58 protein-coding genes and 1 tRNA gene (2 of these 59 cut by a window edge) are annotated in these 57,671 nt (G+C 39.3%); 16 read left to right on the forward strand and 43 right to left on the reverse strand.

Going from position 1 to position 57,671, the window contains the following annotated elements:
• Together RM539_RS00215 and RM539_RS00220 are read left to right on the forward strand one after the other, a co-directional pair.
• A protein-coding gene (locus RM539_RS00215; protein WP_311501453.1) for a hydroxymethylglutaryl-CoA reductase, degradative crosses the window boundary here: on the forward strand, nt 1–265 show its 3' end. It extends 1,055 nt beyond the left edge of the window; the window shows 265 of its 1,320 coding nt (coding positions 1,056–1,320); its start codon lies beyond the left edge, outside the window; the stop codon is at nt 263–265.
• Nucleotides 262–1,176 carry a GYDIA family GHMP kinase gene (locus RM539_RS00220; protein WP_311501454.1) on the forward strand — a complete coding sequence of 305 codons (915 nt, stop codon included), beginning with the start codon at nt 262–264 and terminating at the stop codon, nt 1,174–1,176. The genes RM539_RS00215 and RM539_RS00220 overlap by 4 nt, the downstream gene beginning before the upstream one ends.
• Nucleotides 1,177–1,262: 86 nt before the next feature.
• Here RM539_RS00220 and RM539_RS00225 read toward each other — a convergent pair whose 3' ends face one another.
• The 7 genes from RM539_RS00225 to RM539_RS00255 form a co-directional block, all read right to left on the reverse strand.
• Nucleotides 1,263–3,383 carry a peptidylprolyl isomerase gene (locus RM539_RS00225; RefSeq protein ID WP_311501455.1) on the reverse strand — a complete coding sequence of 707 codons (2,121 nt, stop codon included), beginning with the start codon at nt 3,381–3,383 and terminating at the stop codon, nt 1,263–1,265.
• A 94-nt stretch (nt 3,384–3,477) separates the two neighbouring features.
• Nucleotides 3,478–4,767: a hemolysin family protein gene (locus RM539_RS00230; protein WP_311501456.1), complete on the reverse strand. Its 1,290-nt coding sequence runs from the start codon at nt 4,765–4,767 to the stop codon at nt 3,478–3,480.
• Nucleotides 4,768–4,772: 5 nt separating this feature from the next.
• Nucleotides 4,773–4,967, reverse strand: a complete 195-nt coding sequence (locus tag RM539_RS00235) for a hypothetical protein (protein WP_311501457.1) — start codon at nt 4,965–4,967, stop codon at nt 4,773–4,775.
• A complete protein-coding gene (gene lptC / locus RM539_RS00240) occupies nt 4,960–5,535 on the reverse strand; it encodes an LPS export ABC transporter periplasmic protein LptC (protein ID WP_311501458.1) in 576 nt (191 codons plus the stop codon). The genes RM539_RS00235 and lptC overlap by 8 nt, the downstream gene beginning before the upstream one ends.
• A 1-nt stretch (nt 5,536) precedes the next feature.
• Complete coding sequence (locus RM539_RS00245; RefSeq protein WP_311501459.1) at nt 5,537–6,913, reverse strand: tetratricopeptide repeat protein; 1,377 nt, start codon at nt 6,911–6,913, stop codon at nt 5,537–5,539.
• 19 nt (nt 6,914–6,932) lie between these two features.
• Nucleotides 6,933–8,171: a BamG family beta-barrel-assembly machinery protein gene (gene bamG / locus RM539_RS00250; RefSeq protein ID WP_311501460.1), complete on the reverse strand. Its 1,239-nt coding sequence runs from the start codon at nt 8,169–8,171 to the stop codon at nt 6,933–6,935.
• Nucleotides 8,168–8,899, reverse strand: a complete 732-nt coding sequence (locus RM539_RS00255; RefSeq protein ID WP_311501461.1) for a type III pantothenate kinase — start codon at nt 8,897–8,899, stop codon at nt 8,168–8,170. Before RM539_RS00255 ends, bamG begins: the two co-directional genes overlap by 4 nt.
• A gap of 104 nt (nt 8,900–9,003) precedes the next feature.
• On the opposite strand from RM539_RS00255, the gene RM539_RS00260 reads away from it, so the two are divergent.
• Nucleotides 9,004–9,076: transfer RNA gene (locus tag RM539_RS00260), tRNA-Phe, on the forward strand.
• A gap of 96 nt (nt 9,077–9,172) precedes the next feature.
• On the opposite strand, the gene RM539_RS00265 is transcribed toward RM539_RS00260, so the two are convergent.
• Nucleotides 9,173–9,559: an Lrp/AsnC family transcriptional regulator gene (locus tag RM539_RS00265; RefSeq protein WP_311501462.1), complete on the reverse strand. Its 387-nt coding sequence runs from the start codon at nt 9,557–9,559 to the stop codon at nt 9,173–9,175.
• Nucleotides 9,560–9,711: 152 nt separating this feature from the next.
• Here RM539_RS00265 and RM539_RS00270 point away from each other — a divergent pair, with 152 nt between their 5' ends.
• A complete protein-coding gene (locus tag RM539_RS00270) occupies nt 9,712–10,179 on the forward strand; it encodes a sulfite exporter TauE/SafE family protein (RefSeq protein WP_311501463.1) in 468 nt (155 codons plus the stop codon).
• Nucleotides 10,179–10,427 (forward strand): hypothetical protein, encoded by a 249-nt coding sequence (locus tag RM539_RS00275; protein ID WP_311501464.1) that lies wholly within the window; start codon nt 10,179–10,181, stop codon nt 10,425–10,427. The genes RM539_RS00270 and RM539_RS00275 overlap by 1 nt, the downstream gene beginning before the upstream one ends.
• Nucleotides 10,428–10,580: 153 nt before the next feature.
• Here the strand turns inward: RM539_RS00275 and arsB are convergent, their stop codons facing one another.
• The 12 genes from arsB to RM539_RS00335 all read right to left on the reverse strand — a co-directional run bounded on the left by arsB (nt 10,581) and on the right by RM539_RS00335 (nt 21,701).
• Nucleotides 10,581–11,618 carry an ACR3 family arsenite efflux transporter gene (arsB, locus tag RM539_RS00280; protein ID WP_311501465.1) on the reverse strand — a complete coding sequence of 346 codons (1,038 nt, stop codon included), beginning with the start codon at nt 11,616–11,618 and terminating at the stop codon, nt 10,581–10,583.
• 4 nt (nt 11,619–11,622) lie between these two features.
• Nucleotides 11,623–12,309, reverse strand: coding sequence for a low molecular weight phosphatase family protein (locus tag RM539_RS00285; RefSeq protein ID WP_311501466.1), 687 nt, complete (start codon nt 12,307–12,309; stop codon nt 11,623–11,625).
• Complete coding sequence (locus RM539_RS00290; RefSeq protein WP_311501467.1) at nt 12,263–12,724, reverse strand: DUF6428 family protein; 462 nt, start codon at nt 12,722–12,724, stop codon at nt 12,263–12,265. Before RM539_RS00290 ends, RM539_RS00285 begins: the two co-directional genes overlap by 47 nt.
• Nucleotides 12,725–12,777: 53 nt before the next feature.
• Entirely contained in the window at nt 12,778–13,110 is a 333-nt protein-coding gene (locus tag RM539_RS00295; protein WP_311501468.1) for an ArsR/SmtB family transcription factor, read from the reverse strand.
• Nucleotides 13,111–13,226: 116 nt separating this feature from the next.
• A complete protein-coding gene (gene clpX, locus RM539_RS00300; protein WP_311501469.1) occupies nt 13,227–14,459 on the reverse strand; it encodes an ATP-dependent Clp protease ATP-binding subunit ClpX in 1,233 nt (410 codons plus the stop codon).
• A 70-nt stretch (nt 14,460–14,529) separates the two neighbouring features.
• Nucleotides 14,530–15,210, reverse strand: a complete 681-nt coding sequence (gene clpP, locus RM539_RS00305) for an ATP-dependent Clp endopeptidase proteolytic subunit ClpP (protein ID WP_311501470.1) — start codon at nt 15,208–15,210, stop codon at nt 14,530–14,532.
• 181 nt (nt 15,211–15,391) lie between these two features.
• The gene (gene tig / locus RM539_RS00310; protein ID WP_311501471.1) at nt 15,392–16,714 is read right to left on the reverse strand and encodes a trigger factor; all 1,323 of its coding nucleotides are present in this window, start codon (nt 16,712–16,714) and stop codon (nt 15,392–15,394) included.
• Nucleotides 16,715–16,800: 86 nt separating this feature from the next.
• A complete protein-coding gene (locus RM539_RS00315; RefSeq protein WP_311501472.1) occupies nt 16,801–17,142 on the reverse strand; it encodes a phage holin family protein in 342 nt (113 codons plus the stop codon).
• A gap of 87 nt (nt 17,143–17,229) precedes the next feature.
• Nucleotides 17,230–18,834, reverse strand: coding sequence for an SGNH/GDSL hydrolase family protein (locus RM539_RS00320; RefSeq protein ID WP_311501473.1), 1,605 nt, complete (start codon nt 18,832–18,834; stop codon nt 17,230–17,232).
• Nucleotides 18,835–18,844: 10 nt separating this feature from the next.
• Nucleotides 18,845–20,107: an OmpP1/FadL family transporter gene (locus tag RM539_RS00325; protein ID WP_311501474.1), complete on the reverse strand. Its 1,263-nt coding sequence runs from the start codon at nt 20,105–20,107 to the stop codon at nt 18,845–18,847.
• Nucleotides 20,108–20,224: 117 nt separating this feature from the next.
• Entirely contained in the window at nt 20,225–20,986 is a 762-nt protein-coding gene (locus RM539_RS00330; protein WP_311501475.1) for an alpha/beta fold hydrolase, read from the reverse strand.
• A 1-nt stretch (nt 20,987) separates the two neighbouring features.
• Nucleotides 20,988–21,701, reverse strand: coding sequence for a pyridoxine 5'-phosphate synthase (locus tag RM539_RS00335; protein ID WP_311501476.1), 714 nt, complete (start codon nt 21,699–21,701; stop codon nt 20,988–20,990).
• An 86-nt stretch (nt 21,702–21,787) separates the two neighbouring features.
• Between RM539_RS00335 and RM539_RS00340 the strand changes: the two genes are divergently transcribed.
• The 8 genes from RM539_RS00340 (at nt 21,788) to murI (ending at nt 29,798) form a co-directional block, all read left to right on the forward strand.
• Complete coding sequence (locus RM539_RS00340; protein WP_311501477.1) at nt 21,788–22,444, forward strand: CBS domain-containing protein; 657 nt, start codon at nt 21,788–21,790, stop codon at nt 22,442–22,444.
• Nucleotides 22,445–22,498: 54 nt separating this feature from the next.
• Nucleotides 22,499–23,383 carry an NAD kinase gene (locus RM539_RS00345; protein ID WP_311501478.1) on the forward strand — a complete coding sequence of 295 codons (885 nt, stop codon included), beginning with the start codon at nt 22,499–22,501 and terminating at the stop codon, nt 23,381–23,383.
• A 100-nt stretch (nt 23,384–23,483) separates the two neighbouring features.
• Nucleotides 23,484–24,182 (forward strand): type IX secretion system protein PorG, encoded by a 699-nt coding sequence (gene porG, locus RM539_RS00350; protein ID WP_311501479.1) that lies wholly within the window; start codon nt 23,484–23,486, stop codon nt 24,180–24,182.
• Nucleotides 24,183–24,923 (forward strand): undecaprenyl pyrophosphate synthase, encoded by a 741-nt coding sequence (gene uppS, locus RM539_RS00355; RefSeq protein WP_311501480.1) that lies wholly within the window; start codon nt 24,183–24,185, stop codon nt 24,921–24,923.
• Entirely contained in the window at nt 24,895–27,555 is a 2,661-nt protein-coding gene (locus tag RM539_RS00360) for a BamA/OMP85 family outer membrane protein (RefSeq protein ID WP_311501481.1), read from the forward strand. Before uppS ends, RM539_RS00360 begins: the two co-directional genes overlap by 29 nt.
• 29 nt (nt 27,556–27,584) lie before the next feature.
• Nucleotides 27,585–28,397 carry an OmpH/Skp family outer membrane protein gene (locus RM539_RS00365; RefSeq protein WP_311501482.1) on the forward strand — a complete coding sequence of 271 codons (813 nt, stop codon included), beginning with the start codon at nt 27,585–27,587 and terminating at the stop codon, nt 28,395–28,397.
• Between the two features lie 35 nt (nt 28,398–28,432).
• Nucleotides 28,433–28,942: an OmpH/Skp family outer membrane protein gene (locus RM539_RS00370; protein ID WP_311501483.1), complete on the forward strand. Its 510-nt coding sequence runs from the start codon at nt 28,433–28,435 to the stop codon at nt 28,940–28,942.
• A 64-nt stretch (nt 28,943–29,006) separates the two neighbouring features.
• Nucleotides 29,007–29,798, forward strand: a complete 792-nt coding sequence (murI, locus tag RM539_RS00375) for a glutamate racemase (RefSeq protein ID WP_432264605.1) — start codon at nt 29,007–29,009, stop codon at nt 29,796–29,798.
• Here murI and RM539_RS00380 read toward each other — a convergent pair.
• Nucleotides 29,795–30,763: a PorP/SprF family type IX secretion system membrane protein gene (locus RM539_RS00380; RefSeq protein WP_311501485.1), complete on the reverse strand. Its 969-nt coding sequence runs from the start codon at nt 30,761–30,763 to the stop codon at nt 29,795–29,797. The genes murI and RM539_RS00380 overlap by 4 nt on opposite strands.
• Before the next feature lie 154 nt (nt 30,764–30,917).
• On the opposite strand from RM539_RS00380, the gene RM539_RS00385 reads away from it, so the two are divergent.
• Nucleotides 30,918–31,841 carry a NifU family protein gene (locus RM539_RS00385; RefSeq protein ID WP_311501486.1) on the forward strand — a complete coding sequence of 308 codons (924 nt, stop codon included), beginning with the start codon at nt 30,918–30,920 and terminating at the stop codon, nt 31,839–31,841.
• A gap of 32 nt (nt 31,842–31,873) precedes the next feature.
• On the opposite strand, the gene RM539_RS00390 is transcribed toward RM539_RS00385, so the two are convergent.
• Nucleotides 31,874–34,138, reverse strand: coding sequence for an inorganic phosphate transporter (locus RM539_RS00390; RefSeq protein WP_311501487.1), 2,265 nt, complete (start codon nt 34,136–34,138; stop codon nt 31,874–31,876).
• Nucleotides 34,139–34,463: 325 nt separating this feature from the next.
• Between RM539_RS00390 and RM539_RS00395 the strand changes: the two genes are divergently transcribed.
• Both RM539_RS00395 and RM539_RS00400 read left to right on the forward strand, forming a co-directional pair.
• Nucleotides 34,464–36,551, forward strand: a complete 2,088-nt coding sequence (locus RM539_RS00395; RefSeq protein WP_311501488.1) for a thioredoxin domain-containing protein — start codon at nt 34,464–34,466, stop codon at nt 36,549–36,551.
• A 71-nt stretch (nt 36,552–36,622) separates the two neighbouring features.
• Nucleotides 36,623–37,495 carry a mechanosensitive ion channel family protein gene (locus tag RM539_RS00400; RefSeq protein WP_311501489.1) on the forward strand — a complete coding sequence of 291 codons (873 nt, stop codon included), beginning with the start codon at nt 36,623–36,625 and terminating at the stop codon, nt 37,493–37,495.
• An 11-nt stretch (nt 37,496–37,506) separates the two neighbouring features.
• Here the strand turns inward: RM539_RS00400 and tsaB are convergent, their stop codons facing one another.
• The 21 genes from tsaB to sov all read right to left on the reverse strand — a co-directional run.
• Nucleotides 37,507–38,163, reverse strand: a complete 657-nt coding sequence (gene tsaB / locus RM539_RS00405; protein WP_311501490.1) for a tRNA (adenosine(37)-N6)-threonylcarbamoyltransferase complex dimerization subunit type 1 TsaB — start codon at nt 38,161–38,163, stop codon at nt 37,507–37,509.
• Between the two features lie 11 nt (nt 38,164–38,174).
• Nucleotides 38,175–39,440 (reverse strand): efflux RND transporter periplasmic adaptor subunit, encoded by a 1,266-nt coding sequence (locus RM539_RS00410; RefSeq protein WP_311501491.1) that lies wholly within the window; start codon nt 39,438–39,440, stop codon nt 38,175–38,177.
• A 3-nt stretch (nt 39,441–39,443) separates the two neighbouring features.
• Nucleotides 39,444–40,880, reverse strand: coding sequence for a TolC family protein (locus RM539_RS00415; RefSeq protein ID WP_311501492.1), 1,437 nt, complete (start codon nt 40,878–40,880; stop codon nt 39,444–39,446).
• A gap of 58 nt (nt 40,881–40,938) precedes the next feature.
• The gene (locus tag RM539_RS00420; RefSeq protein WP_311501493.1) at nt 40,939–42,057 is read right to left on the reverse strand and encodes an efflux RND transporter periplasmic adaptor subunit; all 1,119 of its coding nucleotides are present in this window, start codon (nt 42,055–42,057) and stop codon (nt 40,939–40,941) included.
• Between the two features lie 23 nt (nt 42,058–42,080).
• Nucleotides 42,081–43,343 carry an ABC transporter permease gene (locus RM539_RS00425; protein WP_311501494.1) on the reverse strand — a complete coding sequence of 421 codons (1,263 nt, stop codon included), beginning with the start codon at nt 43,341–43,343 and terminating at the stop codon, nt 42,081–42,083.
• A gap of 1 nt (nt 43,344) precedes the next feature.
• Nucleotides 43,345–44,592 (reverse strand): ABC transporter permease, encoded by a 1,248-nt coding sequence (locus RM539_RS00430; RefSeq protein ID WP_311501495.1) that lies wholly within the window; start codon nt 44,590–44,592, stop codon nt 43,345–43,347.
• Entirely contained in the window at nt 44,585–45,286 is a 702-nt protein-coding gene (locus RM539_RS00435) for an ABC transporter ATP-binding protein (RefSeq protein WP_311501496.1), read from the reverse strand. Before RM539_RS00435 ends, RM539_RS00430 begins: the two co-directional genes overlap by 8 nt.
• 193 nt (nt 45,287–45,479) lie before the next feature.
• Nucleotides 45,480–45,710 (reverse strand): hypothetical protein, encoded by a 231-nt coding sequence (locus RM539_RS00440; protein ID WP_311501497.1) that lies wholly within the window; start codon nt 45,708–45,710, stop codon nt 45,480–45,482.
• A gap of 46 nt (nt 45,711–45,756) precedes the next feature.
• Nucleotides 45,757–46,293, reverse strand: a complete 537-nt coding sequence (locus RM539_RS00445) for a DUF420 domain-containing protein (RefSeq protein WP_311501498.1) — start codon at nt 46,291–46,293, stop codon at nt 45,757–45,759.
• A complete protein-coding gene (locus RM539_RS00450) occupies nt 46,290–47,024 on the reverse strand; it encodes an SCO family protein (RefSeq protein WP_311501499.1) in 735 nt (244 codons plus the stop codon). The genes RM539_RS00445 and RM539_RS00450 overlap by 4 nt, the downstream gene beginning before the upstream one ends.
• An 11-nt stretch (nt 47,025–47,035) precedes the next feature.
• A complete protein-coding gene (locus RM539_RS00455) occupies nt 47,036–47,674 on the reverse strand; it encodes a hypothetical protein (protein WP_311501500.1) in 639 nt (212 codons plus the stop codon).
• A 76-nt stretch (nt 47,675–47,750) separates the two neighbouring features.
• Nucleotides 47,751–48,116 carry a cytochrome C oxidase subunit IV family protein gene (locus tag RM539_RS00460; protein ID WP_311501501.1) on the reverse strand — a complete coding sequence of 122 codons (366 nt, stop codon included), beginning with the start codon at nt 48,114–48,116 and terminating at the stop codon, nt 47,751–47,753.
• 20 nt (nt 48,117–48,136) lie between these two features.
• Complete coding sequence (locus RM539_RS00465) at nt 48,137–49,117, reverse strand: cytochrome c oxidase subunit 3 (RefSeq protein WP_311501502.1); 981 nt, start codon at nt 49,115–49,117, stop codon at nt 48,137–48,139.
• 45 nt (nt 49,118–49,162) lie between these two features.
• On the reverse strand, nt 49,163–49,744 hold the full coding sequence (locus RM539_RS00470; protein ID WP_311501503.1) for a cytochrome c oxidase subunit 3: 582 nt from the start codon (nt 49,742–49,744) through the stop codon (nt 49,163–49,165).
• The gene (gene cyoE, locus RM539_RS00475; RefSeq protein ID WP_311501504.1) at nt 49,735–50,637 is read right to left on the reverse strand and encodes a heme o synthase; all 903 of its coding nucleotides are present in this window, start codon (nt 50,635–50,637) and stop codon (nt 49,735–49,737) included. Before cyoE ends, RM539_RS00470 begins: the two co-directional genes overlap by 10 nt.
• A gap of 87 nt (nt 50,638–50,724) precedes the next feature.
• Nucleotides 50,725–52,857 carry a gliding motility protein RemB gene (locus tag RM539_RS00480; RefSeq protein ID WP_311501505.1) on the reverse strand — a complete coding sequence of 711 codons (2,133 nt, stop codon included), beginning with the start codon at nt 52,855–52,857 and terminating at the stop codon, nt 50,725–50,727.
• A gap of 116 nt (nt 52,858–52,973) precedes the next feature.
• On the reverse strand, nt 52,974–53,696 hold the full coding sequence (locus RM539_RS00485; protein WP_311501506.1) for an energy transducer TonB: 723 nt from the start codon (nt 53,694–53,696) through the stop codon (nt 52,974–52,976).
• Nucleotides 53,697–53,807: 111 nt separating this feature from the next.
• Nucleotides 53,808–54,560 (reverse strand): energy transducer TonB, encoded by a 753-nt coding sequence (locus RM539_RS00490; RefSeq protein WP_311501507.1) that lies wholly within the window; start codon nt 54,558–54,560, stop codon nt 53,808–53,810.
• A 25-nt stretch (nt 54,561–54,585) separates the two neighbouring features.
• Nucleotides 54,586–54,981, reverse strand: a complete 396-nt coding sequence (locus RM539_RS00495) for a VanZ family protein (protein WP_311501508.1) — start codon at nt 54,979–54,981, stop codon at nt 54,586–54,588.
• Nucleotides 54,971–55,351: a glycine cleavage system protein GcvH gene (gene gcvH / locus RM539_RS00500; protein WP_311501878.1), complete on the reverse strand. Its 381-nt coding sequence runs from the start codon at nt 55,349–55,351 to the stop codon at nt 54,971–54,973. The genes RM539_RS00495 and gcvH overlap by 11 nt, the downstream gene beginning before the upstream one ends.
• Before the next feature lie 63 nt (nt 55,352–55,414).
• Nucleotides 55,415–57,671, reverse strand: partial view of a T9SS outer membrane translocon Sov/SprA gene (gene sov / locus RM539_RS00505; protein ID WP_311501879.1) — the final stretch only. 4,895 nt of this gene lie beyond the right edge of the window; 2,257 of the gene's 7,152 nt are visible here — the last part of the coding sequence; the start codon falls outside the window, past its right edge — the gene reads right to left on this strand; the stop codon is at nt 55,415–55,417.

Genomic DNA, 57,671 nt, shown 5'->3' on the forward strand with positions numbered 1-57,671 from the left:
GGCACTGGATATGCTACAAAATCCTTCTGCACGGGAATTAATGGAAATTGTAGCCGTGGCCGGACTTGCTCAAAATTTTGGCGCTGTACAATCTTTAATTACCACCGGAATTCAGCAGGGGCACATGAAAATGCACCTTATGAATATTCTTAATCAACAACAAGCCACTCCTGAAGAAAAGCGAATTATAGTGGATTACTTTAGAAAAAATACCGTTTCCCATAGCAGCGTAATCACACAACTGGAAAAACTGAGACAGCAATGAAAAATTTTTACAGCAACGGCAAATTACTTATTACGGGAGAATATGCGGTGCTTAAAGGAGCAAAAGCTTTGACGGTGCCCACAACATTTGGCCAGGAAATAATAATTGAAGAAATAAGCACAGGAAATATTTACTGGGAAAGTTTTGATGATAATGGCAAATCCTGGTATAGCGGAGCTTTTGAAGTAAACAACAATGAAATAAAATGCACCTCTGAAAATCTCAATTCTGAAGTTACTCAACGCCTGGTCCAAATTTTGCAGGCAGCACATCAATTGAATCCTGCCGTTCTTGAGCAATCTGGTTTTAAGGTGGAAACAAGACTGAATTTTGACAGGAACTGGGGCCTGGGCACCTCGTCTACCTTAATCAATAATATTGCCCAATGGTTCAGGATTGATGCTTTTGAACTGCTGAAAAAAACGTTTGGAGGCAGCGGATTTGATATTGCCGCAGCACAAAGCAATGTTCCCGTAACATATCAAATTGGCAAAAATGAACGACAGGTTTTAAAAGCACATTTTAACCCCGCTTTTAAAAGCGAGATATTCTTTGTTTATCTTAATCAAAAACAAAACAGCCGCCAGGCCATTGCACATTTCCGGAATCAGCCTCAGGAGAATTCAGATGTACTTATCGATAAAATTTCAAATCTAACCTTACAATTTATAGAATGCGCTGAACTTTCAGAATTTGAAATGTTGATGGAAATTCATGAAACATTAATTTCAAAGGCTGTTCAGCTTCCGAAGATAAAAACACAGCTTTTTAAAGATTATCCGCGGAAAATAAAAAGTCTTGGAGGCTGGGGAGGCGATTTTATAATGGCTACAGGTGGCGAGGAAGAAAGAGAATATTTCAGAAAAAAAGGTTATACTATTATTTTCAATTATGAAGATATTATTCTGTAAAAAATAAAAGCCTCAGTAAAAATCAGAAATTCAGCAATAAAAAAACCTCCTGACGGAGGCTTTTTTATAACTATAGTCTATGATTACTAATAAAATTTAGCCCTATTATCTTCAATTTCAGCTTTCTTTTTTAAGGCTTCAAAAACCCTTGAACCTGCTGTTTGTCTGCGTTGGGCAGTCTCCTGCTGGGCAACTGCATTGTAAGAATTCAATCCAGGAGCTTCAGTCCGGTTAGTAACTTCAAAAACATATACCCCTTTCTCGCCAGCAACTGGTTTACTTACCTGGCCTGTTTCAAGTCCAAATGCCGCACCAACAACTTCAGGTTCCCTACCCGCACCAGCTAAAGTTGGGCTGGCCAGGTTAATTGCATTGGCTGTCTGCACGATTACATTTTGATTTTGAGCAATTTCCTGCAGAGAATTGGAACTAATTTGCTGTTTTATAATTTCAGCTTTCTTGCGTTTGGTTATAATCGGGATTACACGCGAGGAAGCTTCCTCTACACTGGTTAATCCGGCTTTATTTTTTGCAGTTACCTGAGCAACCACATACCCGTTTGGCGTATCAAAACGTTTAACATCTCCAGATTTTACATCATCCTGAAAAGCCCATTGTATTACATTACGTTGTGCTCCAATACCGGGAAGATTTTCATCCAACGCCTTTACGCTTCTTACTGTTCTTACCTGATAGTTATTGCTTTTTGCCTGTTCAGAAAAGTCATTTTCCCCGGCAGCTATCTGGAATTTTGTGACTTCATTAAACAAATCGTTTCTTGATCTTTCAGAAGGTTCAATTTCCTTGGCGATAGTTGCGATTTTAACGGCCTTCTCTTCTTCTGTTTGCTCGTCTATGGAAATCACATGATAACCAAGATCGGTTTCCACAACTCCAATATCTCCTTCTTCATTCTCAAAAACGTAATCTTCAAAAGCGGGAATCATCATTCCGGGAGAAAAATAACCAAGGTCACCTCCCTGTTCCTTGTTGGAACGGTCTGACGAAAACTGAGAAGCAAGTTCAGCAAACTTTGACTGATCATTTCTTACCACTCCGGCGACACTATCGGCCAAAGCCTGTGCTTCTTCTTTTGTTCTTGTTACCTCAGGATCAAATTGTGTTCCCTGGAAAGTCACGAGAATATGGCTAGCTTTTACAGAATCCGGCATTTGCCTTGTCTCAAGCAACTTAGAAACTTTCCAATAACCATCTTCCTCATAAGGGCCAAAAACATCGCCTTCAGAAAGGTTATAAATTTCATCTGCTATTCCCTGCGGAAGATCATTTTTGAAAACAAACTGGTTGTTAAATGGCAAATCTGAATACTGACTTACAAAATTCTCTACATCATTAGTATTTTCGAAACCTGCTACAGTATCATTTGCTTTTGAAGCCTGGTTATATTCAACACTGTTACCCATCAGGTCTGTAAGAGCCTGTTTAGCTTCAGTCCTGTCATCAGAAGAAGGTGCTTCTTCAAAGAACACATACTGCATATTTACAGATTTTTCCGTTTCAAATTGTGCAGAATGATTTTGTATATAATCCTTTATTTCAGATTTGCTTACTTCAACCTCATCATCAGAAATTGAAGAATAAGGAATCTGCACGAACCGAAGGTCAATATTATCATTTTGCATCCTGTAAGCCTGTTCTGCTTCGGTAAGCGTTGCTCCAACCCCGGCACTAATCATGTTAAGATACAGGCTCTGGCGTGCAGTTCCAGCCATATTTTGAGTATACTGTTCCCACTGTGCATAGGCCTGTGGAGAAGTAGCCCTCAAATTGGCCACATATTCCCTAAGCCTGTTTTCATCAAAAACGCCTGCTTCATTTACAAAATTGGGATTATTGGACATTTGCGCCTTAATCATTTGAGTGATTTGATCTTCCTCTGCCCTTAAACCAATCTCTTCAAGCTGGTTTTCAATGATGATTTGTCTTAACTGCTGGTCCCAAACACGGTTGGCGGCCTGAATGGTACTAACGCTCCCCCCGCTGTTACGTTGAAGTGCTTCTACCTGTCTTGCAAACTCCTCCCTGCTTAGATCTTCACCGTTTACAGATGCGATTGTGTTCTGTGATTTCTGGGAAGATAAGCCCCCGTTACGAATCACATCGGCCAATACGAAAGAAAATAGTGCCAATGCAATAATCACAATAAGGAAAACAGAACGCTGTCTGATTTTATTTAATACTGCCATCTTTAATTGTTATTTATCAAAATATAGTGGGCGAAAATAGTGTTTTTAGCCTAATTATAAAACTTATAATTAGCAAAATATTAACTAGACTGGATTAATCGACCGGTTTAATTTTCACCTCTATAAGTTCAATTTTGGTATTGGAAACTTCAAGAATGCGGAATTCAAAATCTTCTATTTGCAGGACCTTGCCCTGTTCCGGGATCTCTTCTGTATGATGTACAATAAACCCTCCCAGTGTTTCATAATTTTCACCTTCCGGAATATTGAGCTTGTAGGTTTCATTTACATAATCCACCTCTGTGCGGGCAGAAAATTTGTAATGATCATCATCAATTTTTTCCTCTATAAGAATAGGAGAATCATGCTCATCTTCAATTTCGCCAAAAAGCTCCTCCACAATATCTTCAACGGTCATCATTCCGCTGGTGCCGCCATATTCATCTATAACCACTGCAATACTCTTTCTCTTTTTGATAAGGATATTCAGCACATCTTTTACCCACATCGTTTCCGGCACAAAGATAACCGGCAACAAAATTGATTTTATGGATGATGGTTTTTTAAAAAGTTCAAAAGAATGAACATAACCAATAATATCATCTATGGTTTCATTATAAACTAAAATTTTTGAAAGACCGGTTTCTGTAAATTTTTCAATTAGACCTTTGGGATCTTCTTTCTGGTTAACTCCAATAATCTCTGTCCTGGGAATCATTACTTCCCGGGCTTTGATATCTGAAAATTCCAGGGCATTCTGAAAAATCTGAATTTCTGAATCCACTTCTTCATCTTCTTCAACCGTCTCCATTTGTTCGCTTATAAAATTCCCCAGCTCTACCTTACTGAAGGCAAGCTGCACTTCATCCCCTTCGGTTTTAAAGAAGCGCTTCAGCACAAGATCTGAAACCCAGATCACAAAAGACGAGACAAAACTGAACAACATATAGAAGAAGTAAGCAGGTACCGCAAAAAACTTCAGCATATTATTGGCATAGATCTGAAAAAAAACTTTGGGCAAAAATTCTGCAGTAAGCAGAATAATTAAAGTGGAGATTATTGTTTGGGTGAAAAGACTAAGATCTACAATAAGATAATTAAGAAAACTATCTTCCGCAGTTTCTATCCCGACCAGCCAGTTCATAAGCAAATCGCCCATAAAAAAACTGTAAATTACAAGGGCGATATTATTGCCCACCAGCATAGTGGCGATAAATTTGGATGGTTTTTTGGTTAGCCGCTTTAAAACCTTGGCCAAAAAATCGTTCTGGCGCTTTTCAATTTCAATATAAATCTTATTGGAGGAAACATAGGCGATTTCCATTCCCGAAAAAAAAGCAGAAAATAAAAGAGAAAGAACAATAATTAAGATTTCTACATCCATAGGGATTATTCTTCGTTGCGGTCTTTATACTTCTGCCTGAAACGTCTTTTAAAAAAGAACATAAATACTGCTATCAACACGAAAAACAGAAAAATATATGCGCGGTTTCGCTCAGTATCCCAAATTCTAACGGCTTCGAAAATAAAAAAAGCTGCAAATGCCAGATAGGCAAACTCAAAAAACTTGAAGTATTTACTCATCCTCTTCTTCTGTTTCATCTAAAATCTGGACACCTACATTGGTCCTTGAACGGAAATTACCGAAATTCTGGTTAGAATCAAAACCCTGGCCCTGATTTACTCCACCATCGGGAAATCTTATAGTATTAGGCCTGTCTGTAAAAACCCAGCTTTTATTCTGATCCCAATACAACTGGCTTGCTTCCAGTTGTGTACTGTCACTTGTAACAATCACCACATTACCTCTCAAATCAATCAACCCGGTTTCATCGTAGATTATCCCATAATCTGAGGTAATGGTATTTTTCTTATTGTTTTCATCAAAAAATTCTACCTCCAAACCGTCAGGAAATTCCCTGAACGGAAAATTTTTGTTGGTATAATCGTACATCTTTGGACTTCTAAGGATAGCCACCAACCTGCCGGAATCGGTAAATTTAAGATTAAGCCCCTGAGCGACAGCCTGCGGAGAATCACCCTGCATATCCATTTCCCTTACTTCGTTAAGATTACCCTGGCATGAAAAAAGCATTGTCACGCCTATAAGCGTGACAATGCCTGAAATTATGTGATTATATTTAAATATCATATTACATTTGAGGGATACGAGCTGTCTCGCCAATCCAACATCCTATCTGGATAGCCTCCCCGGCACTTCTACCTGCCTGGAAAACATCAGATTTTTGAGGCGCTCTACCACGGTAGCTCGCAGCAGCCTGATTTGCATTATCGGAGATAGAAGGATCTACCCTTGCAGCTCTTGCTGCATAATCTGCAGCTAACCAGTAAACAGCTCTTTTAGAAAATGCATCGTCACCACAATTGTTCGCACTTTTAGCAATCATGTTTGCAATTTGAAGGTAAGCTGTACCCATAGAAGGTCTTGCATTAAGCGCTTTTCTATAGAAGTTTCTTGCCTGACTAAAGCTACCTCTCTCCTGGTAGTTATTGGCAATTCTATAATATATCCTTGCCTGATCGCTAGGATCTTCTTCAAGCTCGGCAGCTTCATTATAGTACTCTAAAGCTTTTGTCCTGTCCCCATCAGCCTCTGCCAACTGTCCTAAAGAATACGCAGAATTTGCAGAAGGTTGCAACTGGTGCAATGCTTCAGATACCTGGAAGAATAATGGATCTTCGGTACAATCTTTAGCAGACAATCTTGCATTGGCATTTTGCAGCCATTCTACGTTTGCTTTGTTTTCTTCAAAATTTTCTTTGTAAAGAGGAACAAGGTTATCACAATCTGCTCTTGCTCCAAGCTTGGCATTTAATGCATTTTTAACTGCATTATAGTTGCCAAGATTAATTTCAGCATATTTTATTTGTGACTCTTCTTTTGAGGTAAGTTCCTCCCCGGCTTCCTGCTTTTCTAAAAGAGGTGCTAAATTTTCAGCTGCATCATTTTCCTCTTCCTCAATTTTAGACATTACCTTATCATAAATATCAAATACATCCTGAAGTTCCCTTTCTCCTGCATCCTGCATTTCCACCATCAGGTCAAAATATGCATAAAGGCCTTTTGCACTTGTAAAATTTTCACGGTCTTCTGTAAAGGCTTTATCAAACGCATTATAAAGATCTTCTTTTGTACCTATTTTATTATCATACTGAAGCTGAGCGATATCACCATAAACTTTCCCCTTACTGGTTTTTTCAGGATAAAGTTCCAGCCTTTTTTCCCATACGGAAGTTAGTTCATTAATATATTGCTTCTTTTCAGCATCGGCAGATGCCTTTTTAATTTTATCTTCAAGCACTCGTTCAAGATACTGGTATGTTGCCAAACTGTAATCCGGACACTTTTCCATTACATTTTTAAGGGGCTCATATGCCGCATCATAATTCTTTGCTTTTGCATCATCATAAGCCAAAGCCGCCATAGTAGGGCAATTGTTAGATTGTGCACTTAAAGCACCGGACCCTAATAATGCACCGGTAATTAATGCTATAAATCTCGCTTTCATTTTTACTTGTTTATATTGGTTAATTAAATCTTCTTCTTTCGAACCACTTATCATTTAAAGATAATCCTATGGATATCTTAAAATAATCCTCCTGTATAAGTCCCGAAGATGTTGTACCGCGCTGTCCATACTCTACTCCAAGATTTAAGTTGGAGAATTGTGCTCCTACAGGTAAGCCAACTCCAAAAGATATGCCAAACTCATTTACACTTTCTCCGTTAAGATTAAGGCCGGTCTCCTCATATCGCATTCCGCCGCGGTAAACCACTCTGCTAAAATAACTTGTAAAAGAATTATATCTCGGAATAAAAAAGCCTCCTAACCTGTATTGTGCCGCATCTTTATACACAGCATCATCGGTAACCGAATTAAAAAGAAAAGAACTTCTCCCAATACCATTGTATTCTGCACCCACAAACCATTTTCTGGGTTTTCCTATTCCCGCCCCCAATGTATATTGTTGCGGTAATGCAAATTCTGTATCATCCACATCCAGTTCCCTGGATTCCACAATAGCTTCTCCACTGGAAACAAATGCAACAGTAGAAAGTTCCCTGAAGTTTTCTGAAGTCAAATTAACTTCAGGAGCAAAAGTACCCGCTACATGAAGTTGCAGATCTTCTGAAACCATTGCCTGGTAATCCACACCAAAGTTAAAGCTAAAGCCAAGAATATCGGACCGACTGATGTCCCTTGTACCAAACTGGATACCTTCACGACTCACGGTTCTTCTGTTTTGAAAATTTCCGAAGTTATAATTGGCATCAATCCCTACACTAAAATTTTTATTGATCTCATAACCTGCTGAAAGGAAAACTTTATTCATTCCCCCACGCCCATTAAGCCTGCTGGCAACATCTTCATTAATATCAAGAATGCGATATCCCACAGAGGTGTAAGGCACAAGCCCTAGTCCAAATCCCAGCCGATTGCTTACGGGAATTCCAATCCCCAGATAATCCAAAGTAGAAATTTTCGAATTATCCTGCTCTTCCTCAGTTTTCAGTTTGGTACGTTGATGGCTCCCCCCGAGAGAATAAGTTGTAAGTCTTAACCTACCGTAAGAAGCAGGATTACGAAGGTTTAGATGTATACTGTCTGAAAAGATACTCAATCCTCCCATAGAGCGGTTTTCTACCGTTCCCTTAAAATTAGTAAGTCCTATACCGTAGTATGAATATGGAGAAGAAACATTCTCCTGTGCAGCCGCCAAAGCGGAAGAAAGAATAGCGACGATTACTATAAATCGTTTAATCATTGATTTTTATTAAATTCTAAAATATGGTTTAATCCTTCCAGGAGAAAATTTGAGTTCGCAAATATGCTATTTTTTAACCTCATAGACAAAATTTGCTGATCCCCACCTGTAAAAATAACTGTTAAATCTTCATATTTTGAGCTATAGGCATTTATCGTCCCATCAATCTCAGCAGTAATACCGTTAATGACACCAGACAATATGCTGCTTTTTGTAGAATCTCCAATCATTTTAACATTTCCCTCTGCACTTAATAACGGTAAATTTGCGGTAAACTTGTGCAGTGCCTTAAATCTCATTTCCAAACCCGGGGAAATGGCGCCACCCAGATATTCTTCTTTTTTATTTTTAAAATCGAAAGTAATGCAGGTACCGGCATCAATAACCAAAACATTTTTATACGGAAAACCCGCAACAGCCGCCGCCACTAAAGCTATCCTGTCTTTTCCCAAAGTGTCCGGAGTTGCATAGCAATTTTTAAACGGCAGAGCAAGATTTGAGGAAAGCTGAAGAAAATAGAAGTTTTCCTGAAGCAAACTTACCTCATCTTTTACCTCTTTTATTACGCTGGAAAGTATAGCCGCACCTGTTTTAGGATAACTATTCCTGATTTCTAAAATTTTTTCCGAAAAATCTGACATTGGAAATATAGTTTTCACCAGCATCTCAGTTTCCTGAAAAACAGCCGCTTTCACTAAAGAATTCCCAATATCTACTACTAAATTCATGCTTTAAAAAGTAAAGATGCTAAAATACAAAAGCATTTTTTTAAAATTTCTTTTGTCAGTTACTAAAATTGAAATTATATTTGCCACCGCTTTCAAAAGCAATTGGTGCCTTAGCTCAGTTGGTAGAGCAAAGGACTGAAAATCCTTGTGTCCCTGGTTCGATTCCTGGAGGCACCACCTTAAAACCCCGGACTTTTTAGTTCGGGGTTTTTTAATTTTATCCTTTTATGAAATGAATCTTGATCCAGTATCATCCATCAACCCCAGGATCACTCAAAAATCCTTTCTCAATTCAGACAGGATTAAATGAGTAGTAGGTTCCCCAAAGGCTATAAGCTTGTCAATAAACTGCTGGAGATGAAGTTGATTTTTTAATGCCACCCGCAAATGAATATTTTGCTGCCCGGTAATCCTGAAAGCCTCCTGTATTTCGGGATAAGAATTAATTTCTGAAATCGCAGTATTAAATTTCCCGGTGAAAATCTTCAACATTATAAAAACCTCCAAGTTATTTCCCATTAGGTTCTGATCAACATCCAGGCTATAGCCTCTTATTACACCAACATCCTCCAACTTCTTAATCCTTTCCCTTACAGATGATGGGGAGAGAAAGATTTTCTTGCCTATATCAGCAAAAGAAGTCCTGGAATAATATTTCAATAATCCTGAGATCTAATTCGTCTACCATTGTTTCGGTGGTTTATTTTTAAAATTAGCGTTTTTATATAAATATTTTTGCATTATACCATTGATTCTAATGCTATTTAAGCTTTTCACTACTTAATTTTGATCCACCTAAAATTGATATTTTTATGAATCCAGAGCTTCTAATACTGCTTGGAGTAGCTATATTTATTGGTTTTTTTGTTCAGACGGTAGTTGGATTTGCCGGTTCCCTGGTAGCCCTGCCAATATTGTTGCTGGGCCTGAAATTACCCGATGCCATTGCCTATATTTCAATATTTTATCTATTTTCCAGTGCTTTTATGGTATCAAAAGAATGGAAGAACATTGATCAAAAAGTTATTGGCAAACTCACCTTAGCGTCAGTAATAGGGGTTGTTATAGGTATTATCGCACTAACTTACACCAGGCCCGTGATTTTACAAAAGGCCCTTGGAGTTTTTATTCTTCTATATGTAGCATATACAATTCTGGGTAGAAAAGACGTCCGTCCTGGCAATAAAACAAGTACGGCTTTTGGAATATTAGGAGGTTTTTTCTCAGGCGTATTTTCCACCGGCGGTCCGCTCTACGTAATAGCTGTAAAAACAATGTGATGGATATTAAAATTTTCAGGGCAACAATGATTGGAGTTCTGGCTCTTGTAACAGCTATACGCATTCCCACCCTGGCCATAAGCGGTGTCTTAAATGCAAACCATGTTAAAACAAGCCTCATAATATTTCCCGTTTTTCTTCTGGCTCAGTTTTTGGGAAAACGCGCATTTACAAAGATAAATGAGAAATTGTTTAAAAATATTTTATTAGCACTTCTCTGTCTCTCAGGTGTAGCTCTTTTTTTTTGATATTAACAACAAATATTTTTCATTTGATTTTATGCCGTATTTCAGTCATTCCCATATCCTGGAAATCCCCGACAAAATCCTGGGTTGGCAGTTTTCGATTTATAAAGCTTCTCTTTTATTAGGCTGATTTGTGCTCCCCACCTACTTTATCATCTAATAATACCTTCTCCTTAACCAGAAAGCCACCTGCACAAGGAGAATAAGCGCAGGAACCTCGATTAGCGGCCCTACCACCCCGGCAAAGGCCTGGCCAGAATTTAAACCGAAAACAGCAATAGCAACAGCAATAGCCAGTTCAAAATTATTCCCTGCAGCGGTAAAAGAAATCGCAGCATTTTTATCATAATCTGCTCCCATGGCTTTACTCACAAAAAAGCCTATTAGGAACATGAGCGTGAAATAAATCAACAATGGCACAGCAATTACTATAACATCCATGGGAATTTCCACAATAAGCTCGCCCTTCAGGGAAAACATAAGGACGATAGTAAAGAGCAAAGCCATGAGTGTAAGTGGTGAAATTGCAGGAATAAATTTTTCTTCATACCATTCTTTACTCTTTAATTTAACCAAACTAAACCTGCTAAGAATTCCTGCTAAAAACGGAATTCCAAGGTATATCGCCACGCTCTCAGCAATTGTTGCGATAGAAATATCTACAATAGCACCTTCAAAGCCAAATAACGGCGGTAATTCGGTTATAAAAAGCCAGGCATAGAAACTATAGGCGAAAACCTGGAAAACGCTGTTCAGGGCTACCAGCGCAGCGCCGTACTCACTGTTTCCTTCAGCAAGATCATTCCACACCAGCACCATTGCAATACAACGAGCGAGCCCAATTAAAATTAACCCGACAAGATATTCGGGATAATCCTGAAGGAAAATCATGGCAAGCGTAAACATTAACACAGGGCCAATAATCCAGTTGAGCAACAGGGAAATGGATAGAATCTTTATATTCTGAAAAATTTTAGGCAGCAAGCGATAATTCACTTTTGCGAGAGGCGGATACATCATTAAAATCAGCCCAACTGCAATTGGCCAGTTAGTGGCACCACTACTGTAGGAATTGATTTGAGCGGGTACTGAAGGAAAAAAATACCCCAGGCTTACACCAACAGCCATTGCCAGAAAAATCCAAAGTGTAAGATAGGTGTTTAAAATCCCCAGTTTCTTAGTTCCTGCAGGCATAGAATTAATATTTGACTGATATAGAAGAGAAAACATACTTCATCTCTGCCGCAATTTGTTCACTTCTTTCCCGATATTTTTGATCCTGCTCCGGAGTGTTATCAAACTCTTTTGGGTCTTCATATTTTACCGCAATCCGTTTTTCGGCTCCCGGAATAAAAGGACAGGTTTCATCTGCATGAGAACAGGTCATGACGGCCGCAAAATTCTTCTGCGGATTCACTTTATCATCATATTTTTTGGAAAACATTTTTACCGGAGTTAATTCTTCAGCATAAAAAACAGAGTATAGCGGGTTTTCTTCTCCTTCCGCAACAATTTTAAAACCTGCGCTCTTTATAGCTTTAACTGCGTTTTCATTAAAAGCGGTAACCTCTACTCCGCCGGAAAAAGCCTGAACAGGAATATCATAAAACTGCCCTATCCCCTGTGCCCAAATTTGCGCAAACTGGCTCCTCCTTGAATTATGGGTACAGATAAAATTGATATTTGCCACCTCCTTTTTCGTAGCTTTCTCAGCAATGTACTCGATAAGAGGAGCTAAAATTTTCTTTCTTTCTTCTGAAACTGAAGAGACCTCAAAAGCTTCAATTTTTTGCTGAAGTTTTGGTAAAATCTTATTTCTTGCTTCCATATCTATAGCGTTAACAGCAGCCGCTGCCGGGTTCACAAGATGATGACTGTAATTCACTCATTTTCATCTTTGGTTTTTCCTGTACACCACATTTATCTTTGGCAAGGCAATCGGTTTGTTTATTCAGTAACAGAAAATCTTTACCATCAAACCCCAAATCATATTTTCCGATGGTTTCCCTCTGATATTCCACCTCAATTTCCAAATTTCCCAATTCCAGCAGCTTTTCTGAAAGTTCAATAATAGAAATGAGCTTTTCGGGATGCAGCCGGTGATCGTAATCACTTGCTTCCCATAACTGAAAGTTGGCTATTTCTTCCTCTCTCAGCGTTCCGCCACAGTCAATAAATTTATTGCTGATTTTGCCTATTTCTGTGACATGAAAGTGCCGGGGCACTAAATTTCCATTCGGCAGTTTAAATGCTATTTGATCAAGCTGAACCAAATACTCTTTGATTTCTGATATTTTCATAATTTACATCTATTGTTTTATCGCAATATTACGATATACTTATTCAAATTTTTTTAGCAACATTCTTCTGAAGCAGAAACCTGCTGGTCCAGAAAATCCCCAAACAGCTTTTTAATTTCTCCCCAGCGCACTGCATCTATACAATAGCACACGCGCGTACCCTCAATATTTCCTTTTATCAATCCAAGATTTTTAAGCTCCCGGACATGTTGTGAAATAGTAGGTTGCGCCAAACCAATTACTTCTACAAGGTCTCCACAAACACAATTTTGGGTTTTAATGAGATGCTGAAGAATGGCAATCCTGGCTGGATGGCCAAAAACTCTGGAAACCACGGCTAATTCATTTTGATAATCGGTGAATATTTCAGATTTAGTAACTCCCATTTAATTACGTTATATTGCAATATTACAATAAATATTTCAAAGGTGATAAATTATTAAATGAAAAAAGGCCATCTAAAATTAGACGGCCTGATTCAGTATTTTAATTTTTTTGAAAATTAAGAAACAGCTTTCAGTTTATTAATAGTCGATTTATTCAGCTTTTCTTCAGCGTATTCAGCATCTACCACCAGTTTGTTTTCATTGCCTTCCGGCATTTCAAACATAGCATCAGTTAGAATAGCCTCACAAAGCGAACGTAATCCTCTTGCACCAAGCTTATACTCCACAGCTTTTCCAACTACATAATCCAAAGCATCTTCGGTCATTTCAAACTCTATATCATCCATCTCAAAGAGTTTTTTATACTGCTTCATGATGGCATTTTTGGGCTCGGTAAGAATTGCGCGAAGGGTATCTTTATCAAGCGGATTCATATAAGTAAGGGCAGGAAGACGCCCGATAATTTCAGGAATTAAACCAAAATCTTTTAAATCCTTCGGAATAATATATTTCAGCAAATTGGTGCGCTCTATGGTATCTTCACCCTTGGAGGCACTAAAACCAACCGCCTGCATATTCAGCCTTTTACTAATATTTCTTTCAATTCCATCAAATGCTCCACCAGCGATAAACAGGATATTTTCGGTATCCACCTCAACAAACTTCTGGTCGGGATGCTTTCTTCCTCCTTTCGGCGGAACATTAACTGTGGTTCCTTCAAGCAACTTCAGCAAAGCCTGCTGCACACCTTCCCCGGAAACATCTCGTGTTATAGAAGGATTGTCGCTTTTTCTGGCAATTTTATCAATCTCATCTATAAAAACAATACCACGTTGTGCCTTATCAACATTATAATCGGCAGCCTGAAGCAAACGTGTAAGAATACCTTCCACGTCTTCCCCAACATATCCGGCTTCAGTTAAAACAGTAGCATCAACAATTGCGAGTGGCACATTAAGCATTCGTGCAATGGTCTTTGCTATAAGTGTTTTTCCCGTACCGGTTTCCCCAACCATAATGATGTTACTCTTCTGGATTTCTACATCATCTTCAGAATTTGGCTGTAACAGCCTTTTATAATGATTGTAAACGGCAACTGACATTACCTTTTTTGTGGCTTCCTGGCCAATAACATATTCATCCAAGAAAGCTTTAATCGCTTTAGGCTTGCTAAGCATCAAATCTGATGATAGTTCTTTAGCATCTCCCTGGCGGGATTCCTCCAGAACTATTCCGTGAGCCTGTTCTATACATCTATCACATATATGTGCATCAAGCCCGGCAATAAGTAAACTCGTTTCCGGCTTCTTCCTTCCGCAAAATGAACATTCTAAATCCTCTTTACCCATTCTTTTGGTTTTCCTATTTGTATTTCAGGTTCTTTTATTATAATATAAAAAAGAAATCCTGAATTCCAATTTATCCTTCTCTCTGTAAAATTTCATCAATCATTCCGTATTCTTTAGCCCTATCGGCTTTCATCCAGTAGTCACGGTCACTGTCTTCATGAACCTTATCGTAAGACTGTCCGGTATGCTTGGAGATAATCTTATATAATTCTTCTTTTAAAAGCAAGATTTCACGAGCGGTGATTTCAATATCACTTGCCTGACCCTGGGCTCCTCCCATAGGCTGGTGAATCATCACTCTGGAATGAGGCAATCCACTTCGTTTTCCTTTTTCTCCCGCACATAAAAGTACAGCTCCCATAGAAGCCGCCATTCCTGTACAGATAGTTGCCACGTCCGGCTTAATGAACTGCATTGTGTCATAAATTCCCAGTCCGGCATAAACGCTACCTCCAGGGGAATTTATATAAATTTGAATATCCTTAGAAGAGTCGGTACTTTCCAAAAATAACAGCTGCGCCTGGATAATATTTGCAATCTGATCATTAATCCCGGTACCCATAAAAATGATGCGGTCCATCATTAAACGCGAAAAAACATCCATTGCCACAGCATTCATCTGGCGTTCTTCAATAATGTTGGGTGTCATACCCGTTGGTGGAGTCACCGTACTCACCAGTTTATCATAGTACATACTATTTACTCCATGATGTTTGGTGGCATATTTCTCAAATTCTTTTCCGTAATCCATCAATTATATTTTTTATGTTTTTCAATAAAACATCTATTTAAAAATATCAGCCAATAAAACTTTAGTCTCAAAGTTCAATTGGCCTTGCTTTAACCCGAAAACCCGGGTTCATTTTTACTAAAAAAGGCGCTATACCAAATGGTTTAACGCCTTAAAGATAAGTATAAATTATAAAAAAGGCCTACTCATATATTTCTTTCACGAATTCCTCGTAAGTCACTTCTTTTTCATTGAATTCCATGTTTTCTTTATAAAATTCAAGAAGCTTCTCATTCATCAACTGCTCTGATAAGCGCTTGGCTTCATCCTGATTAGAAAGAATTCTTGCAGCAATATCATCCAGCTCTTTTTCTGAAGGATCCATTTGACCAAATTGTGCCATTTGCTCCTTAATTTTATCTGTTGCAAAAGCTTTAAGATCTTCAAAATTAACTTCAAGATTATTCTCCTTCATTATCTTGCCTTCAATTAGCTGATACCGAAGGCCTTTTTCGCTCTTTTCATATTCTTCTGCCGCTTCCTCCTCCGTCATTGGTTCTTCTCCAACAGTGCGGATCCACTTCTGAAGAAATTCCTTAGGAAGATCAAACTGAGTATTTTCAATCAGTTTTTCCGTAACATCATTCATTAACTGCTGATCACCTTGCTGCTGAAATTGCTTTGCAGCATCTTCCTTGATCTTTTCTTTAAGCTCTGTCACCGTTTTTACCTGATCCTTACCAAAAAGTTTATCAAATAATTCCTGGTCAAGATCTGCCAGTTCCTGATGATTAACTTCAGTTACGGTAAATTCAACTTCTATATCAAGATCATTGGCTTTATCCTGCTCAATTTTGAGGTGCCCCACCAAATCATTCTCATCTTCAAAAAGACCTTTAGTCTTTAAGCTGATGGTATCACCAGCTTTAGCACCAATAAATTTATCAAGATTTTCTTTTCCTTTTACTTTTTCAAGTTCTACAGAGGTATTGTTATCTATGCCTTCTTCTTCATTTTTAAAAGTACCGGCTACAATATCACCTTCTTCAGCAGTTTCTTTAGATACCAGCTTACCGTATTGTTTCTGCATATTCTTGATCTGGTTTTCCACCATCTCGTCATCAGCAACAATTTTATAACGGGTAATTGGTTCTTTTAAATCAAGATCAACTTTAAAATCGGGAGAAAGCCCTAATTCAAATTCAAAAATGTAATTTTCTTTATCCCAGTCAAAATTTTCCTGCTCTTTTGGCAGCGGATTCCCAAGAACATCAAGCTTTTCTTCAGTAAGATATTTATTAAGCTCTTCCTGCAATAATTTGTTTACCTCGTCTACCAATACGGCTTTGCCATATTGTTTTTTGACCATTCCCATGGGCACATGACCTTTCCTGAAGCCAGGGATATTGGCATTTTTACGATAGTCTTTTAAAATCTTATCTACTTTTCCCTGATAATCGTCTTTAGCGATATCTACTTTTACTACCGCGTTTAATTCATCAATATTCTCTCTGGTAATATTCATCTTGACTTATTATAAAAATTGGAGTGCAAAATTACACTTTTTTCGGAAGCCCGCAAAGTTTCAATTTACTGAATTTCAGCAGCCTTCTAATCTGAATTTAGAATGGAATAAAGCAGCGATTGGAAAAGCGATAATAACAAACTGAAAATTATGGCCATAAAAAAACCATCTACTGCAAAGCCGGACACAAAGCCATCTGCCAGTAAGATAATTATAGCATTGATAATGAGCAGAAAAAGACCCAGGGTTAAAATAGTTACAGGCAGGGTGAGCAATACCAGTAAAGGTTTTACGATAAGGTTAAGAAGTGCCAGGACAAGCGCAACAATAATCGCGGTAACATAATTAGCTACGGCCACACCAGGCAGGATTTCAGCTAAAACAAGAACAGCTACTGCAGAAAGCAGGATGCGAAGAATGAATTTCATAATTTAATATTGGTTGATTATGCTGCAAAATTGCAAAAAAAACACCGGATGAAAATCCGGCGTCTAAACTTTGGGTGAAATTTAATATTATTCAACGTCCTGGCTCAATGTTACCGTGGCATAATTACCCGGGTTTACTTTTGGAACTTCCGAACTATAGGTAGCGTTAATTTCTTCTATTATATTGTTGGCTATTACTGCATAACCACGGGGAGTTAAATGAATCCCATCTAGGGAAAAAGCCCCACCGGTCACAAAATCGGCATTTATTATTCCCGCGTCAAACGGAATTCCATCGTTAGCCAGCTGAGTAAGTAAAGCGTTTACATCCACCAAACCGAGATCAAACTGGCTGGCAGCATTTGCAATTGCTTCATTATATGCAGCAGTGGCTGCTTCAACCTCCTGCTGTTCTTCAGGAATTAGCACATATTGATCCTGCAACGGATAAGTAACCCCATTAACCGATAATCTTGCTGCAGTCTCCTGATCCAAACCAAAATTCATGAGCTCTTGAAGCCTTTGCTGATTTACATTCCCTATAATACCAGAGCTGGTAAGCACCAGTAGATCTTCAGCAGTCGCCTGTCTTACCTGGCCAAACTGTAATCCATAAAGCGCAGCAGTTGCAGCGTCTACAGCTCCAGATTCAGTTAGCACCTTTGTAATCTGTTGAGACAAATCAGGCAAAGATTCATCTTTAATCATCACGGGGCTGGCGGCAGTTTCCGAAAAATTAATCATACGTTCCGGAACCTGTAAAAACTGAAAAGCCTGGTTTAATCCGGAAAAAGTAGTATTCAGAGTCGGAATCTGAGGCCCAAAATCAGGATCTTCCGGACTTAAAGGCGCATAGGGTACTGTTGTAAAATAAGGTACTGTGGTCACATCCGGGATATTTAAAAGCACTCCGCCGGAAACATTTCCCGCAAGTGCCTCCACCATTTGGATATAAGCCCCGGTAAAAACCATAGGATCTGTAATATCATTCATACCATAAGCAGCAGGGGAAACACCTGAGCCGGTTTGATTAACTCCTGTTCCTCCTGAAGTGGCATATCCTAACACATCGTTATTTCCTATCCACAATGTGAAAAAACTGGGATCCTGGGCCAGGGCATCTTCCAACACCGTTGCCTGAGGCGAAGAAGCAAACCTTACAAAATATGGGTTTGCCGTAGCCGGCATATTAGCAAGTCCTGTTAAGCTGCCGTAACCGGCATTCAACAGATGAAAACTTTTGGCACCGGGAACCCCCATATTATTGAAAGACCCCTCCAGTACATTAGAGACTTCGGTAGTTGCCCGGGCACCGGTGTAAACCTGCGGACTTGGTTCTCCTTCTTCATCAAAAGCCAAAACCAGTCGGTTACCAAATCCAGGTATTGGCTCGCCGATTGCCAGTAACCCGCCGGCATTATCATTCACAAGCGGTTGACGAAATTCATTAATATCCTGCACCACTGCAAACTGCTGCGCCAAAATATTAGGATAGGAGTTTCTTTGGCCGGAAAGATATAAGGCCCCATCAGCATAACCTGCAGTTAATGAATTTCCAAGGGCAACATAATTAGAAAAATCAGCCTCACCCGTACCATAATAATCCTGTTCATCGATAGGATTTTCCAGTTCCGGCTCACAGGCAACCATTCCTAAAGTAAGAACCGCGATATATTTAAAACAATTTCTCATTGCACTCAAATTAAATTTTGATAGTTAATCCCAATCCCGGCACAAAAGCAGAAGATTTATAAGTTCCTCCAAAAGGAACCGCTACACTATTTTCCCCTTCCCCCTCAGCATAAAAATCATAAGACTCTTCTACCTCTTTAAACCTGCTGTAAAGAAACGAAGCATCTATAGCAAACCTGTCGTTAATATTTATAGATAATCCACCTGTAAAATTGTTGGAATCATTTCGCGGAGTTTCCGGAGCAAAATAGCCCGATTGCACGGGGGATTCATCAAAATAGTAGCCGGCCCGCAGGGTAAAGGTTTTATCCATATAATATTGGAGTCCAAACCTGTATATGGAAGCATCTTTATATTCACGCCGATTGTAGGAATCAGGGATATTTGGATTTGCAAAATCTATATCCAGAGATTCATATACTCCCCAGTAACTATGGTTGTAATCAAAAGCTATAGTCCATTTATCAAGGAAGTGATAAGATGCCCCTACAGTTAACTCTGCAGGCATAGGTAAAGCAGCATCAAATTGGGTATCCTCGAAAGGAGTTTGAGGAGAATTTGGAATATTCTCAAAATTGGCCTCACCACTTTCCGCTTCCAGAATTACTTCTGAACGATAATTGATTCCGAACCTGATGTTTTCGGTAGGGCTGTACATCCCTCCTAAAGACCAGCCCCAGGCATTAACTCCTGAAGCATCCACGGTTATATTGGCACGATCCCCTTCAATATTGCTCAAAGTCCTGGTGAGATTCCTGTTAAAATTAACTGAACCGGTAACGAAAATGGGGCCTCCCCCAATGCTTATCTTTTCTGATATTTTTACAGATGCCAGGGGTTGAATATAAATTGCCTGCAGGTCTATATTATTAATAAGATGCGAACCCGCCCAATCTTCCGGCCACTCCACAGCACTTCCGTATGGGGTATATGCACTTAAACCCAAAGTAAGCCAATCATTAGCTTTATACGAAAAGTAAGCATAAAAAGGAGTACCCACAGGACTGTCAGTATTCGCCATTTGCCCGAATTCTTCATTTTGCCATGTCACTTCAGAAAATACGGCGCTTGCACCAACTGCTACATTAATCTTGTTTTCAAGGTATACCAGTCCCGCCGGATTAAAAAAGGCCAACTCTGCATTATTCACCAATGCCACTCCGGTGTGACCCATAGCCAATGAGCGCTGCCCCTGAAGGCTAACCCGATACCCCCCGGCATGGATTGCGGCAGAGGCTAACACGCAAAGTGCGAGTAAGAATATTTTTTTCATAATTTAAACAGGGTTAAATTTTATATACTTTAGAATATAGTTATCAAAAGTAAAAGAAAATAAATATCAGGCAACAAATACCTAATATTTATTATGCATACATAATAAATTTAACACTTATACAAATTGTATTACTGTTTTATAAAATTCCTTTCTTTTCTCTGCATGTACCCAATGGCCCGCTCCGGGAATGGTTACCAGCTCAGCTTGTGAAAACTGTTCTTCTATTCCCGCCCAATCTTCTTCTTTAATATACCCCGATTTCTCACCCTTTATAAAAAGTGCAGGTTTATCAAAAACATATTGAGCAGGAAGAGCCGCTCCTATATCTTCAACATTATTTTTAAGTGAGTCCAGATTTAGTTTAAGTGCCAGTTTATCCTTGGTTTTCCAGTAAAGATTTTTGAGCAAAAAGAGCCTCGTTCCGGTATCAGGAACAAATTCTTTCAGGAAATCTTCAGCTTCCCCTCGTGATGTAAGCTTTGCTTCATCCAAAGCAGTAAGGCCGGCCAGGATATCTTCATGGTGCGGCGCATAATATTTTGGAGCAATATCCACAATAATTAGCTTCTTAACCAGTTCAGGATGCAGCCCCGCGGTTAACATTGCTGTTTTCCCGCCCATAGAATGACCCATAAGATAAATATCTTTAAGATTCTTCTCCTGGCAATATTCTACTATATCTTCAGCAAGAAGATTATAATTAAAATCATCGCTATGCGGACTTTTCCCATGATTACGTTGATCAACCAAATGAACCTGATAACCTTCTTCAGCAAACTGGTTACCCAGCGTTTTCCAGTTATCACTCATTCCCAGAAAACCATGTAAGATTATAAACGGGGTTCCTTCTCCTATAATTGTTGAATGTAATTTCATTTTATTTCAGCAATTTTAAATATTTCTGAATTGTTTTTTCCATTCCCAGGTACAGTGCTTCCGAAATAAGGGCATGGCCAATGGAAACTTCTTCCAGATAAGGCAGCTGCTTTTTAAAATACCCCACATTTTCCAAAGAAAGGTCGTGGCCGGCATTTACTTCCATTCCGAGATCGTGTGCAATTCCCGCACATTCCGCATAAGATTTTACAGCGTCTTTATCTCCTTTGGCATAAGCTGCCGCATAGGCTTCAGTATATAATTCTATTCTGTCTGTTCCGGTTTCTACTGCAGCTTTTACCATTTCGGGATTAGGATCTACAAAAATAGAACAGCGAATATTGTTCTGCTTGAATCCTGAAATCACCTCTTTCAAAAAACCTTTGTATTTTACAGTGTCCCAACCTGCATTGGAGGTAATAGCATCTTCATCGTCAGGAACCAAAGTTACCTGGGCAGGACGCACCTGCAGGACAAGATTCACAAATTTTGTAATGGGATTTCCTTCTATATTAAATTCAGTAGATAGCACAGGGCTAAGGTCCAGCACATCCTGATAAGTAATATGCCTTTCATCTGGCCGCGGATGCACAGTGATCCCCTCAGCCCCAAAAGATTCAATATCCCGGGCCATTTGCAGCACATCTGGAATATTGCCGCCACGTGCATTGCGGAGTGTGGCAATCTTATTTATATTTACGCTTAACTTGGTCATATTTCTTGCTTTTAGTAACAAAAATACGAAGTTGCTCCTGCCTTATTGAACATTATTTTGATTAATTTGCAGAAAAAGGAGCGCTTATGAGTATGGAAGAAAATATTTTGAATGACATTGCCATCCTGGATCTGTCAGATAATATAGGAACCACCCAGGACCTTTTTAATAACCTCACCTACACCCACCTGCCCGTTGAAAAAGACGGAATTTACATTGGTTGTATTTCAGAAAATGATATTCGTTGTTTTGATGCAGGAAAATCCCTGGAAGACTATCAATATTCCCTGGAGGGATTTTTTGTACGGGAAACAGCTTACTGGCTGGACATCCTTGAATCTTTTGCTCAAAATGACACTAATTTGCTTCCTGTTTTAGACGAGGAAAATAAGTATTGCGGATATCTGGAAATTAATGATATCATCAATCTTTTTAATGAAACTCCTTTTTTAAATGAAGCAGGAAATATTCTTGTTGTTGCCAAAGGCTTTAAAGATTATTCATTTAGCGAGATAAGCCAGATTGTGGAATCTAACAATGGCCACATTTTAGGTGCCTTTATTTCTAAAATTGAAAATGATGTGGCTGAGATTACCGTTAAAACCAGCCCTGTGGGTATGAATACAATCATTCAGGCCTTCAGGCGCTATGGATATAATATTGTGTCTGAACACCAGGAGGACACCTTCCAAAGGAATTTGAAGGACAGGTCTAAATATCTTGATAAATATCTGAATATTTAATTTCTCTAATTCTTTTTCAGTTAAAACAAAAGTAAACAGCAAAAAACCGTGAAGATGAAAATAGGAATTTATGGTCAGTTTTATCATGCCAATGCGGGAAAATATATTTCTCAACTTCTGGAATTACTGGACAGGGAGAATGTTGAAGTAATTATAGAAGAACATTTTCTTGATCTCATTAATAAAAATGAAACCATAAATAAAGAATACAGCCATTTTCGCACTTTTGAAGAACTTGATAATTCTTACGATTTGTTTTTCTGTATTGGCGGAGACGGAACTATTTTAAAATCGATTAATTATATCCGGGATCTGGACATTCCTATTCTCGGCATAAATACCGGAAGGCTTGGCTTTCTTGCCACTATTCAAAAAGAGGAAATTGAGGCAACCATCCACAGTATCCTAAAAAAAGAATATAGCATTACTGAAAGAAGCCTGTTGCAGATTTCTACCAATCCTGAAAATCATGACAAGGTTTTTGGGCCTGCGGCTCTTAATGAAATAGCGGTAAGCCGCAAAAACACCACTTCAATGATCACGGTAGATACCTGGCTGGATGACCAGTATCTCAGCTCCTACTGGGCAGATGGAGTAATTATTTCCACCCCTACCGGCTCCACAGGCTACTCTTTAAGCTGTGGCGGTCCGGTTATAACTCCAGATGTAAATTCCCTGATTATTACGCCTATTGCCCCACATAACCTGAATGCCCGCCCTTTAGTGATTAAGGATAATACCAAAATTAAAATGAAGGTTTCCGGAAGGGAAAAAACTTATCTTGTCTCTATGGATTCCCGGATAGCCACATTGCCCAATGAAACCGAAATTACAATTGAAAAGGCTCCCTACGCTGTCAAAATAGTTGAATTACATGGAGACAGCTTCCTGAAAACCCTTCGCAAAAAGTTACTTTGGGGAGAAGATAAGCGCAATTAAGCAATAAAAGGTTCCAAATTCTGTTAATGACTATGTACAAAAATGCTCAGATTATTGTGGAGCAAACATAATTGTTATATTTGCAAACTTTTAAAAACCTATGAAGCATCTACTTGCTCTTGTATTTATGGTTATTGCCGCCACTTCTTACTCCCAAACTTTTGAGCTTGGTCCGTTTATTGGTGGCAGCAATTACATAGGAGATGTAGGAAAAACCAACTATATCAACCCTAACAGGTTGGTGGGAGGAGCATTATTTAAATGGAACAGGAGTCCGAGACATGCTTTCAGGCTATCCCTGCTATATGCTGAAATAGCGGCAGATGATGCCAGCTCCAATGAACCCAGAAGACAAGCCAGAGGTTATTCTTTTGAAAATACTATTGCCGAAGCATCTTTGGGAGTAGAGTTTAATTTCTTTAATTTCGATTTGCACGAAGACACACCACAGAGTTCTCCCTATCTCTATACCGGCCTAACCTATTTTAGGGCAGATCACGTTTACCTGCAAAATGGAAGGGCGGGCAACCTGATAAATGAAAGTTCAAACTGGGAGTTTGCCATTCCAATAGTTTTTGGTTATAAAGAGACAATTACCAAGCATATAGTGGGAGCTCTGGAAATTGGCGGTCGCTTCACCTTTACAGATAATTTAGATGGAAGCTGGCCGGAAGAATTGCTGGGGAGAAGAGCTCCCTCCATAGAATTTGGAAACAGGAATACTACAGATTGGTATGTATTCACAGGTGTGAGCCTTACTTTTAACTTTGGTAGAAAACCTTGTTATTGCAATTTATAAATGGCCTACAGAGACGAAATAAACCTTGAGAAATTGCCCAGGCACATCGCTGTGATTATGGACGGGAATGGCCGTTGGGCCAAAAAAAAAGGTTTTCTGAGAGCTATGGGGCATGAAGAAGGCACTACAGCGGTAAGGGATGTGGTAGAAGGCTGCGCCGAAATTGAAGTGCAGAATCTCACCTTATATGCTTTTTCTACCGAGAACTGGAACCGCCCTAAATTAGAAGTTGACACCTTAATGAAGCTGTTGGTTTCCTCCCTTCGAAAGGAAATTAAAACCCTGCAGGACAATAATATCCGGCTAAATGCGATTGGTAACTTAGAAACCCTTCCAAAAAAAGCAAGGAAGGAATTGAAAGAAGTCATTGAAAAAACAGCCTCCAATAAAAGGATGGTGCTTACCCTCGCGTTAAGCTATGGATCCCGTGAGGAATTAGGCAATTGTATCAAAAGAATTTGCAATAAAGTTAAAAACAACGAATTATCTGCTGATGCCATTGATGAATCAGTTATTAATGAGCATCTTTACACCAGTGATTTACCAGACGTGGATCTGCTAATAAGAACAAGTGGAGAACAGCGTATAAGCAACTTTCTGCTATGGCAAATTGCCTACGCCGAATTGTATTTTACAAATATTTTATGGCCGGATTTTAGAAAAGAAAACCTTTTTGAAGCCATTTACAATTATCAAAACAGAGAACGAAGATTTGGAAAAACTAGTGAGCAACTTGGTTAATGCATTCACATTTAAAAGAGTCCTGGCTCTTTTCGCATTCATATTTATATTGAGTTCATCTACACAAGCTCAGGATTTACCTCTTGCCAACGGAGAAAAATATATTATAGGTGATATTAAAGTTACCGGAAATACCACTTTTAATGAGCAAACTGTAATTGCCTATACGGGATTGAGAAAAGGTGAGGAAATTTACATCCCGGGACAGCGTTTAAGCAAAATTGTACAAAAACTGTGGGATATAGGTAGTTTCAGCGACATCAATTTTTACATTACCAATGTTGAAGGCAATGTTGCCGATCTTGAACTTGAAATACAGGAAGTACCCCAACTGGCCGAGGCCCGTATCCAGGGAATCAGAAAGAAAAGAAAGAAAGAAGAACTGCTCGAGGAAAATGAACTTACCGCCGGCACCAAGGTAACCGAAAACCTAATTACCACCACCAAAAACTATATAGAAAACAAGTATAAGAAAGATGGTTATTTTAACACCAAAGTAGCCATTAATACCATTCCGGTACAGGATACTGCCAATGCCAACAGAGTAAATATGGTGGTTAATGTAGACCGTGGAGAAAGAGTAAAAATTGACGATATTGAGTTCATTGGAAACGAAAAATTTTCAGACGCCAAACTAAGGCGCAGCATGAAGAATACCAAGAAAAAGAATTTCTTCCGGTTCTGGAAAAGATCAAAATTTGTACGTGAAGATTACCAGGAAGATAAAGTTTCATTAATAAATAATTACAAAGAAAGCGGTTTCAGGGATGCCAGAATTGTTTCCGATACACTTATTAGACAAGGTGATAAAGATATAGCCCTGCAGTTAAAAGTTGAAGAAGGAGACCGCTACTACATAGGTGATATTGAATTTATAGGAAATAGTGTATATACAGACGACCAGTTGTCCAGGGTTTTCGGAATCCAAACCGGAGATGTATATAATGGTGTACTTCTCGATAAAAGGATTATGGACAACACTAAACCTGATGCCCAGGATTTGACTAATCTTTATCAGAACAACGGTTATCTGTTTTCCAATATCAATCTTGTGGAAACCAATGTTGAGAACGACACCATAGATTTTGAAATCAGGATTACTGAAGGTAAAGAAGCCTTTTTTAATGAAATACGGGTTACAGGAAACGACAGAACAAAAGACCATGTAATCTATCGCGAACTTTTAACCAAACCGGGACAAAAATACAGCAAGGCCAATGTGATTGCCACCATAAGGGAGTTGGGACAACTTGGTTTTTTTGATGCCGAGCAACTGGAACCTCAGTTTATAGACCCCAACCCGAATACGGGAACATTAGACCTTGAGTATTCCGTAGTGGAATCCGGGGCAAGCCAGATAGAACTCCAGGGAGGTTACGGAGGCGGAGGTTTTATTGGTACCCTAGGCCTGTCTTTTAACAATTTCTCTTTAAGCGGGATTTTTGATAAGGAATCTTACCGGCCAGTGCCTATGGGAGACGGGCAAAGTCTCTCTTTACGTGCGCAGGCCAGTACTTACTACCAAACCTACAGTCTTTCGTTTCGTGAACCGTGGCTGGGCGGGGTAAAACCGGTAAGTTTTTCTACTTCCTTTAGTTATACAAGACAATTCCTTTTTGATTACGTGAACCGGGAAGCAGACAGGAGCCGAAGCTTTGACATTCTGGGGGTAAGTGTGGGACTGGCAAAACGCCTGAGTGTGCCGGACAGGTATATGACCGTTTCCCACTCGGTAGGTTTCCAAAGATATGACCTTAATAACTACAACACCGGCCTCTTCTCCTTTGGAGACGGATATTCAAATAACCTTACCTACACGTTTGGCTTAACAAGGGATAACACCTACACCAACCCGGTATTTCCTGTAGGAGGATCACAATTTCGCCTTACCGCTAAACTTACTCCCCCATACTCCTTGTGGAATGGCGTAGATTATGCTAATTTAGGTGAGCAGAGGGAATTTCAGCTGGAAGACGAAAACGGAAACCTAATCAATAATGAAGGAGCCAGGGTGAGCCCTGAGAATGCTGTTCCGGACCGGAGTAAGGTTGACCAGGAAAAATTCAAGTGGCTGGAATTTTATAAAATCAAATTCAACGGAACCTGGTATACTACTTTAGCCAATTTTGGAGCAAGCAAAAACCTTGTCCTACGAACAAACGCCGAATACGGTTTCCTTGGAGCTTACAACAATGATCGGGGTGTTCCTCCTTTTGAACGTTTTTACCTTGGAGGTGACGGTCTTGGAGCTTACAGCCTTGATGGTAGGGAGACCATCCAGTTAAGAGGATATCCAAAGCAGTCTGTAGTACCACTTGACAGGACTTCTGGAGCTACTGATGACGGGGCAACTATCTACAACAAATATTCATTGGAGTTAAGATTTCCAATTACTCTTAAACAATCGGCTTCTATTTACGCGCTTACTTTTATGGAAGGTGGTGCTTCCTATGATAATTTCAGGGATTTTAACCCTTTCCAGCTTAACAGATCTGCCGGGGCAGGAATAAGAATTTTTATGCCGATGTTTGGATTACTGGGAATAGATTTTGGATACGGATTTGATCCTATTGTTGGGCAACCCGGGCCTAATGGATGGGAAACCCACTTTATCCTTAACCAGCAGTTTTAATTTGGCACGGTATTTTCTATATTCGAATTATGAAAGGTAGAATAATAATTTTTACATTTCTAACCGCGATTTTAGGATGGAGTGCTACTGCACAAAAATCTTTCCGTGTAGGTTATGTAGATATGGAATATATTCTGCAAAACGTTCCACAGTACCAGCAGGCGTCTTCACAATTAGACGCAAAAGTACAGGAATGGAGAAAAGAAGTTGAAGAAAAAAAGCGACAGATTGACGGAATGAAAGCTCAGCTTGATAATGAGCGTGCTCTTCTTACCAAAGAACTAATTCAGGAACGGGAAGAAGAAATTAATTATCAGGAAGAACAGGCGCTGGATTATCAGCAAAAAAGATTTGGCCCCAATGGGGATTACATGATTCAGAAAAAACAGCTCATAAGACCTATTCAGGATCAGGTTTTTACTGCGGTACAGGAAATTTCCGAAAACAGGAATCTGGATATGGTGTTTGACCGTACTGCTAACAATGGGATGATTTATGCCGATAAGGAATATGACATTAGTGACCAGGTTCTAAGAAGCATAAACCGTGCTGCCAACAGAAGGCAAATTGAATCCCCCGAAGAACGGGAAGCACTGGAAGAGGAAGAAGGAAGAACAGTTGAGCAGGATGAGAAAATTGCCGAAGAGCAGCAGGAAGTACAGGAAAAAAGAAATGAACGGGAAGCACTTATAGCGGAGAGACAAAGACAGCGGGATTCTATAAAAATCGCTAAACAAAAGGAACTGGAAGCGCGTCGGGCAAGGATAATTGAAGAGCGCCAGCGCCGTATAGATTCTATTAGAGCTATAAGACAGCAAAAAGATAGTATAAACGATAATTAAACCATAAATTCTTTAACAATTAATAACTATTAACAATGAAACAATTCAGAAGACTTTTTATAGCTTTAGCATTAACACTGGGAGCTACTGCTTTTACAAACGCTCAAACCAAAGTTGCCCATATCGCCACACAGGACCTGGTAGAAACCATGCCGGCATATAATGATGCTATGACACAGCTTGAAAAGCTGGAAAAAACCTACGATGCCGAAATTAACGATATGTTGACTGAAGCTCAAAAAACCATGCAACGCTACCAGTCTGAAGTAGAAACAGTGACCGATGAAGAAAACCAGAAGCGTTCTCAGGAAATGCAAATGACACAAAGGAGAATCCAGGAGCATAGCCAGAAAGCGAGACAGGAACTACAAAAGAAACAAAATGATTTAATTGCTCCAATCATTGAAAAAGCGCGCCAGGCAATTCAAAGAGTAGCCAGAGACCAGGGTTACGATTATGTTCTGGATTCCACTACCGGAACAGGAGTTATTCTTGCTGATGGATACGACCTTATGCCGGATGTAAAGAAAGATCTGGGAATTTAAGATTCTCGTCTAAATATTTATAATCAAAAACTGCGCGCTATCCCGCGCAGTTTTTATTTTTGCTATTATGAGTTCTCATCCTATAGGCATTTTTGATTCAGGAGTGGGCGGGACTTCTATATGGAAAGAAATTCACCATCTCCTCCCCCATGAAAGAACTATTTATCTTGCAGACAGCAGGAATGCCCCGTATGGAGAAAAAACTGTGGAGGAAATTCGTCGTCTTTGTTATAAAAATACCGAAAGCCTACTTTCCATGGGCTGCAAATTAATTGTGGTGGCCTGCAATACAGCCACTACCAATGCTATTCTGGATTTACGATCTACTTATGAAGTACCTTTTATAGGTATAGAACCTGCAATAAAGCCCGCTGCCCTAAAATCCCAAACCAGGACTATTGGGATACTTGCCACTAAAGGAACATTAAGCAGCGCACTATTTTCAAAAACTTCGGAACTATATACTCATAACATTGAAGTTATTGAAGTAGAAGGAAACGGACTGGTGGAACTGATAGAAAGCGGAAGAAAAGACTCTCCGGAAACTGAAGAATTGCTGAAACGACTTCTAAAACCAATGCTGCTGAAGCGAATTGATTATCTCGTTTTGGGCTGCAGCCATTACCCGTACCTGATTCCTGTTTTAAAAAAAATACTTCCACCCAATGTTCATATTATCGATTCGGGAGAGGCAGTCGCAAGGCAAACAAAAGCTATTCTTGAAAAGAAAATGCTAATAAGCAGGCTCAGCAATTATCCTATTCCGGAGTTTTTCAGCAATAAAAACCCTGCAGTAATGGCAGAACTTACTGGTTCAGAAACCAATAACTATAAAGTTTCCTATCTCGATTTTTAATTATTTACCGCCGGGCATTTACAATCGTAAGGCTCACGATTTTTACCAAAGTTATACCCCAATGTAATTTGATGAAATCCGCTATTACTCAGCACCAGCGAATTAAGCTGATAGCTAAAGGTGTATCCTACGAGGAAACGTTTATAATTAACCCCTACAAAAGGTGTGATGTATCGCAAGGTCTGGCTTTTTATTTCATTACCGGTGGTGGTATATTCTGCACCTTCAAAAGTGTTCCTATAAGAAATTCCACCCCAAACCTGTCCAAAATCAACTTCCTTATAGGCTTTTAAATTGATATCGATACTTTTTTCAGCAGTTTCTTCCCTTAACTGGAACAGCACAGATGGCTCCAGGCTCAAACCAGGCCCTACATCTTCAAAAACATATCCTGTAGAAAAAAGATATTTCCGCTGATTGCCGGGTACTGCATCTGAATAAAAAAGTTCCCGGTTTACCGAAAGAATATTTTTAGCGCTAAGGTGCGCATAAAAATTCATCAGATAGTAAGAAACCCCCAGATCCATATTTGCATAAAAATCAGATTCATTGCCACCAATTATAGGATCATACTCGTTAAAATTGCTTACATCAAGCCTGTGCTGAATTAATCCGGCGCTAATGCCAAAGGATAACTGATTAAGATTCACGGCATTTCGGGAAAACATAAGGTGATAAGCAAAGGTGGCATAGGCTCCGCTCCTGGAATAATTTCCATTGGAATCATTAAAAAGTATCCCTCCCAAGCCAACTTTGTTACCAACTCTCCCGTTCACACTCAGCGTTTGTAAGTTTGGTGCATCTTCCACGTCAAACCATTGCTGCCGTGCAGTAAGCCTTATTTGGTTAGTATTGGCAGCACCCGCCATAGAAGGGTGCAATAAATATAAATTATCGGTTAAATAATCGGAATAAACCGGAATAACTTCCTGGGCTTTGGCCGGGAGTACAAAAATAATCAACATTAACAGAAGAAAGCATTGTACGACGTACCGCTTAAAATTTAGAAAAGAAAAAAATGCAGGCGGCCCTGCGCCTGAAATGTTATTGGCCCCCATATGTAATGTAAATATATAGATTAGGTGACTTTTCTTTAGTATTTTTGCCAAAAATTTAGTTATGAGCAACTTCAATATAAATATTCAGCATACCAACAAACCGGCTATCATAAAATTTGAAGCCAATAAATTCCTGACACGCCACGAAAGCTACGAATTTAAAAACATAGACGAAGCTGCCGCTTCTCCTCTGGCTCAGCAAATGTTTTATCTGCCTTTTGTAAAAACGGTTTATATCGCACAAAATTTCATAGCCCTGGAAAAATATGATATTGTAGACTGGCCGGACGTAGAGGAGGAAGTGGCACAGCAAATTAACGATTATCTCAATTCAGGCGGCGAGGTTATCAGAACAAAAGAACAAGAACCCAAAAATATCCCAGTGACAGTTTATGCGGAAACCACTCCCAATCCTGCTGTAATGAAGTTTGTTGCCAATAAGAAACTGGTAATAAATGCTGCGGAATTTAAAAATATTGATGAAGCAAAGGATGCTCCCCTGGCACAAAAGTTATTTCATTTTCCATTTGTGAAAGAGATTTTTATTGATGAGAATTATGTTTCAATCAATAAATATGACATCGCTGAATGGGACAACGTGGCAATGGAACTAAGGGAATTCATAACAACTTTTCTTCAGGAAGGCAACGAGGTGATATCTGCCGAAGCTGTTAAAGTAGCAGCAAAGAAACAGGAAGAAGAGCAAATAGCAGCAGAAACAAAAGTAGATGTAGGAAACCTTGACAGTACATCCCGGGAGATAATAGCCATTCTGGAAGAATACATTAAGCCGGCAGTAGCAAGTGACGGCGGCAATATCTTATTCGATTCCTATGATCCCAATCATAAAACGGTAAAAGTAATTTTGCAGGGAGCCTGTAGTGGCTGCCCTTCTTCTACCATGACCCTTAAAAATGGCATAGAAACCATGCTGAGGGACATGCTAAGAGATAAAGTTCAAACAGTGGAAGCCATTAACGGATAATCCTAAATGACTTTACAGCTTTTCCAGGAGATTTAAATAGTGCTTTTTGCTTCAGCATAAAACTCCTGAAAGAGCTGAAGTAAACTCATTGTAGAACCAATAAGGTCCTTGGTTTCCAGCAGGAGCCCAAAGTATAGTTTTGTATTTTTAGGACTTGTTTCTGAAGTCCTGATACGATTGATTTGCTTCTGGATTAATTCGGAAACATAATCCAGCAATTCCTGTTTTTCAGAAAGAATACGATCTATCTCCCCAAATTCATGATTATTAAAGGTTTCTTCAATATCATCAAATAGCACCTGCATTCTTTCATCTACCTTTTTAAGGTCCCTGACCTGGTTAAACTTCAGGTTCTTATGATTGTTATGGACATGGTTGTAGCTATTTCGGGTAATAAAGCTAATAGACTGCACCATATCCTGAAGATAGTCCAGAATAAGTATATAGAACTTACTGGCTTCAACCGAGTCTTCATCAAGGGATTTAATAAAGTAAAATATGTTTCCTTTTAATTCATCTATTTCGTCTTCCAGCTTCTTTATAGACTTATTGTTCTTTTTGAGTTTACTCAAATCATGATACCCCAGGTTATCTACAGTTTTGGTAAACATTTTATTCACTCCGCTAATTACGCTGGAAATATTTTCTGAAGTTTCCGCGGTTATTTCATTAATGGTAATAATATCGGCCCTGTTAAACCGCTTTTTATTTTTTTCTTCCCGGGATTTCCTGGAATAAAGAACTGTGCTTCTCACTACCAAAATCGCCGCTATAATAATCAGCAGTGCCAGGGCTATGGTGCCGCCATAGTAAATAATGGCCGCAAATATTGCCGCTGCAGAAAATGCCACCAGTGCGGTCACAAACCAACCTCCTATAACGTTAAGCACACCGGCAACCCGGTAAACCGCGCTTTCCCTGTCCCACGCCCTGTCTGACAATGATGTTCCCATTGCCACCATAAAAGTTACATATGTAGTAGATAAAGGCAATTTAAGGCTGGTACCTATAGAAATAAGTACACTTGCCACCACGAGGTTCACCGAGGCGCGTACCATATCAAAAGCCGGGGCGTCAATCCTTTTGCTTCGGCTGTGGTTAACCGGTTTGTCAAACTTTGTATCAATTCTGTTTTTAATAGGAGCCGGTAAGATGATGGAAAAGGCATTTCCCATAATAACTGAATATCTCACTATACTCCTGGAAAGAAAATTGGGCTCAAACCTTTCCACCCCATCTCCCTGCCGGGACAGGTTAATTCCTGTATCCACTACGGCCCGGGCCTTCCCGGAAAACCAGATAGTAGCCACCATTACGCCCCCCGCAATAACAAGCAAAAACGAAGGTGTTGCCACTTCTCCGGAAAGACCTGTCATTAATAATTCTGAAGGCAATGTACCAGAAGCCTGGTACATTGCCTGCCAGATTTCAAAAGATTGCCAGGCCGCAATGGGAACTCCAATAAAGTTTACAAGGTCATTCCCTGCGAATGCAAGTGCCAGAGCAAAAGTTCCTATTACAATGATAATCCGTAGGATATTCAGCTTAAAGACACTCATTAGTAATTGAGACAATAAGGTAAAAAGTACTAGCCCACCAAGAATAATAAATAAAGTGTTTTCATTTATAAACACCAGCGTTTCATCAGAAATAAAAGAGACACTTTTAAGTCCTTTTATAAGGATAAAGAACAGGATAGCGGTGAGGGAAACTCCTCCAAACGCTGCTCCTGCATATTTGATCTTCTTCTCATATTGAAAAGAAAAAATAAACCTGGAAATATATTGCACCACTGCCCCTACAATAAAGGCTATAAATACGGCAAGGAAGATCCCGAGGATAATTTCAGTTGCCTTGGAGGTATTGATGTAAGTTGTAAGCTCTCCAAAATTTCCGCTACCTGCATAAATTTTTATAGCCGCTACACACACGGCGGCACCTAAAAGTTCAAATACTATAGAAACGGTGGTAGAAGTGGGAAGGCCCAGGGAATTAAAGAAATCCAGCAGCAAGACATCGGTAATCATTACTGCCATAAAGATGATCATTATCTCTTCGAAATAAAATTGCCCCGGAAGAAAAATTCCTTTCCGTGCCACTTCCATTAATCCGCTGGAAAAAATAGCCCCTACAGCCACTCCCAGACTGGCAACTATAAGAATTGTTCTCATAGAAACCGCTTTGGAACCTATAGCCGAATTCAAGAAATTTATCGCATCGTTACTTACCCCAACCACCAAATCTGTAATAGCCAGAGCCAGTAATGCCACCAGCATTACAATGTAAACATCCTCCATATACCTGCTTTATTTTCAACCAGCAAAAATCAGCCTTTTTTCAGAAAATTTCCCTCAACAAAGGTTATTAAAACTTTAACAAACAAGAAAATCATAATTTGTAACTTCCTGTAAAACCATTATTTATTAAGCGAGAAGACAAAAAATTACATCTGTACCGGCAATGTTCCTATCAAGGTCAAAATTTGATAAAAGCCGGGAAGAACCACGAAATATAAAACATAATCTGGAAAGAATATTCTACAATTTCAGAAGGAGAAAATCATTCAGATTAGACTGATTGTAAATTAACTTCTGAAATAAGAAGTACCCCCAATTAATAATTATGCTCCCTGAAAAACAGGAGCTTTTTTATCCTGAAAATATGACAACTCAAAAACCTAAATATACCAATAAACTTATTGAAGAAAGCAGCCCCTACCTGCTGCAACATGCACATAATCCTGTTAACTGGCACGCCTGGAATGATGATAGCATTGCTGAAGCTAAAGATGAAAATAAACTGCTGCTTATAAGTGTGGGATATTCAGCCTGCCACTGGTGCCATGTTATGGAACATGAAAGTTTTGAAGATGAGAGCGTAGCTAAGATAATGAACATCCACTATGTCAACATAAAAGTAGACCGGGAAGAAAGGCCCGATATTGACCAGGTTTATATGAATGCTGTACAGTTAATGACCGGCAGTGGTGGCTGGCCAATGAATATTGTAGCCCTTCCGGATGGGCGACCGGTGTGGGGAGGAACTTATTTTAGAAAAGAACAATGGAAGGATGCCCTGTTGCAAATTTCCAGGCTCTATAAGGAAAAACCTGAGCAGCTTTTTGAATATGCAGAAAAACTTAATGAGGGGCTACAGCAGTTACAGCTTATAAAAGTACCGGAAGATACAGCCAACTTTAATAGGGAGTTTTTACAGGAACTTTTGGCTAACTGGCATAAAAATATGGATCTGGAGCATGGTGGTCCAAAAGGAGCTCCAAAATTTATGATGCCAAACAGCATGCAGTTCTTAATGCGTTATGCCTGGCAACAAGAGGACCAAGAATTGTTGGATTATGTGCAACTATCCCTTAAAAAAATGTCCTATGGCGGCATTTACGACCATATTGGTGGCGGCTTCTCCCGCTATTCGGTAGACGAAAAATGGCATATTCCACATTTTGAAAAAATGCTGTATGACAATGCCCAGCTAATCACCCTTTACAGCCAGGCCTACGCACTTACAGGCTACGATTGGTATGAAGTGGTGGTTCACCAAACACTTCATTTTGTTGAAAAAGAACTTACCGATAGATCCGGCGCATTTTATTCTGCTCTGGATGCAGACAGTCCGGATGAAAACGGGCATCCTAAAGAGGGAGCTTATTATGCATGGACAAAGGAGGAACTTCAGTCTTTAATTGGAGATGAATTTCCACTTTTTGCCGAATTATATAATATAAATGATTTTGGCAGATGGGAAGAGGATAAATATGTTCTCATTCGGAACATGGAAACTAAAGAAGTAGCACAAAATTTAAATATTTCTGAAGAACAACTCCTGGAAAAGCATGGCGACTGGCAAAAAATTCTCAATGATGAACGCCAAAAAAGGGCAAAACCGGGGCTGGATGATAAAAGCCTTACATCATGGAACGCCCTGATGCTTTCAGCCTATGCTGAAGCTTATAAAGTTTTTAAAAATCCTGCTTACCAGGAGGCCGCTGTAAATAATGCGCAATTTATTATTGAAAATCAGCTTACGAAAGATGGCAGATTATTCCATACTTATAAAAATGGAAAAAGCAGCATTAACGGCTATCTGGAAGATTACGCTTTCACTATTGAAGCTTTTCTAAATCTCTACGAAATCACTACAGAAGAGAAGTGGTTGCAGCTTTGTGATGAATTAGCAGAATATTGCTTTAGAAATTTCTATGATAAAAATACCGGTTTCTTCTTTTTTACTTCTGAAAAGGACCGGCCCCTGGTAACGCGGAATATTGAATATACCGATAATGTAATACCGGCGTCGAACTCTGCCATGGCAAAAAACCTTTTTATCCTGCACAGGCATTTTTCAAAAGAAAAATACAGGAGTACAGCTGAAAATATGCTGAAAGGAGTTCAGGATCAAATGAAAAAATATCCCCGCGGCTATTCTAACTGGCTGGACTTAATGATGAATTATACTCATCCATTCTATGAAGTGGTAATAACAGGTGAGCAGGCAAGGGATTTGAGTAGCGAATTTGGTAATTTTTACCTGCCAAATATTTTGCTTACCGGTTCAGAAAAACCGGGAAAATCAGCATTGCTGAAAGATCGCTTTAAAGCCGGTAAAAATCTTATCTATATATGCTCAGAAGGGAAATGTGAACTTCCTTTAACTTCTGTAAAAGATTCTCTCAACCTCATTAAACGAAGTTAACAAATTTTAACAATAAAAATTCCCGTTTCTCTGTCTAATGTATTCATTTTGTATAAAAACCTACAACAACAATGGAGCAACTTAATGACTGGGAGAAGTACGCAAAAGAATACACTCAGAAATTTATAGATTTTTTACCCGATCTTATTGCAGCAATTGCATTATTGATCATCGGTTTATGGATTATCAGGGTCATTATAAAATACATCAAGAAAATTGCCGATAATCGTAAATACGATCCGGCTCTTGAAAATTTCATCGTAAGCCTCATTAAATGGGGGTTAAAAATACTTCTTTTTGTATTGGTGATTTCACAGTTAGGAATTGAAACCACCTCACTTGTGGCTGCCATTGGTGCTGCCGGTTTGGCTATAGGACTGGCCTTACAGGGCTCACTGTCTAATTTTGCCGGGGGTGTCCTAATTATCATGCTAAAACCTTTTAAAATTGGGGACTGGATAGAAGCACAGGGAGTTTCTGGCAGTGTGATTGAAATTTCACTGTTCTACACCAAAATCAATACGTTTGGAAATCAACGTGTGGTAATCCCAAATGGAGAATTAAGTAATGACAATATCACTAACTATAGCTTTAATGATACCAGGAGAGAAAATTTATCCTTCGGAATCTCTTATGATGATGACATTAAAAAAGCCAAAGAAGTTCTTGAGAATCTTGTAAAGGAACAAAAAGATATATCAGAAGATCCGGCACCACAGATACTTGTGGGAGAACTGGGAGATAATTCAGTAAATCTTTTTGTACGATACTTTGCGCCTAACAGCGTATTTTGGGATTTACACTGGTATATGATAGAAGAAGGTAAAATAAGGTTAGAAGCCGCAGGAATGACTATACCATATCCACAGCGGGATGTGTATTTATACGATCAGACAAAGATGAAGGGAACTGCGGAAAAAGAATCTAAACCATTAAATAAATAAAAAAACGGTTGTTAACCAGCTATAAAATCCTTTAAGTAATAAGGTTCAAAATAAGCGACATCTTCGGTGTCGCTTTTTTGATATTTTTGCTCAGCAGGACCAGCCATTTCCCGGGCAGAAGGCAACGCTTCAGTAAAAACAGCATTAGAATGCTCACAAATTTCCTTAAACTTCTGTACACCGGTACCTATAAAACGTACCTTTTCTTTTTCCAGATATTGTGAAAAAATATCTTCAGTCAAAATTTCTGCTCTTGTTTCCCGAATTTCCTTATAACCTGAATCAAAAACAGCAGAATAAACTTCCATTCTCCTGGCATCCAGCATAGGAATAATATAGCCGCCATTCACTTTAACCTGAAGGGCAAGGGACGAAAGCGTAGGAATGGAAATTAGTGGAATATTAAGGGCAAAACACAAACCTTTGGCCGCCGAAACGCCAATTCTTAACCCGGTATAGGAGCCAGGACCTTTACTAATAGCTACCGCATCCAAATCTTCAGGCTTGAATCCATGTTCTTTTAAAAGCTCCTGTATAAAACCGTGGAGCTTCTCCGCATGGGAATAATTATTATCCTTATCTTCCTTCAATCCCAATACTGCACCATTTTTTGACAACGCTACCGAGCAATTTGTAGATGCAGTTTCCAAACAAAGTATTAATGCCAAAATATCTTTTTTTATTCGCTGGCAGTTTGCCCTTCAACCTCAACTTTATCTCCGGCTTTCAGGCTTCTGCTCACTGTATTATAGGGGCCGGTTATTACCACGTCACCAGCCTGTAGTCCTTCAGTTATTTCGATACTTGTATCATCCTGGATTCCTGTTTCCACTACCTGCAGGCGGGCTTCATCACCTTCTTTAAGAAATACGGCTTCAAACCTGTTTTCAGAAGCAGAAAGATTAGCCGCACCTGAACCATTTGCAGTAGTATCAGACTTTATCACAATCGCACTTATTGGCACGCCTATAATGTTTCCTTTCTTATTAGTAATAATATCCACAGTAGCAGTCATTCCGGGTCTGAAAGGGCTATAATTTTCAGATTTATCCTTCAGAAGATCCTGATAGGATTCTTCAAGAATACGTACTTTTACTTTAAAATTTGTTACCTGATCTGTAGTTAAGTCTGAATCAGCTGAATTCGAAATTTCAGTTACCAGACCTTTAAATTGTTTTCCAAGGTAAGCATCCACTTCCACAATAGTAGAATCGCCAACTGAAACTTTTACAATATCATTTTCATTTACATCAACTTCCACCTCCATCTCAGCCAGATCTGCCACTCTTAAAATCTCGGTACCCGCCATTTGCTGGGTCCCCACTACCCTTTCACCAAGTTCAGCGTCAAGTTTGGAAATAGTTCCACTCATAGGCGCATAAATATTGGTCCGGCTAAGGTTATCCTGAGCTTCGGTAACCGTGGCAGCCGCACTTTGCATATTGTAATAAGCTGACTCCTTGCTGGCTTCAGCCATTTCATAATTGGAAACAATCTGGTCCCATTCTGCTTTTGAAATCACCCCGTTTTCAAAGAGGCTTTTATTTCGTTCATAATTAGCCGTTGCCTGTTTTAAGCTGGCCTGGGTTTGGGCATAATTAGCCCTCATATTCTGAAGACTTGCCTGTGCCCTCTGAACACTGGATTGATAAATATCAGGATTTACCCTCACCAGAAGATCACCTTTTTCTACGGTTTGTCCTTCTACTACGGGTAATTCTATAATTTCTCCGGAAACTTCAGAAGAAAGCTTCACCTCAACTTCAGGTTGAATCTTTCCCGTAGCCGATACTGTTTCTGTAATATCTATGGGCTCTACCGTGGTTATTTCAACCTGTTTAAAATTGCCACTTTTTCCAAACCATCCAGCCTTTTTTCCTACTACCAGCAAAATTATCAGAGCAACTACAACTCCTATTATTATGTAAAGTGTCTTTTTCTTCATTTCTTAAAATTTAAGTTCCGTAACCGGTACCCCAAAATACAACTCCAGAACTTTAATATTGAAAATATAATCATATTTAGCTCTTAATACTTCTCTTACAGAATTTTCATACCTGAGTTTTGCCTGACTAAAATCCAAAGCATTGCTTAACCCCACTTCATAACGCTGCGTAGCATAATCATAAGCCTGTTCCTGCGCCTCAACTGCAACCAGAGCGGCTTCATAAGCTTCCTTAGCTCCCTGTGCATCCACATAAGCCTGATAAACATTTGCTTCAAGATCAAGTTCAGCCTGCTCTAACTGGAAATTTGCTCTTTTTACATCAATTTCACTACGCTTCACCTGGTTACGGGTAGCCCATCCGTTAAAAACGGGAATATTAATTTGTACCCCATAGCTAATCCCGTCATTTCGCTGCAACTGCTCGAAAAAAGGCAATGGGTTTCCTAAAGTACTTACAGTATTAGGTGTGACCACTACGTCTCCCGTAGATTCCACCACTCCAATCTGCCGGGTTGGCTCATCTGGATCTATATCAACATTAACAATTCTTCCCGCACCGGATTCCCTTGTATTGTAATTAAAAAAGGCTCCCAGAGTTGGAATATAGGCTCCCCTGGCGATTTCAACATCTTTCTCGGCTAAATCCATGTTAGCTTCAGCAATTTTAATTTCAGAACGTTCCTCCTTAGCTACCCCTATTACTTCATAAACAGAATTATCCAGAATTTCGGTACCTAAAATATCGTAATCCCGCTCTACAATATCAAAATCTTCATAATCTTTAATGAGCAATATCTGGGCAAGGCTAATGAGAGAAATCTTCACATTATTGGCAGCCAGTATTATTTGCTGTTTTTCATCGGCATTGGTTGCTTTAATTTCCAGCAAATCCCCTCTAGGCACAGAACCTGCCTCTACCAGTTCCTGTGTTCTTTCAATTTGCTCAAGAGTAACTTCGTTTTGCGACCTTAGAACTTCAAGGGTTTGCTTATTAAAAAGTACCTGAAGATAATTATCGGCAACTAAAAGGGTAATATCATCCTCCATCTGGTCCAGGGAATATTCTGCAGCAAGCCTCGAGAGTTTGGCACGTTGCAGCTGCTTAAAATTCCTAAGTCCATCAAAAAGTGTGAGGCTGGCAGTAACCCCTGCAGAAAAGTTTCTTGTGGTTTGGGTTTGAAGAGTACCGGTGGTTACGTTTGTTGTTAATCCCGTATTCCAGGAGTTGCTGGCTGAGGCATTAAGATTAGGGATAAAATTTCCCAAAGCATCTAGTTTCGCGATTTTTGCCGCCTCTAAATCCAGCTCGGTCTGTTTTATGGAAATATTCTTTTCAAGGGCTCTGTTCACACATTCCTGTAGTGTCCATTTTTTCTCCTGTGCATTGGCAAGAGCACTTACAATTAGCAGGCAGGCCAGAAAGTTAAATTTATTCATAATATCGGTTGTGAAAGATATGTCTGTTAAATATTGAAGATGTTACACGCAAAGCAGCCTAATTAGCAGTAAAGGCCTGCGCAGGCTTTAATTGGTTCCAAACTTTAATTCTTGAATCCCGGGTTATTCCGTTTATCACTTCCACATTTATTCCATCACTCACTCCCAGTTCCACATCTTTTCGTTCAAATTGTTGTTCTCCTGTTTCCACCTCTACAAATGGTTCCTGTGTTTCCGGATCAAACTGCACCAAAGCTTCTTTTATAGCCAATACACTATCTGCCCTGGCAAGGATAATGGAAGCGTTGGCACTTAAGCCTGCACGAATAAAAGTTGAATCGGCCTTTTTAAGGCTGCCTTTAATATCAAACTGGATAGCCCCGTTCTCCTCCACTCCTTTTGGAGCGATATAATCCAGCACCGCGTCAAAAGACTTATTTTCTATAGCTCCCACTGTGATTTCCAATGGAAGACCTTCTTTAATTTTGCCCACTTCACTCTCATCAACCTTACCTTCAAAAATCATTTTATCCACATCTGCCAGTGTAGCTATAGTGGTACCATCATTAAAATTGTTACTTTCTATAACCTGGTTTCCTGCCTTTACCGGCACATCCAGCACCATGCCGTTTATGGTAGATCTGATAAGGGTATTGGCTGCAGTACCTATACCACTGGTAGTTCCGGTTTTTATTATCTCAAAGTTTTGCTGAGCAGATTTATATGTCTGCTGTGCTCTCTTATAGGCCACTTCTACATTCTGAAAATCATTTTCAGAAATCACGCCTTTTTCGAAAAGAGCCTGCTGGCGATCAAAATTTTTCTGTTCATTATCCAGATTGATTTTTGCCGTTGTCACCTGGTCTTTGGCACTTTGAAGGGTTGAGACATTAGGAATTACCCTAATTTTAGCGATTAAATCTCCGGATTTTACATGCTCTCCCGCTTCAATATATATTTCATCTATAATTCCTGAAATATTGGGTTTTATCAATACTTCTTCCTTGGGAACAATACTGCCCGTGGCCACTGTTTTCTTAACAATGTTTTGTTCTGAAGGAGTTTCGGTTTCATATGTTACAGGGTCTTCCTGATTTTTTTGATACAGGTAATACAGGGCACCCGCAAAACCAATGGCTATAACTGCCAGAATGATGATGGTAAAAACTTTTTTCATTTTTTGATCGTTATATTAATTTTTTATTCTGTTCTTAATGCATCTACCGGTTGTATTCTGATAGCATTTTGGGCAGGAATAAGGCCTGCCAGTAATCCCGAAATAATTAAAATAGCCAGGGCGGTAAATACCACTCCCAGATCTACACTGGGGTTAAGAAACATCATTTCTGAAGTATCCATACCTTGCAGTTGATTATTTATAATTGCAATAATTGCAGTAGCCATGGCAATTCCTGCCATGCCCGAAACCAGGGTTAAAAATACCGACTCCATTAAAATTTGTCCCCTTATCATCCATGGAGTGGCACCCAATGCGCGCCGCACCCCTATTTCATTAGTTCGTTCCTTTACAACAATCAGCATGATATTGCTTATCCCTATTACTCCGGAAAGTAAAACCAGGATCCCTACAAAATAAGCCACTCCTTTAAGAGCTACAAATAATCCGTTTACCTTACTGAACTCTTCATACAAATCAAAACTGCCAATAGCGCGGTCATCTTCAGGGTGAAGGGTATGCCGGGACCTTATAACCTCAAAAACCTGAGACTTTAATTTTGTTATAGAGGAATTGTCTTCAGCCGTTATTGCCATCCAGCTTACGGTTTCCCCCATGTTGAAGGCCTGTGAAAAAGCTGTAAAAGGAACAAAAATCTCTTTCTGATCTTCTTCAGCATTACCGTTATTTCCCTTCTTTTTATAGGTGCCAATCACCATAAAATTAACCCCGCTTATTTTAAGAAATGTCCCGATAACTTCCTCCCCCATTTCATACATCTCATTTCTAACTCCCTCACCAATCACAGCAACCTTACGATTTTCCTTAATATCATTGTGATTTAGAAACCTTCCGGAGGTGATATCCATTGGGTCCTGCTGAATAATTTCAGGATAATCCCCATACACATTAAAAGCCCCCGTATTTAAGCCATGCACCACGTTATTTGCCCCTCCAAACCCTCCTAATTGATTTCTTGGAGAAACAAATTTAAGGTTAGGTACATTTTGTTTAAGGGCAGCCACATCTCCAATTTTAAAATTATACTGCCTTCCTTTTGGCATTCCTTTGTATGGCCTGGAGGCAGTTCGGGTCCACATAAACATACTGTTGGTAGCTATTCCACCAAAGCCCTGTTTCACCCCATTTTCAAGGCCCTTTCCCGCAGCCAGCAGAATTACAAGGATAAAAATCCCCCACAACACACCAAATGCTGTTAGCAAAGTCCTGAACCAGTTGGAACTTAAAGCCTCTATTATTTCACTCCATTTATCCCTGCTGAACATACTATTCGTCTCTTAAAGCTACTATTGGTTTGATTCTGGCTGCACGTCTGGCAGGGAAAAAACCTGCCAAAGCGCCTGCTATAATTAGGATAAAAACCGTGGAAAGTGCTACATTGAAATTTACTGAAGGATTAGCTATAAAAGGGGTTTCCACAAGCGGCCCTACAATTTCCAGAAGTGCCAGGCCAAATATTAAACCAACAAAACCGGCAATTGTAGTTACAAAAATTGATTCATGTAATACCATGCCAATTATAGAAGAAGGCTGGGCACCCAATGCTTTTCTAACTCCTATTTCTTTTGTTCTTTCCTTTACGATAATAAGCATAATGTTACTAACGCCCACAACTCCTGCCACAATGGTACAAATTCCCACTCCCCAAAAGAAAAAGCGTACCATATCCATAAGATCAAAAAAGCGTTTGGCATTTTCAAGAGAATTGTTCACCGTCACCGCACTATTATCATCGGGGGCGATACTATGTTTCTCTTTTAAATAATTTTCCAATTCTGCCGAAAATTGCTGGGAAGCAGCAAGTGCGGCTTCAAAACTTTCTTCCTCTTCAAGGGTAAAGGATAAATTTCTTATCTCGTCATAACCTCCAAAGACACGCTGTGCTGTGGTTATAGGAAGAAATACCCGCGCTTCTTCACGTTCTCCCGCAGGATCTGAAAACACGCCGATTACTTTAAAATTAATCCCCGAAATCTGAACATATTTTCCAACAGGGTCTGTCCCGCTCTTAAAAAGATCTTCTTTAACTTTTTTTCCAATCACGGCGTACTTCTCAAAAGTTTCCACATCAATTTCATTGATGTACCTTCCGTTCATGATAGATTCATTCTCCAGAAACTGATAATCGGGCATTACCCCTTCCACCCGGTAAGAACCGGTTTCATTTTCGTAATTAACTGTTCCGTTCCAGATTCTATATATGGAGGACTTGTATTCCAGTTTATCTTTATGGGCCGCAACAGTATTGTTAAAATCTTCATTGCGCATAGTTATCATCCGGCCGGGATTTAATCCTTTATATTCCTTTGAGGTTACACCTGTCCATATATATAAAATATTGGCAGCATCGCCTTCAAATTCGCTGGAAATGCCATTTTGCATACCTTTACCAATCCCAAGGAGAACAACAAGAATAAAAATTCCAGAAGCCACTGAAACCCCGGTTAGAAACGTCCTCAGCTTATTTTTACTGATCGTTTCAAAAATTTCCTGCCATCTTTCAAGATCAAACATTGCTGAGTGCCCTTACCTGTTCCACTTTGGTGTCATCTATAATTAACCCGTCTTTCAGGTTTACGATGCGCTTTGTCATTTGTGCAATATCGGGTTCGTGCGTCACTACAAGAATGGTTCTGCCTTCATCGTTAATACCCTGAATAAGATCCATCACCTCATAAGATGTTTTTGTATCCAACGCACCGGTGGGTTCATCTGCAAGTAAAACTTTTGGATCTGAAGCTAAAGCCCGTGCTATCGCCACCCGCTGTTTCTGTCCTCCAGAAAGCTCATTAGGCAAATGGCCGGACCAGTTGGAAAGCCCTACCTTTTCGAGATAAGCCATGGCCTTATCTATACGCTCTGATCTTTTTACCCCCTGGTAATACAGCGGAAGGGCCACATTGTCTAAAGCGCTTTTATAAGAAATAAGGTTAAATGACTGAAAAATAAATCCCAGGAATTTGTTCCTGTAACGTGCTGCAATTTTTTCGTTCAGGTTCTTTATGGGCAGCCCGTCAAGAAGATAGGAGCCCTTATCAGCTTCATCCAGCATTCCAAGAATATTGAGCAATGTAGATTTTCCTGACCCGGAAGACCCCATTATAGAAACCAGTTCTCCTTCTTTTACACTAAAATTTATTCCTTTAAGTACGTGCAGGGAATTAGTTCCCATTTTGTATGACTTATGTAAATCCTGAATTTCAATCATAGTGCTCAAGAAAATTGATATTACCACAGGATACTACCTGCTCCACACATAAGACTATGATTAAGGGGAAAAGTTACACAGGGAGAGAAAAAATTCTGTTAATTTATGAAAACTTCCTGCAGCAATTAACCTGGACAAAAGCAAATGAATAGAAAAGCAATCGCAAATTGCAGGTTTTTTCCGCAGAAAAATTTCAGGAAGATTTACTTTTTTTCCTGGAGCGATAAATAAAATAACCAATCCCGCCAATGAGGAGGTAAGGGAAAACCATAAGATAAAGAATTCCGTCATTAATTCCTTTAGCAGCACTTTGATCGGTTTCACTTTCCAGGACGGCGCGGCACATGGCGCATTGCGCTTCAGCAAAAAAAGGAAGCAGTGCAAAAATGCACAATATCAATATATTCTTTATTTTAACTTCCATCAGATACAATTTTAAAAGATATCCTGAAATAACACTTCAGGAAAATTTAGTAATACGGCAACATAAAAATATAAACCAGAACACCAGTTACTGCAACATAAAACCAAATAGGAAATGTCCATCTGGCAATCTTTGCATGTTTATAATATTCTCCGGTAAGGCCCCTGTACATTGTAAAAAGAACAAGAGGAACAATTATGCCTGAAAGAACTATATGGGTAATAAGGATAAAAAAGTATATATACCTCATAAAACCATCTCCCCCGTACGGTACGGGATCGTTACTTATTTTTGAAAGCACATAACTTACAAGAAATATTGCCGAAAGTGAAAAGGCTGTAATCATTATATTCCGGTGCAGTTTGTATTCCTTAATTGTCATAAAGAAGTAGCCCAATACCAGGAGAATGGCTGTAGAAGCATTCAGCAATGCATGAAAAAGCGGGAACGTGCCAGATTGTGTCCCAAAAATATTATACCGTTCCGGCAGCATCATAAGCACAAGAACTATAAGAGGCACAAGGATGGAAAGTGCAATAATTACCGGTACAGCAATTCTATCAGATTTTGTTAAGGCTCTCACAGCAGTTTTTTAATATCTTTAATTAACATATCTATCTGGGGTTCCTGTTCTCCTTCAGTAACCGATGTATTTCTCGGAACTGAACCCCTGTAGTAAATAATAGGATTTCCAAACTTATCATCCCTGGATCTTATATATCCCTCCTGGTCTACCAGCGCAAACATCCCGGAATGGGCAAAACCTCCGGGAACCGCATCATCTTCACCGGCATAAATATTGAAGCCTCCATTGGCCAAGCCATAAATCTCATTCCGGTTACCGGTGAGCAAATGCCAGTCCGGATCGGTTATGTTATGATCTTCAGCATATTTTTTCAGCACTTCCGGAGTATCATGCTCAGGGTCTATACTGAAAGAGGCTATACCAAACTCATCATTATCTTTAAACTCCTCTTCAACTTCAATCAAATTCCTGTTCATTATAGGGCAAATACTGGGGCAGGTAGTAAAAAAGAACTCCACCACATATACCTTCCCTTCATAATCTTTATTGGAGATTGTATCCCTGTCCTGATTTATAAGTTCGAATTGCGGCGCTTTCCGCTTTTCCCCGTTAAGGACAACATAGCCAAGATCACCGGCAGAAGCATCAGAAGAAGCTGAAGTTTTCCGGTTAAGCCGATTTGAAGAAACAACCTCATCACTGCCTATCCTGTCTATTATTTTCGGAATAAAAATAATCCCGAACACCAGTATTATTAATGAGATACCTACGTAAGAATAGTTCTTCATAACGGAATTTTTTATCTGTCGGCCTTATATTTTTTCAATTCAAGACGGTATTCGGCGAGGATCACCTTCACGTCATCATTCATTTTATTACTTAATTCTGCCACCGAAGCAGAATCATACCCATACAATTCGCCATAATCCTCATCTGCATCACGCCCTCTAAGATTTCCTTCCTTGTCTATAATAAACACGTAAGGGGAATAACTGCCTGCATCCAACGTATAAGGGGAATTAAGACTCTCAAAAACTGATTGGATTTTATCTGTAGGGGCAAAAACAAATTTCCATTTCTCTGTATTACTGATACCAGAAAATTCCCGAACAAAATTTTCCGCCTGCGGCCTTGCCTCCTGTGGAAGAAGAATCACAAACTGAAAATCATCAAATTCATAATATTTTTCCAGGATTTTTTGATCGAGATTAAAAGTATTTCCCTTTGTCTCCTGAAGTTCATCTCCAAAAAAAGCCAGAACAGTAATATTATCTTCAAAAGAAATATTTTTCCCGCTCAATGTTTCTAAGCGATTGATATCTTCTATGTTCTTGCTTAGCACAGGTAATTTAGCAAAATGGTTTACCCCGGAAGAAAAGAAGAGGTAAGCTATAATCGGTAAAGCAAAAAGCACCCCAAGTACAAAAAACTTTTTCATAAAACATTCTTTACAAAAGGTGTGCAAAAATAAAAAGACGGTTTTTAAAAACCGTCTTTTCTTTATCATTTAACTTTTAAAAGTCCCAGGCTACATAACCCTCTTTATAAACCTGATAGATATAAAAACCTTCATTAAGAAGTATAAAAATAAGATAAATTACAAGAAACAGCGCCGTCCATACGATTACCCGGCGCAGCCATTTTGCTTCCTGCTCCAGGTGCATGAATGACCAGGCAATATAATACGCTTTATATAATGTAAGAACTATAAATATCCAGTTAAGGAGGGACATATTCACCAGATTATTATCCACCAAAAATTCCGGCTTTAGGATCCCCAGGATAACTTCAACAATAGTAACAATGGAAAGTATTATAAAGACTGACCAAATACGCTTGCTGTTTGAATCGTGATGATGTGCAGTACTATCTTGTGCCATGATTTTTTATTTCTTCAGAATTATACCAAATAAAAGAAGGTGAATACAAATACCCATACCAAATCTACAAAGTGCCAGTAGAGCCCTACTTTCTCAACCATTTCATAACTTCCGCGGCGTTCATAAGTACCTACAATAACATTAAGGAAGATTATGATATTAAGGATAACACCCGAGAATACGTGAAATCCGTGAAATCCTGTAATAAAGAAAAAGAAATCTGCGAATAGCGGCGGACCATATTCATTGTGCTCCAGGTTAGCTCCTTCTACCACTCCTGTTGCCTCATTATTTAATTTAGCAAGAGATTCCTGACGGGAAAGAATGACCTTTTCCCCGTTTTCACCAAGAACACCTGTCCTTATCAGTAAATTTTCATTTGCGGCGAAACCGGCTTTTACCTCTTCAATGGAATAAGACGGCAAACCTTCACCGGACTCAAACCAGAGCCCAACATTATCTTCATGTTCCCTTCTTACTGAAGCCTCTTCTATAGCAATTTCTTCCAAGGCCACACGCTCTCCTTCAGCATCAACAATTTGAAGAATATTACCACCTGTTGTGGTTACAGCTCCATATTCACCACTGATAAAATTTGACCATTCCCATGCCTGGGATCCAAGAAAGATAACCCCTCCGATGATTGTAAGAAACATGTAAAAGGTAACTTTTGCCTTTTTCAATTGATGTCCCGCATCTACAGCCAAAACCATAGTTACAGAAGAAAATATAAGAATAAAGGTCATTAAAGCCACATAATACATTGGTGCATCTACCCCGTGAAGAAAAGGGAAATGATTAAACACCTCATCTGCGATAGGCCATATATCGGCAAATTTGAATCGGGAAAAACCGTAAGCAGCCAAAAAACCGGAAAATGTAAGCGCATCAGAAAGGATGAAGAACCACATCATCATTTTCCCGTAGCTGGCTTTTAGTGGCTCATTACCACCACCCCAGGTTTTACCTTCGGTGCCTGTTCTAGCAACAGTAGCTTCCATAGAAGAATTTTAAATTAAGAATTGCGGCAAAAATACGCATTTTTATTATTTAAAGAAATATAAAAACACAAACAGGTAAATCCACAGAAAATCTACAAAATGCCAAAAAGTTGCACCAAGCTCAATACCAAGCATTTGCCCTTTATGGTACCGTTGTTTAAAATGGTTATAAATTACTACCAGAAGCACCATTAAACCTGCCGCCAAATGGGCAAGGTGGGCTACTACAAGAATATAGATAAAGGAGGTGGTGATACTGCTTTCACTTCCTGTAAAGTAATATCCCGAGGATACAATATCTGAAAAACCTTTAAATTGGAAAATCATAAAAAGCACAGCCAGCATAAATGTTCCAATAAGCAGGGTACTGGCATTTTTTCGTTTTCCACTAATTATGCTCTTTTGAGCTAAAACAAATGTGACACTACTCAGTGCAATGGTTATTGTACTCCAGTAGAAAGCCTGCGGCAATTCAAAGCTAACAAGCCAGTCGGGACGTGTTTTGCTTACCACATAGGCACTTGTAAGACCGGCAAACATCATCACCATGCTTATAATACCAAACCAGAGCATCATTTTCTTTGCCCGGCTTCGTTTAATTTTTTCTGATTCTTCTGTTAAATCCATTGTCTTAAAAATTTATCTAAAACATATATTATCTGAAGGAGTGTTATATAGGAAACACTGGCAAACATTAGCCTTTTTGCTGCCTGAGCAGTCCTGATACGGAATAATCTAAAGGCATAGTAAAGCATCCCCAATCCCAGCAACAGGATTACTCCTGCGGCAATTGGCGTTAAGTAAAGTCTTCCCGTAACACCAAAAGCAGGAATTAAAGAAACAAGCACCGTCCAGATTGTATAAAGCACCACCTGTACCGCGGTCCCTTTATCTCTTTTACCTGTAGGCAGCATAAAAAATCCTCCTTTCTTATAGTCGTCATAGAGCCACCATCCTATCGCCCAGAAATGAGGGAATTGCCAGAAAAACTGAATCATAAAAAGTGTTCCGGGCTCTATACTGAAGTCCCCGGTGGCAGCTACCCAGCCCAACATAAAGGGAATTGCCCCCGGAAAGGCGCCCACAAAAACAGAAAGTGGAGTTTTGGTTTTTAAGGGAGTGTAAATACTTACGTAAAGAAAAATACTTATAGCTCCAAACATTGCTGTTTTGGGATTGATTACATACAGCACTATCAATCCAAGAATTGTAAATATGCTTGCAATGGCAAAAGCCGTGGTAACTGACATTCTTCCCGCCGGGAGTGGGCGGTTTTTCGTACGATCCATCAATGCATCAAGATCCCGCTCAATAATTTGATTATAAGCATTAGATGCTCCAACCATTAGGTAACCTCCAATGGAAAGCAAAAGTACAGTAACAAAATCTATAACTTCGGCACCAAGAAAATATCCTGCAACCGACGAAAACACCACGCTTATCGCCAATCGCATTTTTGTAATTTCTTTAAAATCTGATAGTACCGAAACCGGGAAAGTATGTGTACGCGCGTTGCTCAAAAGGGCATTTTTCAATTGCCGCAAAGATACTTCTTAATTAGGTTTTGGCAAGGGTGGAAAAATGTTAATTTTCAGCAGGTTTATTTTCTAATAATCATAGTACCAGTTAAAAATATCTGTTCGGATTCCTAAATTCAACCAGGTAGTTGAATTATCAAAATGTAGCGGTGTTTTCACCTGCACATCCATATTTCTATAGATAAAACTTCCATAGAGCTTTAAATTTGTAGCGGGATTAATAATATATCCTGCCTCCACTTCAGAAAAGAAAGAATTTGCGGTATTTCCCTGCCCGATTTTTACTCCTGTATCAAAAGGTCTTTCATTGTAATTCCGGTAAATATCCCCCCCATAAGAGAAGGCATCTGAGCCATCATTCAAATCGAAACCTCGCTTGCCGTAGATAAATTTTGCATGACCGTAAAACCTTTGTTCCTTATATCTTGCAATGGCAATAATTTCACGGAAATTAGCTCCCCAGAGATGTGCCATAGACTGGTTGTTATGGCCGTAATTTAGAACTACTTCCTTATTGTGGGAATAAGTATAAGGCCGTACCTGATTGTACTCTGCCTGCAAATAGAGATTGGGAATATCAAAAGCGTTATAATATTTAAGCCCTACCTGATAGCCCATCTTATTCTTCCAGCTTTGCGAGGTTCCAAAAACATCACCTGAAGAAAATTCATCTATAACCCACTGCCCGTAGATATTCACCTTATCACTCCATTTGTATTTTGCCGTGAGGCCCAGAATTGCATTTCCTCCACGCGCCCCGGTGGCAAATTCTATTGCACGGTAAAAAATTACCGGATTGAGATAATTAAGATCAAAACCACGATCATTGTCATTTTGCCACACCACCGATTCAAATAATCCAATATTTAAACGTTTGGCAAGGTTTAGACTTAAGTAGTGATTGGCCATATATTTTGTTCTGAAAGAACCGTCTGCCGTAACCTCTGGACGCACATCCCTTAGGGACATCCAGGTGTTGGTGTATTTTAATTTCCAGAAAGTAGTGGAAAGCCTGAAGAACGGGTAGGGGGAAGTAACATCGCTCATCAATAAAGAGCGGTACCCATCTCCTACAAAAGTTTTTCCATGACCAAGCTGCAGATTGAAGTATTTATTAGGAGAATAAGAAAGATAACCTTCAGCCACCGGGTAGTCATATCCGCCATCCATAAAATCTTTGGCAATTCCCCTACCGGGAATTATTGCCGGGTCCCCTCCATCGGGACGGATAGATTCTGCATAAAAATTATAATATTCAGCAAACCTACCCTGATTTTCGTATGCAACTGCATAAAAATTTAAATCGCCTCCCAAGCCTCCGTTAAGGATCGCCATTCTGGAATTATTATAGGTGATATCATATGCGGTTTGCTCAAAATCCTTTCCAATTTGCAGATCCAGGCCAAAATCTATGGTAAACCAGTAATCATCTGTCTGAAACTGCACCAAATGTTCATTCCATAATTTTCTTCCCGCCCAGGTGGAAGTATTCCTCATTAGCTTCTCCTTTTCAGCTTTAAAATTATAATATGGAGCAACTTCAGAATACAAATACGGTTTGGCGGCAGTATGCGTATTTGTCCCAATCCTGTTCATCTCGGCATCAAAACGGCTGTACATTTCATGGGAAAGAGGAATGTTTAAATCGCTCTCCAGGTTAGGTTGGGTAAACTCCACAGGCTGGATAAGGTCATATTCATTGGTAACTTCAGTATCCTGAAGCAGATTTTTCTGCCTATAACCTTCCTTAACTAAAGGTTCGACTTCTTCAGATTGTGGAATCACTGGTTCCACGTTTAATGTCAAAGGAATCTTTACCGGCATGCGAAACTGTATATACGCAGGCTTTCCGTTATAAGTAGCAGGCGTTACAACGGGTAGTTCACTAAATACTCTTTTCACCTCTTCTTTAAGCTCTTCATAAGCTGCATCTATATAGAGAATTTCAAAATTTCCCTCCCTGGTTACTTCGAAAAGCACCACCATTGTACCATTATAGTTATCTGCCGTGACTATGTCCGGCACTTTAAAAGCATCTATAACCATTTTTTTAAGCGTATTTCTGAAGCAAAGGGAACGTTGCGAAAAAGATACATTTTCACACTGTGGAAATACGGGTGGAATTTCAGAATCTGAAGGAGTCCTTTGACTAAAGGTAATATTTGAAAACAGAAAAACCGAAAGAAGTAAAATATACTTCATAAATCTAGGGGCGAAAATATTAGACTTGCGAAATATACATTTTTTTTAATACTCTGATTTTTAAAAACAAAAAATCCCGGTGTATACCGGGATTTTGAATAATGTATAGTAAGAAATTAATCCTGTATCTGGAAAACAATTGGTAAGGAATACATTACCCCCACCGCTTTACCACGTTGTTTACCGGGCTGCATACCTGGCAATTTGTTAATTACCCTGGCTGCTTCCTGCTCCAGTCTTGGGTGAGGAGCTCGAGAACGCACTTCAGTAATATTACCGGTTTTGTCAATTTTAAACTGTACAATCACTCGGTTAATTCCGGAAAGACCAAGTTCTCCACCAAGATCTTTATCAAAATTCCTGTTTACAAACTGCGTAATCTTTTCACTCATACATTTTTTACGCTCATCATTATTGGCCAGACCTTCACATCCCGGAAAAATTGGCACATCTTCAATAACCGAGAAAGGAACATCTGCAACCTCCTCTTCTACAGGAGCTTCCACAACTTCCTCTACTTCCACAATCTCATCAAGACTGGTTTCGGTAGACTGTATCTCATCCTCTTCCACCTCTTCTTCATCTTCTACCACTTCAATAATTTCCGGTGCCGGTGGTGGAGGTGGCGGTGGTGGCGGTGTATTCTGTATTTCTGTAATAGGCACTTCTTCATCATCAAGGGCGTCCATATTTACCTGACCTACGTCTATAGCTTCCTTGTCATAGGTTTTCCATTCTATAGCCTGCCAGGTAATAAAAAGAACTAATATTAGCCCCAATTGAAGAAAAAGAACACTTCTTCTGCTTAAATCTGCTTTTGGATTTTTCTTAGGTTCCATGGTTATTAATTATAAGAATTGCTAAAATAAAGATTTTTTCTAAAAAACTAAACATATCCTTCAATAATAAAGTAATTAAAAAATAACTATATTATCAGTATCTGAAGGTAATTAATCCTGCACTTTAAAGCGAATGGGAATGCTGTACGAAACAGGCACGGCCTTTCCCCGCTGTTTTCCCGGTTGCATAACCGGTAATTTCTCAATTACTCTTTTCGCTTCCTTCTCCAGTGCCGGATGAGGAGCCCGGGTTTTAATTTGCTCAATCTTACCTTCCTGGTTGATCACAAACTGAACAATTACTAGGTTCATCCCGCTTAACCCCAGTTTATCCCCCAGGGATGTATTAAATTCCCGGTTAATGAAGTTACTTATTTTTGAACTCATACAAGCTTTTCGGTTTGCATTATTATCCAAACTTTCACATCCCGGATAAATTGGAACAAATTCAATTACTTCAAAAGGAAATTTTTCAACCGGCTCCTCTGTTACAGGGTCTTCTATATCTCCTACTTCCGGTAAATCAGATAAATCTGCAGGATCAACATGGGTTGGCTCCACATTATCCTCAGGCTCAGAATTTTCATTGTCCTCTGTTAATTTATATACATCCTGAAGCGGTTCCTGTGGCACTTCCGGAAGAGGCTCCGGTAATTTTGGTTGAATAACCACTGCCGGTGGTATTTCCTCTGTTATAAATTTATCAAACTCCATTCCTAAAGACTTATTATTATCTTTTTCTGAAGTATATGTTTTCCATTCAATAGTATTAAGAGTAAGTAATAAAACAAGAATGAGTCCTATCTGAAAGAATAATACCCATTTACGGCTGAGATCAGCCTTTGGATTTTTCTTGGGTTTCATAAGGTTTAGATATTTGGTTAATGCACTAGTTTATCTTCTGCCTTAATCTCCTTAATAGTCCTTCGGAAAGAATAAAGAGCAAGGCAGCAAGTAACACACCAGTAGAATTGGCCAAAATATCGAACCAATCGGGATCCCTGTAGCTGGTGAGGGTTCCCTGAAGAACCTCAATTAACATACCAAAAAAGATGCTAACACCTGAAATCCAAAGTAAATTTGGTTTATATCGAAAATTATTTCCGGAAGAGAAAACAAAATAAAGTTTCCACACCGTTACCAGGACGAGATAGGCAGCGGCATGTAACATTTTATCGGTAGGATTAAAAGAGCCCACACTTATCTTCCCCAATTGAATGAGGGAAAGGTAAGCGAGGGCAATGGTATAAATTCCCGCAGCTAAAAATGTAATTCTAGCTACCAATTATTTTTTCGTAATCTTTGGCTGTGAGTAAATCGTCAAGTTCAGAAGGATTGCTAAATTTAATTTTCACCATCCAGCCTTCTCCAAAAGGATCATCATTCACCTTTTCAGGCTCATCTTCAAGGCTGGTGTTAAATTCAACTATTTCTCCCGAAAGCGGAGCAAATAAATCAGATACTGTTTTTACAGCTTCAACAGTACCAAAAACTTCTTCCCTGTCCAGGTTTTCTTCTACTGTTTCAACCTCAACATAAACAATATCGCCAAGTTCTCCCTGGGCAAATTCGGTAATTCCTACCGTAGCAATATTTCCTTCAACCCTTACCCACTCGTGGTCCTTGGTGTATTTTAATTCTTGTGGAATATTCATAACTTCTTTATTAGATGTGCGCAAAGTTAATTTTTTAAAGCAATTGTTCAAATTGGCCTATGCCTAATTTCCAAAATTATATCTTAAAGTTATACCTGAGCGGATCGTAGTTTGCGGAAATGCTGTAGACACTGCATATTCAGAAAAATTATGCTCATAATACAACAATGCGGTAAGGTTTCGGCTTATAGCATAATCTGCCGTAAAACCTATGGCCCATATATCCTGCCCCGCTACCACCTGGCTGTCTTCAAGATCCAGATACCTGATGATGGTCTTATTCTTCCGCAGCGAAAGATTCCCCTTAATATTGAGGTCACTGCTTATTATGCGGTTGCGCCCGCCGAATTTGGTAGCAATTTTCAAATCTCTTATGCGGTATCCCAGTCCCAGCGTATACTCATTCCCTTTTACCTCGGTTAGCAAATTATTATCAAAACTGAAGGAAAGTGCCCGGTCCTTTTGAATTTCAGCTAAAACCTGGATGGCATCTTTGGTTTCCAAATCTATCCGCACCAATGGAGTAAACAATTCGGTAAGTACAACATTGGAAAATAGTACCGGATTTTTAAAATCTCCTGCCTGGTTGGTTTCCTCAATATTATCAGGATCATAATCCAGATTGGTTTGAAACTGGTTAACGGTGTAATCTGATTGATAACCATGGCTCATGGAGAACCTTCTGAATTTTTCCCTGAACCAGCCAATCCTCATAAATCCGGTATATTTTATCGCCCAGTTTGGCAAAGGAAAACTTCTAAAGGCACTTAGTTTCACATTACCGGCATCGGTACCCGAGTATGCCGCAAGAAAAGCAGGTAATAATACCGCCTGGTTCGTTTTACCTATTCCTACCGGATAGCCCTCATCATCTACATCATTTGGGTCCAACCCTCTTTCCTGCGCAAGCCGTCTTGCAATCCTCAATCTGTTTTGTCTGAAGATTTCAAAATTTTCAGAAGACTGTTCATTGCTCTGGTTGAATGCTGTTCCTATCATTAAGGTGGAAATACTGAAGTTCCCGTAATTATAGGGGGTTAAAGGTTGATATTCCAATGAAAGAGGATCTACCTGATAGTTTTCTGTATAGGTTTCGGCATAGCTCCTTCTTGCACTAATATCTATAGTTAAATCGGGAATTGGCCGTATAGCCGACTGAATATTAAGCTCCTCACTTTCTACCGAAGAATACTGCTGATTAAAATCCTGAAATAAAGTTAGCCATCCCTTGCGCGCCGCCTCATATCTTATATCATCCTGCAGCCCAAAGGTAAAGCCCGTACTTGGCTGTAAGGTTCCCATAAAACCAATGCTTTGTATATATCCCGGGAGGAAAATCCCCTGATTTTCCCGGTAATTTACCTGGATAGATTTTATTGCCGTTGCAACAGATATAAAGGTGTTCCAGGTCTCGTAGCCTTTGGCATTCTCTACAGGTGCTGCGGGTTTTTCCAAACCCTCACCTCTTGAAGCACCGGGAGTGGGCACCCCCGCACTTCGTTCTTTTATACTTCGTTTGGGATTTGTTTTCTTCTTTTCTAAAAGCCCAGCATAATCATAAAGCTTCTGCATGTCCAGATTGGCATTGAGTTGATGAGAATTTGAATTCTGCACACTGTTTCCAATATCAGGTATATCTTCCAGATCGTCATAAATCTCAGAACCTCGTTGCCACTGGAAGTCTCCGGTGTAGGTATAAGTGGCTTTTACAAAATTCAAAACAGGAATTTTCGCCAGTGGAATTTCATAATTTACCTGCAGGCTTTGATAATGCAGGTTTGGTTCTCCAACATTGAAGAAATTATCCCAAAGACCAATAGTGTTATCTGCAAAACCTTCTTCATCTATATAGTTTCTTATAATCCTGTTGTTGGAAGCATTAAAACTGAAGCTTAAGGATTTTGTTAAATTATAATTGATCCCGTATTGCCAGTCAAAAAGATAATTGCGTTGGTAGAGTGTGGGGATTCCAATATCATTGTCAGAAAGTTCCAGAGAGCGGAATTTCTGCTCGTTATATTGCCGGAAAATTGTTGAACTCGCATTAATATTTGTAGGCAGCAGATTAATATTAAAGTCTTTGATGGGGTTGAAATAATCACTACTGTCCAGGGCTGCAATATTCTTAAATGGCTCCACTACTTTGGGAACAAAATTATACTCATAGGTTCCTCCCACTCTTACATTTTTATCTATGCCATCTTGTATCTCAAAATCCCGGTGATCAATCTGGTTATAAGACGTTGAGAAAGCAAAATTTTCTATATCGTAAGGCATAGGTTTGGCATCTCCCATACGTTCCTTTCTCAACCCGATTAAA

The organism is Autumnicola musiva (assembly GCF_031846585.1).
In the GTDB taxonomy this organism is placed as follows: domain Bacteria; phylum Bacteroidota; class Bacteroidia; order Flavobacteriales; family Flavobacteriaceae; genus Autumnicola; species Autumnicola musiva.

Excerpts from the sequence above, each read along its gene's own strand:
- RM539_RS00230 (WP_311501456.1), bottom strand. The coding sequence starts at position 4,767 with ATGGATGTAGAAATCTTAATTATTGTTCTTTCTCTTTTATTTTCTGCT.
- RM539_RS00425 (WP_311501494.1), bottom strand. The coding sequence starts at position 43,343 with ATGTTCAGCAGGGATAAATGGAGTGAAATAATAGAGGCTTTAAGTTCC.
- porG (WP_311501479.1), top strand. The coding sequence starts at position 23,484 with ATGAAGCATCTACTTGCTCTTGTATTTATGGTTATTGCCGCCACTTCT.
- RM539_RS00485 (WP_311501506.1), bottom strand. The coding sequence starts at position 53,696 with ATGGAACCTAAGAAAAATCCAAAAGCAGATTTAAGCAGAAGAAGTGTT.
- arsB (WP_311501465.1), bottom strand. The coding sequence starts at position 11,618 with ATGCCTGCAGGAACTAAGAAACTGGGGATTTTAAACACCTATCTTACA.
- RM539_RS00235 (WP_311501457.1), bottom strand. The coding sequence starts at position 4,967 with ATGAGTAAATACTTCAAGTTTTTTGAGTTTGCCTATCTGGCATTTGCA.
- RM539_RS00435 (WP_311501496.1), bottom strand. The coding sequence starts at position 45,286 with ATGATTGAAATTCAGGATTTACATAAGTCATACAAAATGGGAACTAAT.
- RM539_RS00460 (WP_311501501.1), bottom strand. The coding sequence starts at position 48,116 with ATGGCACAAGATAGTACTGCACATCATCACGATTCAAACAGCAAGCGT.
- clpX (WP_311501469.1), bottom strand. The coding sequence starts at position 14,459 with ATGGGTAAAGAGGATTTAGAATGTTCATTTTGCGGAAGGAAGAAGCCG.
- tig (WP_311501471.1), bottom strand. The coding sequence starts at position 16,714 with ATGAATATTACCAGAGAGAATATTGATGAATTAAACGCGGTAGTAAAA.
- gcvH (WP_311501878.1), bottom strand. The coding sequence starts at position 55,351 with ATGAATATTCCACAAGAATTAAAATACACCAAGGACCACGAGTGGGTA.
- RM539_RS00335 (WP_311501476.1), bottom strand. The coding sequence starts at position 21,701 with ATGACCAAGTTAAGCGTAAATATAAATAAGATTGCCACACTCCGCAAT.
- RM539_RS00480 (WP_311501505.1), bottom strand. The coding sequence starts at position 52,857 with ATGAAGTATATTTTACTTCTTTCGGTTTTTCTGTTTTCAAATATTACC.
- RM539_RS00340 (WP_311501477.1), top strand. The coding sequence starts at position 21,788 with ATGAGTATGGAAGAAAATATTTTGAATGACATTGCCATCCTGGATCTG.
- bamG (WP_311501460.1), bottom strand. The coding sequence starts at position 8,171 with ATGATTAAACGATTTATAGTAATCGTCGCTATTCTTTCTTCCGCTTTG.
- RM539_RS00440 (WP_311501497.1), bottom strand. The coding sequence starts at position 45,710 with ATGGAAGTTAAAATAAAGAATATATTGATATTGTGCATTTTTGCACTG.
- RM539_RS00225 (WP_311501455.1), bottom strand. The coding sequence starts at position 3,383 with ATGGCAGTATTAAATAAAATCAGACAGCGTTCTGTTTTCCTTATTGTG.
- lptC (WP_311501458.1), bottom strand. The coding sequence starts at position 5,535 with ATGATATTTAAATATAATCACATAATTTCAGGCATTGTCACGCTTATA.
- RM539_RS00290 (WP_311501467.1), bottom strand. The coding sequence starts at position 12,724 with ATGAAAATATCAGAAATCAAAGAGTATTTGGTTCAGCTTGATCAAATA.
- RM539_RS00465 (WP_311501502.1), bottom strand. The coding sequence starts at position 49,117 with ATGGAAGCTACTGTTGCTAGAACAGGCACCGAAGGTAAAACCTGGGGT.
- RM539_RS00270 (WP_311501463.1), top strand. The coding sequence starts at position 9,712 with ATGAATCCAGAGCTTCTAATACTGCTTGGAGTAGCTATATTTATTGGT.
- RM539_RS00275 (WP_311501464.1), top strand. The coding sequence starts at position 10,179 with ATGGATATTAAAATTTTCAGGGCAACAATGATTGGAGTTCTGGCTCTT.
- uppS (WP_311501480.1), top strand. The coding sequence starts at position 24,183 with ATGGCCTACAGAGACGAAATAAACCTTGAGAAATTGCCCAGGCACATC.
- RM539_RS00390 (WP_311501487.1), bottom strand. The coding sequence starts at position 34,138 with ATGGAGGATGTTTACATTGTAATGCTGGTGGCATTACTGGCTCTGGCT.
- RM539_RS00490 (WP_311501507.1), bottom strand. The coding sequence starts at position 54,560 with ATGAAACCCAAGAAAAATCCAAAGGCTGATCTCAGCCGTAAATGGGTA.
- RM539_RS00325 (WP_311501474.1), bottom strand. The coding sequence starts at position 20,107 with ATGAAAAAAATATTCTTACTCGCACTTTGCGTGTTAGCCTCTGCCGCA.
- RM539_RS00450 (WP_311501499.1), bottom strand. The coding sequence starts at position 47,024 with ATGAAGAACTATTCTTACGTAGGTATCTCATTAATAATACTGGTGTTC.
- clpP (WP_311501470.1), bottom strand. The coding sequence starts at position 15,210 with ATGGATTACGGAAAAGAATTTGAGAAATATGCCACCAAACATCATGGA.
- RM539_RS00430 (WP_311501495.1), bottom strand. The coding sequence starts at position 44,592 with ATGTTTGATCTTGAAAGATGGCAGGAAATTTTTGAAACGATCAGTAAA.
- RM539_RS00395 (WP_311501488.1), top strand. The coding sequence starts at position 34,464 with ATGCTCCCTGAAAAACAGGAGCTTTTTTATCCTGAAAATATGACAACT.
- RM539_RS00470 (WP_311501503.1), bottom strand. The coding sequence starts at position 49,744 with ATGGATTTAACAGAAGAATCAGAAAAAATTAAACGAAGCCGGGCAAAG.
- RM539_RS00370 (WP_311501483.1), top strand. The coding sequence starts at position 28,433 with ATGAAACAATTCAGAAGACTTTTTATAGCTTTAGCATTAACACTGGGA.
- RM539_RS00330 (WP_311501475.1), bottom strand. The coding sequence starts at position 20,986 with ATGAAATTACATTCAACAATTATAGGAGAAGGAACCCCGTTTATAATC.
- RM539_RS00320 (WP_311501473.1), bottom strand. The coding sequence starts at position 18,834 with ATGAGAAATTGTTTTAAATATATCGCGGTTCTTACTTTAGGAATGGTT.
- RM539_RS00295 (WP_311501468.1), bottom strand. The coding sequence starts at position 13,110 with ATGGGAGTTACTAAATCTGAAATATTCACCGATTATCAAAATGAATTA.
- RM539_RS00315 (WP_311501472.1), bottom strand. The coding sequence starts at position 17,142 with ATGAAATTCATTCTTCGCATCCTGCTTTCTGCAGTAGCTGTTCTTGTT.
- RM539_RS00380 (WP_311501485.1), bottom strand. The coding sequence starts at position 30,763 with ATGTTGATTATTTTTGTACTCCCGGCCAAAGCCCAGGAAGTTATTCCG.
- RM539_RS00255 (WP_311501461.1), bottom strand. The coding sequence starts at position 8,899 with ATGAATTTAGTAGTAGATATTGGGAATTCTTTAGTGAAAGCGGCTGTT.
- RM539_RS00365 (WP_311501482.1), top strand. The coding sequence starts at position 27,585 with ATGAAAGGTAGAATAATAATTTTTACATTTCTAACCGCGATTTTAGGA.
- RM539_RS00220 (WP_311501454.1), top strand. The coding sequence starts at position 262 with ATGAAAAATTTTTACAGCAACGGCAAATTACTTATTACGGGAGAATAT.
- RM539_RS00400 (WP_311501489.1), top strand. The coding sequence starts at position 36,623 with ATGGAGCAACTTAATGACTGGGAGAAGTACGCAAAAGAATACACTCAG.
- RM539_RS00420 (WP_311501493.1), bottom strand. The coding sequence starts at position 42,057 with ATGAAAAAAGTTTTTACCATCATCATTCTGGCAGTTATAGCCATTGGT.
- RM539_RS00410 (WP_311501491.1), bottom strand. The coding sequence starts at position 39,440 with ATGAAGAAAAAGACACTTTACATAATAATAGGAGTTGTAGTTGCTCTG.
- RM539_RS00455 (WP_311501500.1), bottom strand. The coding sequence starts at position 47,674 with ATGAAAAAGTTTTTTGTACTTGGGGTGCTTTTTGCTTTACCGATTATA.
- RM539_RS00245 (WP_311501459.1), bottom strand. The coding sequence starts at position 6,913 with ATGAAAGCGAGATTTATAGCATTAATTACCGGTGCATTATTAGGGTCC.
- RM539_RS00345 (WP_311501478.1), top strand. The coding sequence starts at position 22,499 with ATGAAAATAGGAATTTATGGTCAGTTTTATCATGCCAATGCGGGAAAA.
- RM539_RS00385 (WP_311501486.1), top strand. The coding sequence starts at position 30,918 with ATGAGCAACTTCAATATAAATATTCAGCATACCAACAAACCGGCTATC.
- RM539_RS00415 (WP_311501492.1), bottom strand. The coding sequence starts at position 40,880 with ATGAATAAATTTAACTTTCTGGCCTGCCTGCTAATTGTAAGTGCTCTT.